General features: G+C 29.3%; 40 protein-coding genes, 2 tRNA genes, 2 rRNA genes, 1 pseudogene and 1 riboswitch. Of the genes and pseudogenes, 16 read left to right on the forward strand and 29 right to left on the reverse strand.

The genetic code is table 11. The features are described 5' to 3' along the window. The coding region (locus tag ACTTBL_RS06090; RefSeq protein ID WP_440644045.1) for an AMP-binding protein at positions 1-1387 on the reverse strand (1387 nt) is incomplete at its 3' end. A gap of 39 nt (positions 1388-1426) precedes the next feature. Then, the gene (locus tag ACTTBL_RS06095) at positions 1427-2131 is read right to left on the reverse strand and encodes an SDR family oxidoreductase (protein WP_440644046.1); all 705 of its coding nucleotides are present in this window, start codon (positions 2129-2131) and stop codon (positions 1427-1429) included. Between the two features lie 85 nt (positions 2132-2216). Here ACTTBL_RS06095 and ACTTBL_RS06100 point away from each other — a divergent pair, with 85 nt between their 5' ends. Continuing rightward, a complete protein-coding gene (locus ACTTBL_RS06100; RefSeq protein ID WP_440644047.1) occupies positions 2217-2948 on the forward strand; it encodes an SDR family oxidoreductase in 732 nt (243 codons plus the stop codon). A 3-nt stretch (positions 2949-2951) separates the two neighbouring features. Here ACTTBL_RS06100 and ACTTBL_RS06105 read toward each other — a convergent pair whose 3' ends face one another. The 11 genes from ACTTBL_RS06105 to ACTTBL_RS06155 all read right to left on the reverse strand — a co-directional run bounded on the left by ACTTBL_RS06105 (position 2952) and on the right by ACTTBL_RS06155 (position 14006). Next, positions 2952-4448 (reverse strand): hypothetical protein, encoded by a 1497-nt coding sequence (locus ACTTBL_RS06105; protein WP_440644048.1) that lies wholly within the window; start codon positions 4446-4448, stop codon positions 2952-2954. Positions 4449-4461: 13 nt separating this feature from the next. Beyond that, positions 4462-5241, reverse strand: a complete 780-nt coding sequence (locus tag ACTTBL_RS06110; RefSeq protein ID WP_440644049.1) for an inositol monophosphatase family protein — start codon at positions 5239-5241, stop codon at positions 4462-4464. A gap of 15 nt (positions 5242-5256) precedes the next feature. Then, positions 5257-5961 (reverse strand): transaldolase family protein, encoded by a 705-nt coding sequence (locus ACTTBL_RS06115; RefSeq protein ID WP_440644050.1) that lies wholly within the window; start codon positions 5959-5961, stop codon positions 5257-5259. Then, positions 5958-6935, reverse strand: a complete 978-nt coding sequence (locus tag ACTTBL_RS06120; protein WP_440644051.1) for a GHMP family kinase ATP-binding protein — start codon at positions 6933-6935, stop codon at positions 5958-5960. The genes ACTTBL_RS06115 and ACTTBL_RS06120 overlap by 4 nt, the downstream gene beginning before the upstream one ends. 3 nt (positions 6936-6938) lie before the next feature. Further along, positions 6939-8003: an N-acetylneuraminate synthase family protein gene (locus ACTTBL_RS06125; protein WP_440644052.1), complete on the reverse strand. Its 1065-nt coding sequence runs from the start codon at positions 8001-8003 to the stop codon at positions 6939-6941. 2 nt (positions 8004-8005) lie between these two features. Further along, positions 8006-8584, reverse strand: coding sequence for a D-sedoheptulose-7-phosphate isomerase (locus tag ACTTBL_RS06130; protein WP_440644053.1), 579 nt, complete (start codon positions 8582-8584; stop codon positions 8006-8008). A 58-nt stretch (positions 8585-8642) separates the two neighbouring features. Then, positions 8643-9320 (reverse strand): acylneuraminate cytidylyltransferase family protein, encoded by a 678-nt coding sequence (locus tag ACTTBL_RS06135; RefSeq protein ID WP_440644054.1) that lies wholly within the window; start codon positions 9318-9320, stop codon positions 8643-8645. 64 nt (positions 9321-9384) lie between these two features. Beyond that, positions 9385-12137: ribosomal RNA gene (locus ACTTBL_RS06140) — 23S ribosomal RNA — on the reverse strand. Positions 12138-12269: 132 nt separating this feature from the next. Further along, a tRNA-Ala gene (locus ACTTBL_RS06145) sits at positions 12270-12345 on the reverse strand. Between the two features lie 11 nt (positions 12346-12356). Then, positions 12357-12433: transfer RNA gene (locus ACTTBL_RS06150), tRNA-Ile, on the reverse strand. A gap of 98 nt (positions 12434-12531) precedes the next feature. Beyond that, positions 12532-14006 (reverse strand): 16S ribosomal RNA (locus tag ACTTBL_RS06155). Together the 16S and 23S rRNA genes with 2 tRNA genes alongside form the textbook arrangement of a ribosomal RNA operon. A gap of 336 nt (positions 14007-14342) precedes the next feature. Between ACTTBL_RS06155 and ACTTBL_RS06160 the strand changes: the two genes are divergently transcribed. Beyond that, the gene (locus ACTTBL_RS06160; protein WP_440644055.1) at positions 14343-15623 is read left to right on the forward strand and encodes a peptidoglycan DD-metalloendopeptidase family protein; all 1281 of its coding nucleotides are present in this window, start codon (positions 14343-14345) and stop codon (positions 15621-15623) included. Here ACTTBL_RS06160 and ACTTBL_RS06165 read toward each other — a convergent pair. The 5 genes from ACTTBL_RS06165 to ACTTBL_RS06185 are packed head-to-tail and all read right to left on the reverse strand — an operon-like array spanning position 15620 to position 20317. Next, complete coding sequence (locus ACTTBL_RS06165; protein WP_440644056.1) at positions 15620-16072, reverse strand: DUF4167 domain-containing protein; 453 nt, start codon at positions 16070-16072, stop codon at positions 15620-15622. The genes ACTTBL_RS06160 and ACTTBL_RS06165 overlap by 4 nt on opposite strands. Before the next feature lie 11 nt (positions 16073-16083). After that, a complete protein-coding gene (gene prmC, locus ACTTBL_RS06170) occupies positions 16084-16926 on the reverse strand; it encodes a peptide chain release factor N(5)-glutamine methyltransferase (protein WP_440644057.1) in 843 nt (280 codons plus the stop codon). 3 nt (positions 16927-16929) lie between these two features. Beyond that, complete coding sequence (gene prfA / locus ACTTBL_RS06175) at positions 16930-18003, reverse strand: peptide chain release factor 1 (protein WP_440644058.1); 1074 nt, start codon at positions 18001-18003, stop codon at positions 16930-16932. Between the two features lie 2 nt (positions 18004-18005). Then, positions 18006-19100 (reverse strand): flavodoxin-dependent (E)-4-hydroxy-3-methylbut-2-enyl-diphosphate synthase, encoded by a 1095-nt coding sequence (gene ispG, locus ACTTBL_RS06180; RefSeq protein WP_440644059.1) that lies wholly within the window; start codon positions 19098-19100, stop codon positions 18006-18008. A gap of 5 nt (positions 19101-19105) precedes the next feature. After that, positions 19106-20317, reverse strand: a complete 1212-nt coding sequence (locus ACTTBL_RS06185) for an aspartate kinase (RefSeq protein ID WP_440644060.1) — start codon at positions 20315-20317, stop codon at positions 19106-19108. 75 nt (positions 20318-20392) lie between these two features. Here ACTTBL_RS06185 and ubiG point away from each other — a divergent pair, with 75 nt between their 5' ends. Next, a complete protein-coding gene (gene ubiG, locus ACTTBL_RS06190) occupies positions 20393-21115 on the forward strand; it encodes a bifunctional 2-polyprenyl-6-hydroxyphenol methylase/3-demethylubiquinol 3-O-methyltransferase UbiG (RefSeq protein ID WP_440644061.1) in 723 nt (240 codons plus the stop codon). Here the strand turns inward: ubiG and ACTTBL_RS06195 are convergent. Beyond that, complete coding sequence (locus tag ACTTBL_RS06195) at positions 21112-21540, reverse strand: DUF1178 family protein (protein WP_440644062.1); 429 nt, start codon at positions 21538-21540, stop codon at positions 21112-21114. The genes ubiG and ACTTBL_RS06195 overlap by 4 nt on opposite strands. A 38-nt stretch (positions 21541-21578) precedes the next feature. Then, a complete protein-coding gene (gene argJ, locus ACTTBL_RS06200) occupies positions 21579-22880 on the reverse strand; it encodes a bifunctional glutamate N-acetyltransferase/amino-acid acetyltransferase ArgJ (protein WP_440644063.1) in 1302 nt (433 codons plus the stop codon). A 65-nt stretch (positions 22881-22945) separates the two neighbouring features. On the opposite strand from argJ, the gene secA reads away from it, so the two are divergent. After that, a complete protein-coding gene (secA, locus tag ACTTBL_RS06205; RefSeq protein ID WP_440644064.1) occupies positions 22946-25492 on the forward strand; it encodes a preprotein translocase subunit SecA in 2547 nt (848 codons plus the stop codon). Positions 25493-25494: 2 nt separating this feature from the next. On the opposite strand, the gene ACTTBL_RS06210 is transcribed toward secA, so the two are convergent. Further along, the gene (locus ACTTBL_RS06210; protein WP_440644065.1) at positions 25495-26589 is read right to left on the reverse strand and encodes an acetyl-CoA carboxylase carboxyltransferase subunit alpha; all 1095 of its coding nucleotides are present in this window, start codon (positions 26587-26589) and stop codon (positions 25495-25497) included. Positions 26590-26690: 101 nt separating this feature from the next. After that, positions 26691-26774: riboswitch (glycine riboswitch) on the forward strand. An 81-nt stretch (positions 26775-26855) separates the two neighbouring features. Here ACTTBL_RS06210 and ACTTBL_RS06215 point away from each other — a divergent pair. Then, positions 26856-29030: a malate synthase G gene (locus ACTTBL_RS06215; RefSeq protein WP_440644066.1), complete on the forward strand. Its 2175-nt coding sequence runs from the start codon at positions 26856-26858 to the stop codon at positions 29028-29030. On the opposite strand, the gene recR is transcribed toward ACTTBL_RS06215, so the two are convergent. The 5 genes from recR to kdsB all read right to left on the reverse strand — a co-directional run bounded on the left by recR (position 29005) and on the right by kdsB (position 33290). After that, the gene (gene recR / locus ACTTBL_RS06220; RefSeq protein ID WP_440644067.1) at positions 29005-29616 is read right to left on the reverse strand and encodes a recombination mediator RecR; all 612 of its coding nucleotides are present in this window, start codon (positions 29614-29616) and stop codon (positions 29005-29007) included. The two genes, ACTTBL_RS06215 and recR, sit on opposite strands and share 26 nt — an antisense overlap. Before the next feature lie 3 nt (positions 29617-29619). Then, positions 29620-29937, reverse strand: a complete 318-nt coding sequence (locus tag ACTTBL_RS06225) for a YbaB/EbfC family nucleoid-associated protein (RefSeq protein ID WP_440644068.1) — start codon at positions 29935-29937, stop codon at positions 29620-29622. Beyond that, on the reverse strand, positions 29930-31585 hold the full coding sequence (dnaX, locus tag ACTTBL_RS06230; protein ID WP_440644069.1) for a DNA polymerase III subunit gamma/tau: 1656 nt from the start codon (positions 31583-31585) through the stop codon (positions 29930-29932). Before dnaX ends, ACTTBL_RS06225 begins: the two co-directional genes overlap by 8 nt. 140 nt (positions 31586-31725) lie before the next feature. Then, positions 31726-32559, reverse strand: a complete 834-nt coding sequence (locus ACTTBL_RS06235; protein ID WP_440644070.1) for a prephenate dehydratase domain-containing protein — start codon at positions 32557-32559, stop codon at positions 31726-31728. Further along, the gene (kdsB, locus tag ACTTBL_RS06240) at positions 32559-33290 is read right to left on the reverse strand and encodes a 3-deoxy-manno-octulosonate cytidylyltransferase (RefSeq protein ID WP_440644071.1); all 732 of its coding nucleotides are present in this window, start codon (positions 33288-33290) and stop codon (positions 32559-32561) included. Before kdsB ends, ACTTBL_RS06235 begins: the two co-directional genes overlap by 1 nt. 113 nt (positions 33291-33403) lie before the next feature. On the opposite strand from kdsB, the gene ACTTBL_RS06245 reads away from it, so the two are divergent. Next, a complete protein-coding gene (locus ACTTBL_RS06245; protein ID WP_440644072.1) occupies positions 33404-33943 on the forward strand; it encodes a c-type cytochrome in 540 nt (179 codons plus the stop codon). Here ACTTBL_RS06245 and argF read toward each other — a convergent pair. Then, entirely contained in the window at positions 33935-34864 is a 930-nt protein-coding gene (gene argF, locus ACTTBL_RS06250) for an ornithine carbamoyltransferase (protein ID WP_440644073.1), read from the reverse strand. The genes ACTTBL_RS06245 and argF overlap by 9 nt on opposite strands. 2 nt (positions 34865-34866) lie before the next feature. Continuing rightward, complete coding sequence (locus ACTTBL_RS06255) at positions 34867-36030, reverse strand: aspartate aminotransferase family protein (RefSeq protein ID WP_440644074.1); 1164 nt, start codon at positions 36028-36030, stop codon at positions 34867-34869. A 167-nt stretch (positions 36031-36197) separates the two neighbouring features. On the opposite strand from ACTTBL_RS06255, the gene ACTTBL_RS06260 reads away from it, so the two are divergent. Next, on the forward strand, positions 36198-36695 hold the full coding sequence (locus tag ACTTBL_RS06260) for a GcrA family cell cycle regulator (protein ID WP_440644075.1): 498 nt from the start codon (positions 36198-36200) through the stop codon (positions 36693-36695). On the opposite strand, the gene ACTTBL_RS06265 is transcribed toward ACTTBL_RS06260, so the two are convergent. After that, positions 36692-37684: a complex I NDUFA9 subunit family protein gene (locus tag ACTTBL_RS06265; RefSeq protein WP_440644076.1), complete on the reverse strand. Its 993-nt coding sequence runs from the start codon at positions 37682-37684 to the stop codon at positions 36692-36694. The genes ACTTBL_RS06260 and ACTTBL_RS06265 overlap by 4 nt on opposite strands. Before the next feature lie 35 nt (positions 37685-37719). On the opposite strand from ACTTBL_RS06265, the gene ACTTBL_RS06270 reads away from it, so the two are divergent. From ACTTBL_RS06270 to ACTTBL_RS06310, 9 genes and pseudogenes are all read left to right on the forward strand, one after another. Then, a complete protein-coding gene (locus tag ACTTBL_RS06270) occupies positions 37720-38331 on the forward strand; it encodes a ribonuclease D (protein ID WP_440644077.1) in 612 nt (203 codons plus the stop codon). Further along, positions 38331-39299: a KpsF/GutQ family sugar-phosphate isomerase gene (locus ACTTBL_RS06275; RefSeq protein WP_440644078.1), complete on the forward strand. Its 969-nt coding sequence runs from the start codon at positions 38331-38333 to the stop codon at positions 39297-39299. Before ACTTBL_RS06270 ends, ACTTBL_RS06275 begins: the two co-directional genes overlap by 1 nt. Next, a complete protein-coding gene (gene lptC / locus ACTTBL_RS06280) occupies positions 39300-39866 on the forward strand; it encodes an LPS export ABC transporter periplasmic protein LptC (protein WP_440644079.1) in 567 nt (188 codons plus the stop codon). Between the two features lies 1 nt (position 39867). After that, complete coding sequence (locus ACTTBL_RS06285) at positions 39868-40644, forward strand: ATP-binding cassette domain-containing protein (RefSeq protein ID WP_440644080.1); 777 nt, start codon at positions 39868-39870, stop codon at positions 40642-40644. Positions 40645-40651: 7 nt separating this feature from the next. After that, positions 40652-41971: a 3-phosphoshikimate 1-carboxyvinyltransferase gene (gene aroA, locus ACTTBL_RS06290; RefSeq protein ID WP_440644081.1), complete on the forward strand. Its 1320-nt coding sequence runs from the start codon at positions 40652-40654 to the stop codon at positions 41969-41971. Further along, positions 41968-42621: a (d)CMP kinase gene (gene cmk / locus ACTTBL_RS06295; RefSeq protein ID WP_440644082.1), complete on the forward strand. Its 654-nt coding sequence runs from the start codon at positions 41968-41970 to the stop codon at positions 42619-42621. Before aroA ends, cmk begins: the two co-directional genes overlap by 4 nt. Beyond that, positions 42621-44348, forward strand: a complete 1728-nt coding sequence (locus ACTTBL_RS06300; RefSeq protein WP_440644083.1) for a S1 RNA-binding domain-containing protein — start codon at positions 42621-42623, stop codon at positions 44346-44348. Before cmk ends, ACTTBL_RS06300 begins: the two co-directional genes overlap by 1 nt. Before the next feature lie 19 nt (positions 44349-44367). Beyond that, positions 44368-44658, forward strand: a complete 291-nt coding sequence (locus ACTTBL_RS06305) for an HU family DNA-binding protein (protein ID WP_440644084.1) — start codon at positions 44368-44370, stop codon at positions 44656-44658. Next, positions 44648-44883: pseudogene (locus ACTTBL_RS06310) on the forward strand (orotidine-5'-phosphate decarboxylase); the annotation flags it as partial. The gene ACTTBL_RS06305 and the pseudogene ACTTBL_RS06310, both read left to right, overlap by 11 nt.

The following is a 44883-nucleotide window of genomic DNA, read 5'->3' on the forward strand; positions in this document are numbered from 1 at the left end:
GTATTTTTTTTAAAAATTTAATTATATTTGGTGTTTGATAATTTTCAATTTTATCATGACAATAATGTAATATATCTCTTTTACTAAGACTAATTCCTTTTTTTTTTTGAATTACAGCTACTATTCTATCTTCCAAATTTTTGTCTTTAATAGAGAAAATAAGACAATTTTTTATAAATTTGTTGTTCAACAAAATTTTTTCAATATCTTTTGGATAGACTGATATAGATCCAACTTTTATTAACTCTTTACTTCTACTTTTAAATGTCAAATAATTATTTTTATCAAAACTTACAATATCTCCAGTGTTAAAATATGTTATTTTTTTTTGTTTATATAATTTTCCTTTTTTTAAATAACCTGAAAACATTAAGGGACTTTTGCATAATAATTCGTCTTTATTATTTATTTTTATATGAATATTTTTAATTTTTTTTCCTATTGAATTTATATTCTCTATATCTTTCGAATAATTTATATTTGTTATTATTGAAGTTTCTGAGGAACCAAAACATTCATGAAAATCACCTTTCACAGATTTTAAAATCCTTTTTTTTAATTTCAATGAAAGAGTAGAAGAAGAAGAAACTAAATTTCTTATAAAAATTTTTTTTTTGAAGTTTTCTGTTTTAAAAATTTTATCTAATTGAGATGGTACCATCATAGTAAAGCTAATTTTTTTTTCTTTTATTTCATCTTTAATGGCCTTTGGATCAAAACTAGTTCTTACAAAACATTGAGAATTTAGAATTAAATTAATAATTAATTTTCTAAATGCTAACGTATGATAGAGAGGTGTGGTTATTAAAATTTTTTCTTTTAAATCTAAATTATATAGATCAATTACACATTTTGCTCTTAAAATTTTTGTCTGCTGGCTTAGTAAAATTGATTTTGGATCACCAGTAGAGCCAGACGTAAAACACATTAAAAAAAATTTGTTTTTTTTAATTCTACTGTGATTTTTTTTAAATATCTGAATATTACCGTTATTTTGAATTAAGAGTATGTTTTCTATTTTACCCTCAATTAAATTTTTTGTTTCTTTATCAAAGCTTTGATAAATACTTTTATCTATTAACAAACAATCAAATATTTTCTGTTTCAATATATTCATTAAAAATATAGGTTTTATTAAGTTGCTTAGTGGTGAAAAAGCTAAATTTAGCTCAGAGACTGAAATTAGAATATTAAAAAAAACAAAGTTTGATCTTGTTATTGAAATAATATTTTTACATTTAATTTTTCTGAGAATTTTAGATATATTTTTTATTTTAATATTGGATTCATAATAATTATAAGATTTATCTTCAATAGTTAAAAATTTTTTTTGCGGATTGGCTCTTAGATTTTTATAAAAAAAATCACTTACCTTTTTATTTTGCATAAGTTATCGTAAACTGCTTATAATTTTATATAAAATTAGCTACATTTTTGATCTCTTAAAAAAAACATCTTCTATATATGCGCCTATTTTTAAATTAGAGATAAAAAAAATGTATTCTGATATTTTATTTGGATCAATAAAAAATTCATATTTTTGGCCTCTAACTTTTTTTCCCATTGGAGTTTTCATACTTCCCATACTTACGCAAGTATTATAAAGATTTTTAGATATACACTCGCTATTTATTGACTGAATAGCACCTAATAGAGCATGTTTTGAACTACAATATGATATGGTGTTTTTAAAACCTTGGTATGATGATGATGAACCTATATTTACAACAAGTGTTTTTTTATCTTTTCTTTTTAATTTCATTATCTCAGAATTAATAATTATATTTGCAAATACATTAATTTTAAAATCATTTTCTAAATTTTTAAAATTAATTTTATTTACACCATCGTACCTTGGAAATCCTGGGCAAATTATTATATTGTCTATATGGCCTTCTTTTCTAAAAAAATATTTTAATGTATTTCTAATTTTACTCTCACTTCTAAAATCACAGTTTTTCCAAAGCATGTTTCTCAATTTCAGTTTTTTAAATTTTTTTTTAATATCTTGAATTTTTTTACTTGAAGTAGAAGTGCCCATAACTAAATAATTATTTTTTAAAAATTTAAGACTTAATTCTATGCCTAAGCCTCCAGTTGCGCCAAAAATAAGTACTTTTTTTAAAACCATTTACTAAAACCTAACATTTTAAAATACTGTTGAACAGCTTATAGTTTATGATAGCATTATATTAACCTCGTTTTTAAAAACAATCATGACCAAATTAAAAATAAATAACCTCTTTAATATTAAAAAAAAAATTTGTGTTGTTTCTGGTGCTAATGGGGGACTTGGATCAAAAATTGTAAAAGGATTATTATTAAATGGAGCAATAGTTATTGGTATAGATATTAAAACTACAAAAAACATTCAATCAAAAAATTTCCAATTTATAAAGGTAGATTTAACGAAAAAAAAAGAAACTCACAAATTGTTTGTTTTTATAAAGAAAAAATTCAAAAAAATAGACTCAATAATAAATATTTGTGGTGTGTCAGATCCTAATAACTTTAATAATAACATTGATGTAAATTTAATTGCTCCTTTTAATTTAATTAATTCATTGCAAAAATTATTATTTAAAAAAGGTAGTACAATTGTTAACATTACCAGTTTAAATGCAGAATTAGGATTCTCAAAAAACCCTGGGTATAATAGCTCTAAAGGAGCTTTAAAAATGCTTACTAAAGCTTTAGCAAATGATTTAGCAAAAAACAATGTAAGAGTAAATAATATTGGTCCTGGATATTTTTTGACCGATATGACCAAAAAATTTTATAAAAATAAAAAAGCTAGAAATGTAAGGCTTTCTAGAATACCTATGAATAGGTATGGGAAACCAGATGAATTGGTTGGTTCTATTATATACTTAATTTCAAATGCCTCTTCATATATAACCGGTCAAGATATTTATATTGATGGTGGTCTATTATCTAAAGGTATTTAAAGATTAAAAACTATGTTCGCCAGACCCATCTCCAGAAATTTTATTATAATGAAATGAAAAAGCAGTAAGATCTTGTCTTGAAGATTTTGCTAAATACCAATAAAAATTTGATTTTTCGTCATAATTTTGATCTTTTTTATTTTTAATTTGATCACTAGATAATTGAATTGATTTATTTGGATATAAATCTAGTTTAAAATTTTTAACAAAACCTTTTTCGTTATATATATCTATTTTAATTTGATCTTCTAGTCCATCAGGATCCATAAAAACAAATCCTAGACGACTTACAAAATTGTTATCACAAATAACTTGACCCCAAATAATTTTGTTCTTACCACTTGGTGTAAACATTTTTTTATTAATTAAGGATGTATTAACTGATCCTCTAATTTTATTTTTTCTATCTAAATTACCATATATAATTTGGTGGTTGACCCTTGTTGGCAGTTTATTATCTTTAGTATTACCAATTAATGTAAATGCTGAAACATTTTTTAAACCATTTTTCTTAATAATATCATCAATATCAAATTTTATTTCTTTACCTGAGGGAGATATAAGTAATTTTTCTGAAGAATAAAAAACCTCATTATCATTAATTATTTTAATTTTAAAACTTATCTCACCTGGAGACATTATTGGATATATTATTAATTCATTATTAAAATTCTCGAAATAAGGATATGTTCTATAACATAAATCCGTTTCGTAATACTCTTTAGAATGATTTGAACAGTAATAAGAATGATTTGCAGTAAAAGATTTTGTTTTGTTATTCATAACTCCACCAAACATCCTACCATAAAACATTTTCTGCTTCGGCTGTAGAATTTTTAAAATACCACCGTTAAGTTTCTTTTCAAAAATATCTGAAACCAAAAAAGATTTATGAGAAAATCTTGGAAGATTAATATTTATATTTTTTTCAATATTCTCTTTAGAGTTTGTATATTCAAACTTTAATTTATCATTTATTTCTTGCTGACCAGTTGCAAAATTAACAAAAGTTTCATATGTATCATCTGAATAGACATCAATTGCAGCTTCAGGCGCATTAATTGTATTAACCTTATCATCTTCAAAAACGTCGTTCAAAACTCTATTAAATGCATGAACAACACTAAAAAAATTTTGCCCGCTATGATTCACCATTACAGCCGGATAAGGTATAAATAAATTCTTAGATGTATAAAAATCAATTAAATAATTTTTGATCTTAACATTATCAAATATTTCGTCTAATTGAATATTATAAACTTTTGGTTCATTTATATCCATGCTTAAATCATCTAAATATAATCCTAACTTATCGACGGCGGTAATTTTCATTACTACATCTTTATAATTTCTCTTAATTAAAAAGTGATTTAGAAACGTAATAGAAGTTTTTATTCTATCAAACCTTGGAACAATCAAGGAAGATCTGTGCACGGTATTTTTGTTTAAATACTTATGTGAATCTATCCTATCTTTTTCAACTTCTATATAAGGTTTCATTTTAATTTTATACTTATTTATTTATAGATTTTAAAAAAAAATTGTGCAATTTTTTATTTGAAGCAACCAAAACTTTTCCTCCTTTAAAAATCATTTTTCCTTCCCAATCAGAAATTATTGCCCCAGAATTTTTTATTATTGCGACCAATGGCTTAATATCTACCATTTTTAATCCAGATTCAATCAACACATCTATTTTTCCCTCAGCTATTAGGCAAAAATTATAAGCATCAATTCCGGTAATTTTAAAAAATCTATTATAATTTTTGATCATTTTATAAATTTTAGCATGCTTTAACGTATGAAATGTATTTATTACTAATTTTGCATTTTTCACCGTAGCTTTTTTATTTGAATTTATTTTTAAAATTTTTTTATTTTCTAGTAAGAAAGTTTTATTTTCAAAAGCAATATATTGTTTTTTTAAAATTGGAAAATTTGCATATCCCATCAGAGGAATATTTTCTTTATAGAGTCCAATTAAATTACTCCATGAAGGTAGGCCCATTATCATATTCTTCGTTCCATCTATGGGATCTAATATCCAAGTATACTTTGAAAATTTTTTTTTTTCTTTAAACTCCTCTCCTAATATTGAGTGATTCGGATATAATTTTGAAATTGATTTTCTTAAAAATTTTTCAATTTTTATATCTTGTTTGGTAACAGGATCAATTTCATTTTTTTTTTTAGATTTATAAAATTTAGTTTTTTTTAAACATTCTTTGTTTAAAAGATTTAATTCTTTCTGAATTTTAAAAACTAAATCAACTGGAAATTGATCTTTAATCATTTAAAATCAAAATTTTTAAAACTTATAACCAGAGGATATAGCATCTTGATGAAATTGTTTTACAGTTTCTAAAGAATAATCTGATAGGCTTTTTCCAAACATTTTTAATTTTTTAATTTGTGAAAGTTGCATTGTAATAATATCACACCCAGAATTTATCGCATTGATATAATCGTAAGACATTCTTGGACTTGCCCATAACACTTTACAATTGCTATGTTTTTTTACGAAATTACAAATTTCCTTCATCATTGCATTTGCATCTTGTCCACAGTCAAAAATTCTTCCTGCAAAAACAGAAAGTATAGTTTCTGTCTCTTTCACAATTGGAAGTATTTGTTCAATTTGTTTTAATGTAAAAATAGCAGTGATGTTAAGTTTTACATTTTTTTTAACTAACGATGAAATTACGCTAGATGTAGACTCTTCATTTGTATAAGTAATAGGAATTTTAACATAAATATTTTTAGATAATTTGCTTAAAGTGATTGCCTGATTTACCATCTCAGATTCTGTATCTGCAATTACTTCTAAAGATAAAGGTTTGGTATTGCATTTTGAAATTATTTTTTTTGAATAATCTAGATAATCTTTTGCCCCATTTTTTTTAAAGATTGATGGATTAAATGTATAACCATCTATTTCTATTTCATTAACAAAGTCAAATTCTTCAATTGTTAAACCATCTGCGTAAAGTTCAATTTTTTTTTTATTTATCATAACCAATTTCTCAAAATTTTAGACCCATTATTTTCTATTTTAAATTCAAGATATTTAATTTTTCTCTTTCTTAAAATAGAAGTTGATTTTTTTTTATTTTTAACAACCATTAATATAAAACCTCCTCCTCCAGAACCAATTAATTTTCCTCCAAGAAAATTGGGATTTTTGAGCAATTTTCTATAAAAATCATTTATATTATTACTTGTAATCTTACTCGATAGTTTCTTTTTGTAACTCCAATGTAAATTAAATATTTTTGCAATATTATTATAATTTTTGTTATTTAATGCTGAAATAACTGGTTTATTTAAAGACTTAATTGCATCATAATATTTCATTATATGCTTTTTTCTATTTTTTTGTGAAAGGGCGACTTTTGAGGAGTCTCTCTTCACATCTGTATAGATTAATAAAAAATTGTTTTCTATTATATTTTTTATATTTGATTTTATTGTAAGTTTTTTAATTCTTATTTTCTGATCTTTGGAAATACTTATTTGAGTTAAGCCTCCTTTTTGACTTATAATTTGATCCTGCCAACCTCCATATAAATTGCATTTTTTTCTCTCAATAATATAAGCAGCTTTAATAATTTGATTATCATTTATTTTTAAATTTTTAAATTTTTTTAAACAATTTATTAGACCTATTACCATCGCACTTGAAGATCCCAGTCCAGTTCGAGTGGGAATAGTTGCATAAGTAGCTATATGCAATTTTTCTTTTATATTAAAATATTTTAAAGTTTCTCTGACTAGGTCGCTCTTTATATTCTCAATCTTGCTAGTAAATTGAGTGGACGAGGTTTGAATAAAATAATTATCATCAATTTTTCTTTCTAGTAATGAAACAAATACATATTGATTTATTGCAAGTGATAGCAATGAAGCATTGTTTTTTTTATAATAAAAATCTAAATCTGTACCCCCTCCAGATAAAGGAATCCTATAAGGAGTTTTGGAAACAATCATGTCTTATTTCAAATCGTTTTTTAAAATGATATGACCTTTTATAAGACTATTTCTAGCTTTCTTGCCTATTATCTTATAGAAATTTTTAGGATGAAGGCCTTTTTTTTGATATGTTAATGCTGGTTTTATATAAGATGATTGAATTATTTGTCCTTTATTGATTGTTTTTCTTACTACCATTTTTCTTGATAATACACTATGAAGAACCTTTTCTGATTTCAAAAATTTTTTTTCATACGAACCCAAAGAAATATAAGCTTTTTTACATAGGTCAGTCATTTCCTTAAATGTTGAAAATTCTAGTGATGCAGCATGGTCTGGACCTAACATTTTTTTGTTTAATGTTACGTGTTTTTCGATAATTGTTGCACCCAGTGTTGTTGCTCCTATTGCACCCACAATACCTGTACCATGTCCTGAAAATCCAACATCTTCCTTTAATAATTTTCTTAATCTAGGTATACAATTTAAATTTTTGTCTTTTTCATCACTTGGATACGCAGATGTACAATGTAAAAAAATATGCGGAGCCTTATATTTTTTAAAAATTTTCTGAGTTGTTAAAATCTCTTCATAAGTACACATTCCAGTACTTATTATTGTTGGATATTTTTTCTTAGCAATATACTCACAAAATTGATAATTGTTTGCATCTATACTCGCAATTTTTAGAGAGTCTACGCCCAGTTTTATCACAAACTCTACACTTTTCTCATCCCAAGGAGTAATTATTAAATCGAGTTTATTTTTTTTTACAATTTTTTTTATTTTTTTATAATCACTTAAGTCTAACTCAAGTCTTGTATCTGGATATACCCAAGTACCAAATTTTAATTTTTTTTTTTTTATATCGTTTTCATCCCTGCTTAAGTATCCATTTGATTTTCCTGGATTTGTGTTAAAGTTAATCAGATCATCTGCATCTCTTTTTTGAAATTTAACGGCATTTGCACCTGCTTTTTTAGCTTCTATAATCATTTTTTTTGCTAAATTTAAATAACCGTTATGATTAATCCCTATTTCTGCAATGATATAAGGTTTATGTTTAAGTTTTTTAAAATTGAGCATTTTTAATTTATATCCTCTAAGTTTTCACAAATACAATGTAACAATGAAATATGAGCCTCTTGTATAAAAGAAGTTATCTTGCTTTCAACATGAATAGAAATATCTGAAATGTTCTTTAAAACACCGCCAGATTTTCCAATTAATGATATAACTTTTAAACCATTTTTTTTTCCAACCATTGCAGCATTTACTAAAGACATCGAGGCTCCAGTTTCTTTGTTTCCTCCACCAGTGGAAATTAAAAATAAAATATCTCCTTCATTTCCATGTGCCTCAACTTGACGAGAAAAAAAAGTCTCGAAACCAAAGTCATTTGACCATGCAGTAATTGCGGCTGGTAAGCTCGCTAAAGAAATAGCCGAAATTGGTTTTCTGTCCCTTTTTTTATATGTGCACTGCAACTCACCCGTAAAATGTTCAGCATCGGAACAAGAACCACCATTACCTGCAACAAGCAATTTTTTTTTATTTTTACTACATAATTTAATTTCGTTACAAATTTCAATAATTTTTTCTTCATGATTTATGAGATTTTTTATATTCTCAGAACTTGTTTTGAAGTAACTTTTTATATTATCCATTTTATTTAGCTTTCCGCTTATAGCTCTGAATAGTTATTTTAACAACAAAAAATTACAATCACTTGTTATAAAAAAACCTTGCTACCTTAAGATCGTGTTGATCATCAATATCTATAGAATTTCGTGAAGTCATAAAATAAACTCCTTTTTTTTTAAACAATCTATTATTATATTTTTCAAATCCTTTTTTTGAAAAAATAAAAATTGCTCCATTCTCAACAATAACTCTTTTTGAATTTTGTGTTCGTAATCTTTTTTTTAAACTATAATTTATCGGATAAAGTGATTTACCTCTTTCTCCCCAAATGAACATCTTACGTTTAAAAGCAGAAAATAAAGAGTCAAGATTTTCTTTTTTAAATTTTTTTATTGCACTTGAAATATCTTCTGATGTTCTAAAAGGTGAAGTTGGTTGTAAAAGTACAATATTTTGAACATTAACTTTTTCGAGTGAGTCTAGGTAATTTAATGCATGATTCACAGCACTCTCTGTACTACTATTATCTTTACATAAATACTTTGGTCTTTTGATATAAATTATTCTGTTAGTGTTTCTTTTTATAAACTTTGGAATATCCGTAGTAATTATGATTTTATCAATCTCTTTGCATTTTTTAGCGGCGTTAAATGTGTAATCAAATAAAGTAGTTTTATTAATTTTTTTTAAATTTTTATTTTTTATTCTTTTTGAGTTTTTTCTAGCAGGTATTATTGCCAAAAATTTTATATTTTTCATGGTATTAAAGATAAATTTAATAATTTATATTATCTATTTTTAAATCAAAATTTTTTTCAGTGCATAAATCAAGCCAATTGAGCTATTAGTACTGGTCAGCTGCACGCATTACTGCGCTTCCACATCCAGCCTATCAACGTGGTGGTCTACCACGGCTCTATAGGAAGAACTAGTTTTGAGGTGAGTTTCCCGCTTAGATGCTTTCAGCAGTTATCTCGTCCATACTTAGCTACCCGGCACTGCAGCTGGCGCTACAACCGGTCCACCAGTGGTATGTTCAACCCGGTCCTCTCGTACTAGGGTCAACTCCTCTCAATTCTTCTACACGCATAGCAGATAGGGACCGAACTGTCTCACGACGTTCTGAACCCAGCTCACGTACCACTTTAATTGGCGAACAGCCAAACCCTTGGGACCTGCTCCAGCCCCAGGATGTGATGAGCCGACATCGAGGTGCCAAACACTGCCGTCGATATGAGCTCTTGGGCAGTATCAGCCTGTTATCCCCGGCGTACCTTTTATCCGTTGAGCGATGGCCCTTCCACTCAGAACCACCGGATCACTATGACCGACTTTCGTCTCTGCTCGACTTGTCAGTCTCACAGTCAGGCAGGCTTATGCCATTGCACTCTACGAACGATTTCTGACCGTTCTGAGCCTACCTTCGCACGCCTCCGTTACTATTTGGGAGGCGACCGCCCCAGTCAAACTACCCACCATACAATGTCTTGATGCCGGATAACGGCGATCAGTTAGATACCAAGAAAAACAAAAGAGGTATTTCACTGGTGACTCCACAAAAGCTGACGCCTTTGCTTCAATGTCTCCCTCCTATACTAAATATGTTTTTCCTAATACCAATGTAAAGTTGCAGTAAAGGTGCACGGGGTCTTTCCGTCTAACTACGCGAACTCCGCATCTTCACGGAGAATTCAATTTCACTGAGTTGATGTTGGAGACAGCGGAGAAATCGTTACGCCATTCATGCAGGTCGGAACTTACCCGACAAGGAATTTCGCTACCTTAGGACCGTTATAGTTACGGCCGCCGTTTACTGGGGCTTCAGAAGTTAGCTTGCACCAACCGCATTAACCTTCCAGCACCGGGCAGGCGTCAGACCCTATACATCCACTTACGTGTTAGCAGAGCCCTGTGTTTTTGATAAACAGTCGCTTCTCCCTGGCTTGTGCCACCCTCCCATAGTTGCCTACAAGAAGGTCTTCCTTATCCCGAAGTTACGGAAGTATTTTGCCGAGTTCCTTCAACATCATTCTCTCAAGCGCCTAAATATACTCTATTAATCCACCTGTGTCGGTTTAGGGTACGGTCTTATGATGGAGCTATTTCTTGGAACCTTTTCGCGGCAAGCTCAATCCATTAAGAACTCACAACTTACAAGATCCGTCACTACCATCTGGTTAAGGAATATTAACCTTATTTCCATCGACTACGGCTTTCGCCCTCGCCTTAGGTGCCGACTAACTCTGCGCGGATTAACCTTGCGCAGAAACCCTTGGATTTTCGGCGAAGAAGTTTTTCACTTCTTTTATCGTTACTTATGTCAGCATTCGCACTTCTGATACCTCCAGGATCCCTCACGGGTATCCCTTCGCAGGCTTACAGAACGTTCCGCTACCAGTTATAATTTTCGAAAAAATTACAAATCCACAGATTCGGTATATGATTTTAGCCCCGTTACATCTTCGGCGCAGAAACTCTATTAGACCGGTGAGCTGTTACGCTATCTTTAAAGGATGGCTGCTTCTAAGCCAACCTCCCGGCTGTTAAGGAATTTCCACATCCTTTCACACTTAATCATAATTTGGGGACCTTATCTGGTGGTCTGGGCTCTTTCCCTCTCGACCATGGACCTTAGCACCCACAGTCTGTCTGCTGAAGAACAACATTTAGCATTCGGAGTTTTATTAGGTTTGGTAAGAATCTCTTCCCCCTAGCCCATTTAGTGCTCTACCTCTAAATGTCTATTTATTCAACGCACTACCTAAATAGTTTTCGCGGAAAACCAGCTATCTACGAATTTGGTTGGCCTTTCACCCCTTACCACAAGTCATCCAAAGACTTTTCAACGTCAACTGGTTCGGTCCTCCGGTTGGTGTTACCCAACTTTCAACCTGCTCATGGTAAGCTCATTCGTTTTCGGGTCTAATTCATTAAACTAATCGCCCTATTAAGACTTGCTTTCGCTACGCCTACACCTAGATGGCTTAAGCTTGCTTAATAAATTAAGTCACTGACCCATTATACAAAAGGTACGCCGTCACTCTAAAAAGAGCTTCGACTGATTGTAGGCATGCGGTTTCAGGTTCTATTTCACTCCCCTAATAGGGGTTCTTTTCACCTTTCCCTCACGGTACTAGTTCACTATCGGTCACTGAAGAGTATTTAGGCTTAGAGGGTGGTCCCCCTATATTCGAGCAGGATTTCACGTGTCCCGCTTTACTCAAGAATTTTGTCAAACATTACTCATACGGGACTATCACCCTCTATGGTTAGCATTTCCAAACTATTCAAATTTTTTTAACAAAACTACTGGCCTAGTCCGCTTTCGCTCGCCACTACTAACGGAATCTCAATTGATTTCTTTTCCTCTGGTTACTTAGATGTTTCAGTTCTCCAGGTTGTCTCTTTAAACCTATGTATTCAGTTTAAAGTACCATATAAAATGGTGGGTTTCCCCATTCGGAAATTTTCGGATCAAAACTTACATACAGCTCCCCGAAACTTATCGCAGTATATCACGTCCTTCATCGGCTTTCAGTGCCAAGGCATCCACTACACGCCCTTAAACGCTTGATTTATGCACAGAAAAAAATTCTGTGTTGAATCAAATTTTTATTTTGAACATTAGCTAATAACATTACTAATGTTCGGATATAGATATTGATATTAATTATTATTTATTTACAATTTTTTATAACTAAGTGTTTCTGGTGGAGGATAGCGGGATCGAACCGCTGACCTCCTGAATGCAAATCAGGCGCTCTCCCAGCTGAGCTAATCCCCCATTTTCTTAATTGGTGGGCCGAGAAAGACTCGAACTTTCGACCCCACCCTTATCAAGGGTGTGCTCTAACCAACTGAGCTACCGGCCCCCATGCAAGAGAAACACTGTTCAAGAAGAGAAATGAGGACGGTCAACATTATCCGTGTATATTATTTAGAATGAAATTTTACTTTCATTCATCCTTAGAAAGGAGGTAATCCAGCCGCAGGTTCCCCTACGGCTACCTTGTTACGACTTCACCCCAGTCGCTGACTATACCGTGGTCAAGGGTTTGAAACCTTGCCTTAAGGTAGAACCAACTCCCATGGTGTGACGGGCGGTGTGTACAAGACCCGGGAACGCATTCACCGTGGCACGCTGATCCACGATTACTAGTAATTCCAGCTTCATGCACTCGAGTTGCAGAGTGCAATCCGAACTGAGGTATCTTTTTAGGATTTGCTTGACTTCGCAGTCTTGCTTCCTGTTGTAGATACCATTGTAGCACGTGTGTAGCCCAACACGTAAGGGCCATGAGGACTTGACGTCATCCCCACCTTCCTCCAGCTTATCACTGGCAGTTCTTTCAGAGTGCCCAACTGAATGATGGCAACTAAAAGTGAGGGTTGCGCTCGTTGCGGGACTTAACCCAACATCTCACGACACGAGCTGACGACAGCCATGCAGCACCTGTGTTTCGTCCGGCCGAACCGAAAACTCTAATCTCTCAGAGTCGCGACGAACATGTCAAGTGTTGGTAAGGTTCTGCGCGTATCTTCGAATTAAACCACATGCTCCACTACTTGTGCGGGTCCCCGTCAATTCATTTGAGTTTTAACCTTGCGGTCGTACTCCCCAGGCGGTGTGTTTATCGCTTTCGCTGCGACACTGAAAATAAATTTCCAACGTCTAACACACATCGTTTACGGCATGGACTACGAGGGTATCTAATCCTCTTCGCTACCCATGCTTTCGTTCCTCAGTGTCAGTAATGATCCAGAAAGCTGCCTTCGCAATTGGTATTCTTTCTAATATCTACGAATTTCACCTCTACACTAGAAATTCTGCTTTCCTCTATCATACTCTAGCTGAAAAGTTTTGATGGCAGTTCCAGAGTTAAGCTCTGGGATTTCACCACCAACTTTTTCAACCACCTACGAACTCTTTAAGCCCAGTAATTCCGAACTACGCTAGGTCCCTTCGTATTACCGCGGCTGCTGGCACGAAGTTAGCCGGACCTTCTTATTCGGGTACAGTCATTTTCTTCCCCGACGAAAGAGCTTTACAACCCAAAGGCCTTCTTCACTCACGCGGCATCGCTGCATCAGAGTTTCCTCCATTGTGCAAGATTCCCCACTGCTGCCTCCCGTAGGAGTTTGGGCCGTGTCTCAGTCCCAATGTGGCTGATCATCCTCTCAAATCAGCTATTGATCACAGTCTTGGTAGGCCATTACCCCACCAACAAACTAATCAAGTGTAGGCTCATCCAATGGTGCATAAAGCTTTCTCCGTAAAGACTTATCCGGTATTAGCACAAGTTTCCTCGTGTTATTCCAGGCCAAAGGGCAGATACCTACATGTTACTCACCCGTCTGCCACTAAGTATTGCTACTTCGTTCGACTTGCATGTGTTAGGCGTGCCGCCAGCGTACGTTCTGAGCCATGATCAAACTCTCAAGTTTAAAAACGGCGCACACTAGCTTCCATATAAATTCTAAGAATAAAATTTATATGATGTTGAAGTGTGTACGACAAATTTTGGTAACCTTAACCGTCCACACTTCTCTTCTTAAATTTTTACTTTTTAAATAGCTAATTGAGCTAAAAAGCTCAATATTCCTCACTAATTTATTGCTTAAACAAATTTTTTTGAGAAAGTTCAGTGCTTATAGGCTAAAATTATAGGAAATCAAGCATTTAAGATTAAAAAAATCCTTTAAAATATAGGGTTTTTTTTGATTTTTAATAGTCATTAAACTAATAATTGATCTTCAATAAAAAATTGAACGACCAAAATAATGATTCAAAAATTAAAGAAAAATTTTGAAATTTTTTCATTAATATTACTGATTTTTATTGCTGTTATTTCCACATCACTTTTCAATTTAAAAGAAAATAGAAAAAATGAAACTTACAATGATTTTGTAGATAATATTTATCTTAAAAAAACTTTAAGTTACTTAGTTACCAATCTGGAACCAAAATATTTAAAAATTAAGCATAAAGTTAACAAAGGAGAAACATTTGATGCAATTCTAGAAAGCTATTTAATTGATAAAAAAGAAATTATAAAAATAAAAAAATCTTTAAACAAACAAGTAAATTTAAATAAATTAAATACCAATCAAATAATTCAATTTAAATTAAATAAAACAAATAATAAAATTGAAGAATTTATTTTTCAGATTTCGAATAAACAAAAAATATACTTAAGTAAAAATTTAGATGATGACATTTTTAGTGAGAAGATTTTATCAATAAAGCTGGATAAAAAAATAATATATAAAGAAAATATTATATTACAAAGTCTATATAAATCAGCAACAGATGAAAAAATTCCTGCTAATACAATAATTGATTTTGCAGGTATTTATGGATTTCAAGTAGATTTTCAGAGAGACATAAGAAAAAAAGATAAGTTTCAAATCATGTATGAAATTTTTTTAAATGAAAAAGGAGAAATAATAGAAACAGGAAAAATTCTTTTTGCAAATTTAAAACTTAGCGGTCAAGACAATAGTTTATATTATTTTGATGAACAAGGAAGTGAAGGTCATTATGATAAAAATGGAAAGAGTGTTAAAAAAGCTTTGATGAAAACACCAATAAATGGAGCTAGATTGTCGTCTTCATTTGGCATGAGAAAACATCCAATAGATGGTTATAATAAAATGCATAAAGGTACAGATTTTGCTGCTCCAATGGGAACACCAATAATGGCATCAGGAGATGGGGTTGTAAAAAAAGCAGGATGGTGTGGTGGTGGAGGAAACTGTGTAAAAATAAAACACAACTCAACCTACCAAACAGTCTACGCACACATGTCAAAATTTGCTCGTGGAATTAAAACTGGTGTAAGAGTAAAACAGGGTCAAACTATTGGTTATGTTGGTTCAACAGGTAAATCAACTGGTCCTCATTTACATTATGAGGTGATTGTAAATGGTAAAAAAGTTAATTCTCAAAAATTAAAACTACCATCAGGAAAAATTTTAAAAGGTAAAGAGAGAAAAATGTTTGAAACTAAAAAAATTAAAATAGATATACTTAAATCAGAAAAAATACTTGGAATTAACTAATTCATGTCTATCTGAGATTTGGCAGTTTTTTGAATTTTAGTTTCATCACTTGATGACTTTACCAAATCCTCAGTGGAATTTTGCTCAGAATTTTCGATAATATCTTCAGGAACATCGGAATTGTTTTCAGTTCTATTTACTGAAAATTTCTCTTTTTTATAATTCTCTCTTTCATTTAGAACTCTTGTGAAGTGATCTGCATGCTGCAAATAATTTTCAGATAAAATTTTGTCACCATTTGATAAAGCTTCTCTAGCTAGATCATTGTATTTTTCAATCAATTTAGGTGCGTTGTGATTATTTCTTCCATGAGCTTTTCTTTTAAAATTATCATTATTTGAAAAATTTGAACCAAACTTTGAGTTATCACCATTTGACTTAAAGTTTCTAGTATTTCTTCTAAAGCTACTTCTTCTATTATTGTTGTTATTATTTCTAAATGTTACCATGATATAATTATTTATATTCTTGTACTAACAATACATCTATCATTATTAGCAAGATCTTTTTGTGTACTATTTATATAAAAACCCTCTTTTTTTAATAAATTAATTACTCTATTTTTTTGATCAAATCCGATCTCTAAAATAAATTTTCCATTTTTTTTTATCAGACTAGCAGATTTTTTAATTACTTTTTTTATTTCCGTTAATCCATCTAATCCACCATCTAATGCTAGTCTTGGCTCAAAATCAGCAACATCTCTTTCCAAATATTTTAGATTATGTTTTTTAATATAAGGAGGATTTGATACTATTAAATCATATTTTCCTAAATTGAATTTGTCAACATCTGATTTATATAATTTTAATCTAGAGCAAACTTTTAGATTAGCTGCATTAATTTTGCTTATTTTAAGACATTTTTTACTTTTATCTATACCTGTACCATAAAAAGTTTTTCTCTCTTTTAAAATTGATAAAAGAATACAGCCTGATCCGACTCCTATATCTAAAACATTAAGTTTATTTTTTTGCTTTGATAACCTTAAAACATTTTCAACAACTAGTTCTGTATCAGGCCTTGGTATTAATATATCTTTTGTAATAAAAAAATCTGAATTCCAAAAAGATTTTTTTTTAATTAAATATGCTACTGGATTTCCTAAAGATCTCTGTTCAATTAACTTATAAAAATTACTTAAATCATTTTTGTTAACAGTATCACAGGAATTAAGTAAAATATAATTTCTATCTTTATTAATTGTTTTTGCCATTAAAATTTCAGCATCTAATAGAGGGTTAGGTATAAGTTTGCTCTTTAAAATTTTTGAACCCTCATTAATAGCTAAATTAATATTCATATATTATTTTAAATTGCTAAGACTTTCCTCTTGTGCTTGAAGAGTCAAAGATTCAATCATTTCATCAAATGCTTCTCCTTCTAAAAATTCATCTAATTTATGAAGAGTTAAATTTATTCTATGATCTGTAACTCTTCCTTGAGGAAAGTTATATGTTCTTATTCTTTCTGATCTGTCTCCTGTGCCAATTTTTGTTTTACGATCTTGAGATCTTTCTTGGTCTATTCTTGATCTTTCCAATTCATATAAACGTGCTCTTAAAATTTTCATACCTTTAGCTTTATTTTTATGTTGTGATTTTTCATCCTGCTGAGATACACTTAAACCGGTTGGGATGTGAGTAATTCTTACAGCACTATCTGTCGTATTAACAGATTGTCCACCTGGTCCACCTGCTCTAAATACATCTATTCTTAAGTCAGAATCATTAATTTTTAAATCTACCTCTTCTGCTTCAGGTAAAACAGCTACTGTTGCTGCTGATGTATGAACTCTTCCTTGAGTTTCGGTATCTGGAACTCTCTGCACTCTATGAACTCCGCTCTCATACTTTAGTGTTGAATAAATATTAGTACCTTTAATTGAGGCTATAACTTCTTTTAAACCTCCTGCATCACTTCTAGATATTGAGATTAATTCTAAAGACCACTTTTTTTTGTGACTAACTTTTTCATACATTTTAAATAAATCTGATGCAAATAAACTTGCTTCTAATCCGCCTGTCCCTGCTCTTATTTCAATAATAGCATTTTTTTTATCTGCCTCATCTTTTGGTAACAAAAATAATTTTAATTTTTTTTCATTAGCTTCATATCGATTTTGTAAATCTGTCAATTCTGTATCTGCCATTTTTTTTAACTCTCCATCAGCAGAACTATCATTTAATATTTTCTCCAATTCTTCTTTTTCAGTTTGAAAAGAAATGTAATCTTTGGCACTTCCAACTATCTCATTTAAATCTGAGTATTCTTTTGATTTTTCGGCAAATAACTTGTTATCTAATGCACCAGTGGATAAATCTTTTTCTATGGATGAATGTCTTGTTATTAATTCCTCAACTGTTTTTAAGGGTATCATAATTAGTTCTCTAGTTCAGATGCTTTTTTCTCAACTTCTCTTACAACCTTATTAATTATGTCATCAGTCAAAACTTTTTCATACTGAACACCGGATAAATAAAGCATATTGTTTCCTTTGCCCCCTCCGGTAATTCCTATATCTGTCATTGCAGCTTCTCCTGGTCCATTAACAACACAACCAATAATTGATAGTGTTATTGGTGTTTTTATATGGGCTAGTTTCTCTTCCAATATTTTGACAGTATCGATTACCTGAAATGCTTGTCTTGCACAAGAAGGGCAAGAAATGATCTTTACTCCTCTATTTCTCAGATTTAGTGATTTTAATATCTCATTACCAATTTTCACCTCTTGAGTTGGGTTGTCAGATAAAGAAATTCTAATAGTATCTCCAATTCCATCCATTAACAAACTACCAAGCCCTATGGATGATTTTATGCTACCAGATACAAAACTTCCTGCCTCAGTAATTCCAAGGTGTAAAGGATAATCTATAACTTTAGATAGTTGTCTATATGCTGCTATCGAAAGGAATACATCTGATGATTTGACACTTATCTTAAAATTTAAAAAATCTTTATCTTCTAAAATTTTTATATTTCTTAAAGCGCTTTTAACTAATGCCTCTGGACAAGGCTCTTTAAATTCCTCTAAAATATCTTTTTCCAGAGAACCTGCATTTACTCCAACTCTTATTGAACAATTATTATTCTTCGCTGCTTTCAATACCTCGTGTATCTTTGTTTCATCTCCAATATTTCCTGGATTAATTCTTAAACAGCTAGCACCATTTTCTGCTGCCTCAATAGCCCTTTTATAATGAAAATGTATATCTGCAACTACTGGTATTGATACATGTTTTATTATTTCTTTTAATGCTTTTGAAGAGTCCTCATCTGGACAAGATACTCTTACAATATCAGCACCTTCCTCAGCTATATCATTAATTTGTTTTATGGTTGCTTTAACATCCGTAGTTAAAGTATTCGTCATTGATTGAACAGAGATTGGATTATCACCCCCAATCTTTACATTTCCAACATTTATTACTTTTGTTTTTCTCCTTTTAATATCTCTAAATGGTCTTAAACTCATTATAATTAATCTAATTTAAATTCTTTATGTAAAGCAGCTATTGCTCTTTTAACATGCTTAACAGAAACCAGAACTGAAATTTTTATCTCTGAGGTAGAAATAACCAAAATATTAATTTTTTTTGAGGCTAGTGCCTGGAACATTCTATACGTTATACCTGGTGTCGTTATCATACCAACACCGATAATTGAAACTTTAGAAACACCTTTATCAAAAGATAATTTTTTAAAAGATATTTTTTTATTTTGTTTAATTAATTTTTCTGTTTTTTTTAAATCATCAGCTTTTATAGTAAATGTAAGATCTGTCTCTCTTCCATCTAAAGATATATTTTGAACCACCATATCTACATTAATAAGATTTTTCGATAGTGGTTTAAAAATAGAAGCAGCAACACCAGGTCTATCTTTTACTCCTACAATTGTAATTTTAGCATCATTTTTTGTTGATGAAATTCCAGTAATAATTTGGTCACTAAATGCTTTTTTAGAATTTGTTATTAAGGTTCCAGATTTTGATACAAATGAAGATTTTACTTTAACATCAATCTTATTCAACTTTGCATCCTGAACCGATGTAGGCTGCATGACTTTTGAACCGAGAGATGCCATTTCTAACATTTCGTCATAAAAAATTTTTTTAATTTTTTTTGCTTTTTTATACTGCCTTGGATCAGTAGTATAAACTCCATCTACGTCAGTATATATTATACACTCATCAGCTTTAATAAATTTTGCAAGCATAATTGCAGTTGCATCAGATCCGCTTCTTCCAATTGTTGTTATTCTTAAATCTTTACTTACACCTTGAAATCCTGTGATGATAGGTATTCCACCTGATTTTAGATATCTATTTAGTTCTTTGATGCCTATTGAACCAATCCTTGCACTTGAATGAGGACCATCTGTTAAAATAGGTAATTGCCATGATGTCCAAGATCTCGATTTAAACCCATTATGTTTTAGTCTACCAGCAATAAGTGCACATGATGCTTGTTCTCCAGTCGAAACTAATACATCATATTCTGCTCTATCAAAATTGCTACTTATAAGTTTAGATTTATTAACTAACTCATTTGTCACACCACTCATTGCCGATGAAACAACTACTACCTTATTTTTTTTCTTTTTATAAAAAGCAATAATTTTGCATACCTTTTTAATTCTATCTATAGTTCCTACAGATGTTCCACCAAATTTTAATACGATAGTTTTCATGCTAGCTTTAATTATTAATATTTAATAAATAATGGATAAAATACATCTAAATTATTATGTCAACTATTTATCACAATGACTAGTGTAAATAAAAAAGAAATAGATAAATTTTCTAAAATGGCCAATGAATGGTGGGATCCAGAGGGTAAATTCAAACCACTTCATAAATTTAATCCAACAAGAATAAAATATATAAAAGAAAATATTATTAATAATTTCAAATTAAAAAATAAATCTAAACCTTTATCAGGAATTAAAATTTTAGATATTGGATGTGGTGGAGGATTGTTATCTGAACCAATGTCAAGAATGGGTGCTAATGTAACGGGTATTGATGCATCTGATAAAAATATAAAAATTGCAAAACTTCATTCAAAAAAAAATAAGCTTAAAATTAATTATTTATGTTCATCACCAGAAAAACTTAAAATTGAAAAAAAATTTGACGTCATTTTAAATATGGAAATTGTTGAACACGTAGAGAATATAGATTTTTTTCTAAAGTCATGCTCAAAGCTTTTGAAAAAAAATGGACTAATGTTTGTTGCAACAATAAATAAAACTTTGAAATCTTATGTTTTTGCGATTGTTGGAGCAGAGTATGTTTTAAGATGGCTACCAATCGGAACACACGAATGGGAAAAATTTGTTAAACCTGAAGATCTTATAAAAATTTTGATTAAGTATGATTTATCTCTCAATAAATTAGAGGGTATGAACTTTAATATTTTTAAGGATGAGTGGAGTATCTCTAAAGATTTATCCGTAAATTACATAGCAAAGTTTATTAAATACTAATTTTCTTTTTCATCTATCCAAGGAAACGTCTGAACATCTATACCTTCTTCTTTTAATTCTTTTAAATCTTCCTTTGATGCACTACCAAAAATACCTTTTGATTTTTTTTTACCATTATAATGGATTGATCTAGCCTCATATGCAAAATTATCACCAACATAATTGAAATTGTCTTTAATAAATTTTTGATAATCTTTTATAGTTTTTTTTACTTTATTGTATTTTTCTAGGTTTAATTTTTCATCAGTTTTTGATTTATGACTTATTAGCTGAGGTGCCATAAGTGTTTTTTCAACTTTTTCTGAATTACAATTATGGCAATTCAAAAGTTTTTTCTTTTTTAGTCTTTCATACTCGTTTGAAGATGCAAACCAACTATCAAATTTTAAATTACATTCTTTACAAAAAAGTTTATATTTAATCATGATTATTAGTTAATTATAAAATTTAGGTTTTCAATAAGTTAACTTCTATAGTCTGCATTAATTTCAATATATTTTTTTGTTAAATCCATAGTATAAGCTGTAAAGTTTTTATTTCCTGTAAAAGTTTCAATGTTTATTTCTATATTTTCAGATTTCATATAATTTGCTGTTTGTTTTTCATCATAACTTTGATTTAATTTTCCACCTTCTACAATTGTTATATTTCCAAACTTAACAGATAATTTTTTTAAATTAATTTTAGGCCCAGCTTTACCGATTGCCATTATAACTCGGCCCCAATTTGGATCTTCTCCAGAAATTGCAGTTTTCACTAGTGGAGAATTTGCAACAGATAAAGCAATTTTTTTTGCATCTATCTCATTTTTACATTTGCTAACATTTATTGTTATGAATTTTGATGCTCCTTCACCGTCTGAAACAATTCTTTTGGCCAAATTCAAAAGAACATTATTTAATGCTTTATCAAAATTTTTAATTTTATTTTCATTCACATTTTTTACTTGAGAATTTTTAATTTCATTGGTTGCAAAGATAGTTGCCATATCATTGGTGCTGGTATCTCCATCACAAGAAATAGCATTAAATGTATTGGTTATATTTTTTTTTAATAGCTTTCCTAAAACGTCATTAGATAAAGTTGCATCAGTAAATATATACGCTAGTGTTGTAGCCATATTCGGATGTATCATTCCTGAACCTTTGGCAATTCCATATATTTTTACTTTTTCACTTCCAATATAACATTCCTCCATAGCTAATTTTGGCTTTGTATCCGTAGTCATAATTGCAAGTGCTGCCTTCATCCAAATAAATTTATTTTGAGTATAAGTAATTTTTTTAATTAAATTTGGAATATTGTTAGAAATTTTTTCATATGGAAAAATTTCTCCAATAGTACCCGTACAACCAAATATTATATTCTTTGAAGAAATTTTTTTTGGACTCTCTTCGTCTTCTTCTTGTTTTTTATTTAATTGTTTCGCAGTTAAATCTGCTATTTTTTTTAAACTTTCATACCCTTGCTTTCCTGTAAAAGCATTTGCATTTCTTGTATTTACAATGAGAGAATATATTTTTTTCGGTCTTTGATTTATATTCCATTTTATATTTTCAGATACTATTTTTGATTGGGTATAAACAGAAGCATAATTAGCACCTTCTCTGAAATAGAACATTGTTAAATCATCTCTGATATCTTTATATAAATTTGCAGAAACAACTGAAATTGAAAGACCATCTAAATGATCAAGGTCTTGAAAATCAATCATTTTAGTATTTTTTGATTGAGATGATAAAAAATTTGTTAAATTAATTCCCATATTGTTTAAATTATTTATTTAATTCATATATTAAACCATATAAGAAAAGAATAAATCAAATAGTCATGTTTAACCCGTTAAATTTAATAACAAAATTTATCAAATCTAGTAATCAAAAAGAGCTAGATAGAATTGTTAAAATTGTTGAAAAAATAAACTTACATGAGGAAAATTTTAAAAATTTAAATGAAGACGACTTTCCAAAAAAAACTAATGAATTTAAAAATCAAGTAAAGAACGGAAAATCTTTAGACGAGTTACTTCCAGAAGCTTTTGCTTTAGTCAGGGAGGCTGCCAAACGAACACGAAATGAAAAACACTTTAACGTTCAGTTAATAGGAGGTGTAGCCTTACATGAGGGCAAAATTGCTGAAATGAGAACTGGAGAGGGAAAAACTTTAACCATAACACTCGCCGCTTATTTAAATGCATTGAGTGGTAAAGGTGTTCATATAGTAACTGTAAATGATTATCTTGCAAAAAGAGACTCTATTGAGATGGGGCGAATTTATAATTTTCTAGGTCTTTCATCAGGATTTATTAACAACTATCAAGATGATGCTGAACGTAAAAAAAACTATAATTGTGACATCACTTATGCAACTAATAGTGAATTAGGTTTTGATTACTTGAGAGATAATATGAAATTTTCTCAAGAGCAAATGGTTCAAAGAGATCATAATTTTTCAATAGTAGATGAAATAGATTCATGCTTAATTGATGAGGCAAGAACGCCTTTGATAATTTCTGGAGCTGCTGAGGATAAAACTGCCCAATATCTGTCAATTGATAAACTAGTTAGAATCTTGAATAATAAAGACTTTGAAATAGATGAAAAAGAAAAAAGTATCTTATTGACAAATGATGGAATTAATAATGTTGAAAAACTTTTTTCTAACGCTGGTATCTTAAAAAACAATAATTTTTATGATCCAGAAAATTTACATTTAGTTCACCATGTTAATCAAGCATTAAGAGCAAATTATTTGTTTGAAAAAGGTAAAGATTATATTGTTAAAGATGGAAGTCTTAAAATTATTGACGAACTTACTGGAAGAATTTTAGAAGGTAGACGTTTTGGGGATGGTTTGCATCAAGCATTAGAGGCAAAAGAAAAAATTCAAGTTCAAGCTGAAAATCAAACCTTAGCTTCGATAACTTATCAAAATTATTTTAAACTTTATAAAAAATTATCTGGTTGTACTGGTACAGCCGCGACAGAATCTGAAGAATTTTTTGAAATTTATAATCTTCCTGTTGTTGTTATCCCAACAAACAAAGAAATGATCCGAAAGGATTTTAATGATTTAATTTTTAGAACAGAAACAGAAAAGAACGATGCAATTATAAAAAAAATAATTGAAAGAAATAAATTAGGTCAGCCTATTTTAGTATTTACCTCAAGTATTAATAAATCAGAAGTTTATTCAAATTTGTTAAATCAAAAAAATATTAAACATGTAGTGTTAAACGCAAAAAATCATGAAAATGAAGCAGAGATAATTGCAAATGCAGGAAAAGAGAATTCAGTAATTATTACAACAAGTATTTCAGGAAGAGGAGTTGATATTCAACTTGGTGGGAAGAAGGGCTCTATTCCAGATGACCAGCTTAAAATAAATAAGGATAAAATTAAATCCTTAGGAGGTTTGTTTGTAATTGGCACGGAGAGAATGGAGTCTAGAAGAGTTGATAACCAGGCAAGAGGAAGATCTGGAAGACAAGGAGATGAAGGTAGTTCTATATTTTATGTTAGTTTAGAGGATGATTTAATGAGAATTTTTGGGTCAGAGTCAATGAATAGTATGCTCGAAAAACTTGGACTTAAAGATGGTGAAAGTATCGATCATCCCTGGATTAATAAAGCATTAGAAAGAGCGCAACAAAAAGTGGAGGCTAGGAATTTTGATATTAGAAAAACGCTTATCAAATTTGATAACGTTCTTAATGATCAAAGGCATGTTGTGTTTTCACAAAGAAAAAATGCGATGAATAGTGAAAATATTTTTGATTATTCAGATGAATTTTTAAAAGAAATATCTGATGATTTAATTAAGTTAAAAATTTCAAATTTATCCAATCTTAAAAGTAATGAATTTAATAATAAAACTAAGCAAATAATTGGAAAAAGCTTTGAAGAAACTGAATTTAAGGATTTAATTGAAGCAAAAGATAAAGATTTTAGAGAAAAGATTTCTAATAAATTTCAAGAAACTAGAAAGGAACGGATTAAACTTTTGGGTGAAGATCATGCTAAAGATATTGAAAAAAGAATTTTTCTTCAATCAATTGATTTAAACTGGAAATCCCACATTCAATATTTGGAGCAATTAAGACAAGTCATAGGTCTAAGATCTTATGGTCAAAGAGATCCTCTAGTTGAATATAAAAAAGAGGCATTTGAATTATTTTCAAATCTATTAGAAAAATTAAAATTAGACTATGTAACTATTTTAATGAACTTAAAAGTTGTAGTAGAGTCAACTAAGGAAAATGAAAAAAAACAAAACGATATTTCTAAACAAATTTCAAACAATAAAAAAATGGGAAGAAATGAACCATGTTTTTGTGGGTCTGGAAAAAAATTTAAGCATTGTCACGGTACTTTATAAATTTAAATAAATAACAAAATTAAAGAAATTAAAATTAATACACCTATAATAGTTGATAATACTTTTTTTGATTTTAAAATTTTATCAAAATTATTTTTCTTAATAGTTAATGTGCTTAGATCCTCAGTACTAGTGATAAAACCATCGTTTCTTCCAATTTTAAGAAATTTGTTTTTTCTCTCAGTCATTATTTCTTCTGAAGATAATTCATCAAAATAATTTAAATTTTTTGATAAAGTTTCTCTCACGTTATTTAATATAATATCTCTATCTCTGTGCGCGCCGCCTAAAGGTTCTTCAATTATTTCATCAATAACTTTTAATTTTAATAAATCTTTAGCTGAAAGTTTCATAGCTTTCGCAGCATCAAGCATTTTTTTTGGATCTCTCCATAGAATAGTTGCACATCCCTCAGGGGATATTACTGAATAAATTGCATTTTCTAGCATAAGGACTTTATTTGATGAAGCTAATGCAATTGCTCCACCAGAACCACCCTCGCCTATAATTATTGCAATTGTTGGAACTTTAAGCTCCATACAGCATTCGATTGATTTTGCAATTGCTTCGGCTTGACCTCTTTCTTCTGCTCCTACGCCTGGATATGCTCCTGGAGTATCAATAAAAGAGATTATTGGAATATTAAATTTGTTTGCTAAGTTCATTAATCTTATAGTTTTTCTATAACCTTCTGGCCTCATCATTCCAAAATTTCTCTCAATCCTGCTGTCCAAATCTTCTCCTTTTTCTTGACCTATTACTAAAACAGATTTTCCATTGAACTTTGCAAATCCAGTTAATACTGATTTATCCTCTCCATAATATCTATCCCCAGATAATGAAATGAAGTCTTCAAACAAATTATCAATAAAAAATTTTGCTTTAGGCCTATCTTCATGGCGAGCAACCATAGTAGTCTGCCAAGGATCTAAATTGGAATAAATATTTTTTAATTTTTCATCAATTTCTGTTTGAGTGCTTGAAATTTTTTGAGTATTAACTTCTGATAATCCCTCTTGATTGTAAGGATCTTTCAATTTTTCTAGTTCGTTTTCTAGATCTTTAATTTCTGTTTCAAAATTTAGATAATTTTTCATACTTTATTTATAGCGGATGGATAAAATACAAAAAAGGCAATAAAATGATATTAAATAAGGTGTAATTCTTATTAATTGACTTAAATCATTTAAAAGATACAAATTCATTATCGGGAGAGACTATTTATAGCGCCGAAGGAGCAACCACCCCGGAAACTCTCAGGCAAAAGGACCGATTAAAGCATAACACTCTGGAAAGAGATTGATTTCCGCCGAAGGAGTAAAGCTCTCAGGCAAAAATACAGATGGGGTACGAATTAAGTGCTATGCAAGAAAAATATATTAAAATTAATAATCTTCAAGTATCTGAAAAGCTATCAAACTTCGTAAATAATGAATTATTAAAAAATACAAATGTATCTTCAGAAAATTTTTGGTTAGGTCTAGAAAAAACTCTTGATGACTTGGCGCCAAAAAATAAAGAATTAATTAAATTAAGGGAAGATTTACAGAAGAAAATAGATGATTGGCATATCAAAAATAAAAGTAAAGAATTTAATTTAGATGAGTACAAAAAATTTTTATTAGAAATTGGTTATTTAAAAAATGAAGGACCTGATTTTAAAATAGAAACAGAAAATGTTGATGAAGAAATTGCAAGTATAGCTGGACCTCAGCTAGTTGTACCTGTCATGAATGCGAGGTATGCATTAAATGCTGCAAATGCAAGATGGATGAGTTTATATGATAGTCTTTATGGTACAGATGTAATTGAACAGTCTGAAGACAGCGTATCTGAACGGTATGACCCTTTAAGAGGTGAAATGGTTATAAAATATGGAAGAGATTTTTTAGATAAATACTTTCCATTAGCTGGATTAAGCTGGAATAAAATTACAAGTTTTGCAGTAAAATATGGGAAATTAAAAGTTTTAAAAGGTGCTGATATTTTTGATTTGGAAGATGAAAATAAATTTGTTGGCCACCGAGGTGAAAGCGATAATCCATCTGCAATTATTCTAAAAAATAATAATTTACATATTGAAATTCTAAAAGACTCAAGAGCTTTTGCTGCTCAACAAGATCATGCAGGTATAAGTGATATTATACTAGAATCTGCAGTTTCAACAATTTGTGATAATGAAGATAGTGTAGCAGCAGTTGACGCGGAAGATAAAATTATTTGTTATAGAAATTGGCTAGGTCTAATGAGAGGAGATCTTAAGTCAAAATTTGAAAAAGAAGGAAAATTATTTGAGAGAAAATTAAATCCACACAGAAGCTATATCTCAAAAGATGGGAAAGGCTTGAAGTTACATGGTAGAAGCCTATTGCTTGTAAGAAACGTTGGTCATTTAATGACTAACCCTTCAATTTTATTACGTGATGGAAGTGAAATACCCGAGGGTATTATGGATGCATTTATAACTACAGCAGCCGCACTACATGATATTAAAAATAAAAATAATTCAAGAACTGGATCAGTTTATATTGTAAAACCTAAAATGCATGGTCCAGACGAGACGGCATTTACAGATTTAATTTTTTCTAAAGTTGAGGAAGTTCTAAATTTACCTAAGTACACATGTAAGATTGGAATTATGGATGAAGAGCGAAGAACATCAGCAAATTTAAAAGAATGTATTAGAAGTCTTAAAAATAGGGTTTTTTTTATTAATACTGGCTTCTTGGATAGAACTGGTGATGAAATGCATACATCAATGGAAGCTGGTCCTATGATTAAAAAAGGTGATATGAAATCATCTAAATGGATTACTGCATACGAAAATAACAATGTTGATATTGGTTTAAGTTGTGGATTTTCTGGTAAAGCTCAAATTGGAAAAGGGATGTGGGCAATGCCAGATAAAATGAAAGATATGATGGAGCAAAAAACAGGACATTTAAAAGCAGGTGCAAACTGTGCGTGGGTTCCATCACCAACAGCAGCTGCTTTACATGCTCTACATTATCATGAAATAAATATTTTCGATGAACAAAAAAAATTAACTAAAAGAGAACCATCTAGGCTTGATGATCTTTTAACAATTCCAATAGCAGATAGACCTAATTGGTCTGTAGAAGATATAAATAAAGAAATTTCAAACTCTGCACAAACTTTATTAGGGTATGTTGTAAGATGGGTCGACCAAGGTGTCGGTTGTTCAAAAGTTCCAGATATTAACAACATTGGCTTGATGGAAGATAGAGCAACTCTAAGAATTTCTTCACAACATATAGCCAACTGGATTCATCATGGAATTACAACAAAAATACAAGTAACTGAAATAATGAAAGAGATGGCCAAAATAGTAGATGATCAGAACAAAGATGATTCACTATATGTTAAAATGAGTGATAATTACGAAAATTCTATAGCGTTTCAAACGGCATGTGATTTAGTATTTAAAGGTAAGGAGCAACCTTCAGGTTATACTGAACCATTACTTCATTTAAATAGATTGAAAAAAAAATCTAATCTGAGTTCGAAACCAAATTAGATCGATTTTTAAAAGCAGAAAATAATGTACCATCATCTAGACTTTCAATCTCTCCTCCTACTGGTAAACCTTGTGCTAATTTAGTAATTTTAACATCTAAATTTTTTAGACTATCTTGAATGTAGTATGCAGTTGTTTGACCTTCAACAGTTGCACTAGTTGCAAGAATTACCTCTTCGATTTTATCTCTATTAACTCTTTCAACTAATGAATTAATTAATAAATCTTCTTTTCTTTGGCCAACTGAAGAAATTGTTCCTCCTAAAATATGAAAATAGCCCTGAAAGATATTTGAATTTTCAATCGACCATTGATCTGCAATATCCTCTACTACACAAATTTTATTAAATTTTTCTTTTGTATTCTCACAATTTAGACAGCCATTTGAATTTGATTTTAATGCACCACATGAATTGCATCTAACTACATTTTTATAAACTTGCGCCAATGTATTTGCCATAGGTTTTACAAGTTCATCACGATTATTAATTAATTTTAAAACAATTCTTTTTGCTGATTTGGGACCTAAACCTGGAAGTTTTGAAATTAATTTAATTAATTCTTCTATCTCACTGATGTTTTGCATTTATTATAAAGGCCATTTAAAACCAGGAATTCCAAAACCTCCCGTTGCTTTTGAAATTTCCTCAGTTGTTTTTGATTTAAGTTGAGATTTAGCACTGTTATGTGCTGCAACAATTAAATCTTCAATTATGGTTTTGTCCTCTTTCATAATTTCATCAGATAACTTTATTGTTTGCATCTCTCCCTCTCCATCCAAAGTTATCTTTACAGAATTTGAACCTGAAACTCCTTTAACTCTAATTTCTTTAATCTTTTGTTGGCTTTCTTTCATTTTTGCCTCAAGTTCTTTTGCCTTATCTAATATTTTACTAAAATCAGTCATTATTAACTCCATCTTTCTTTGAATTTACATCTATTAACTCGGCATCAGGAAATTTATCCATCACACTTTTAAATATTTCTGAATTTTTCATTTCATCGATTAATTGTTTTTTAACATTTTTTTGTTTATCTTTTACTGACATTTGCCCTTTTAATTTACTAAATGTAATAATCCATCTTTCACCGGTCCATTCAAAAAGCTTTGATGATAAATCTTTAACAAAGTCTTTATCTAAACTTTCGTTAAAAGATATTTCAATTCTATTTTTTTCAAATTTTACAAGGTTAACATTTTTTTCTAACTCGTATTTAAGTTTGATTTCTTTTTTTTTCGAACAAATTTCAATTAAATCCTCAAATGCATTTATATTAATTTTATGTTCTGCTTTAATTTCTGTTTGAACATCTGGTTTAGTTTTTTCTTCCTGTGCAACATTCTTAATTTGATTTATTGTTTTAGAGGTTAATTCAGTTTGTGTATTCTTTGCAAAATTTTCACTTTTCAATCTGTCTTCGACATTTTCAATTTTATTTTTAGATTTTACAGAAATTAAATACATTAGTCTTATTAAGAACATCTCAATTGAAAGGTGTTGATTAGATACTATGTCTATCTCTTCGAGAGAAGAGATGGCAAATTGCCAAAATAATATTAATACCTCTGAATCTATTTTATTTGATAAATTTTTAATTTTAGAAAATTCCTCATCATTTAATGAAAAATTTGTACTTTCTAAAGTTAAAGAATTAATATTTTTAAAGTAGTAAAGTAACTCTAAGAAATCATTAATAAAAACCTTTGGTTCAACACCTTGGTCATAAATTTTTCTATAAATACCTATTACTTTTGTTTCTTCACCTTTTAAAATTAACTCAAACAAATCGATTAATTGAGATTTATCAAAATACCCAAAAATTTTCTGAGCTGAATTTAAGTCTAATTCTTTTCCTTCATCCAAACTTAATAGTGCTCTATCGAGCAACGATAAAGAATCTCTAACAGAACCCTCAGAAATTTTTACTATCAGCTTTAAAGCATCGTCGCTTATTTTTCCATTTTCCTTGTCCTTAATTTTTTTAATAAACTCCAACAATTCTGTAGATTTAATTCTAGATAAATCAAATCTTTGACATCTTGATACTACTGTAATTGGAATTTTTTTAATTTCTGTGGTCGCAAAAATAAATTTTAAATATTCTGGTGGCTCTTCTAGAGTTTTTAATAAAGCGTTAAATGCTTGTTTGCTTAACATATGAACTTCATCAATAATGAAAATTTTATATTTTACCGAGGTCGGCCCGTATCTTGAAAATTCGATTAAATCTCTTACGTCATCAATACCTGTTTTGCTCGCAGCATCCATTTCAAGCACATCTATATGACTAGACTCGCTTATGGATTTACAGCTTTCACAAAAGTTTTCTTTACATAAATTATCGATACCATTTGAACAATTAAGTGCTTTTGCAACAATACGAGCTGTTGTGGTTTTTCCTATTCCCCTTATTCCAGTGAACAAATATGCGTTAGGTATTTTGTCAGCTTTAATCGAATTGGTGATAGTTTCTGCAACAACCTCTTGACCAATAAGATCATCAAAAGTTTGAGGTCTATATTTTAACGCTAATACTTTTGAGTTATTATTCATATATCTATTAGGAGACTAGAACCTGAATAACTGTCTCTACGACTGCTTCCGTTAAGATCTGGTCGAGTTCAAGCAGCATTCACCTCTAGCCTCCAAAACCATTATAGCAGTTAAAATTTCTAATCTACAAGAAAAGTTTCTTATTTTTTTTGTCTCAAGTTATCTGCTTCGAAAACACCTAGAACGTGAAAATCCTCACAATGTAGACCTAGCTCTTCAAGGGATTTCTGAACTTTTGGATCTTCGATGTGTCCATCCAAATCACATAAGAAAAAATAAGAGTCGAAACTATTTTTTTCTGGATAACTTTGTAATTTAGTTAAGTTTACACCATTAATAGCAAAACCCCCTAGTGATTGGTAAAGAGCTGCTGGCTTACTTTTCAATTTAAATAAAAAAGAGGTTATGTAAGTTTTATCTTTAAATTCTGGTTGAGAAATATTTTTTCCCATAACCAAAAATCTTGTCAAATTTCCACTTTCGTTTTCTATATTTTTTTTAATTACTTCTAAACCATAAATCTCAGCGCTTAATGAAGATGCTATAGCTGATTGCTTAACGTCTTTTGTTTTAGAAATCATTTCAGCAGATCCAGCAGTATCTGCTCTAATATGTTCTGCTAAATTATTTTCTTTTATAAATTTTGAACACTGGGACAATCCTTGCGCATGTGAATATACTTCTTTGATATCTTTTAATTTAGCACCTGGTTGTCCTAATAAGTTGTGTTCAATTTTTTGAAAATGCTCTTTATAAATATTTAGCCTATGTTTAAATATTAAATATTCAATTCCAATATTACCAGTGATTCTATTTGACTCTGGAATTATTATTCTGCTATCTTCTTCTTCTGATGCTTTGTTAAAACAATCATCAAAAGTTTTGCAAGGCAAGATTTTTGCTTTAGGATCAATAGAAAGTGCTGCTAAATGAGAATATGCACCAAAAGTTCCTTGAAAATAAATTTTACTCATCAATTCTTATATTCCATTATTTTTTTCAAGGCTATATAATCTTCCTCTGTATCTACTCCTATTGGAGATGACTTTGCAAGTGAGACATTGATATCAATATTATTGTCTAATGCTCTTAACTGCTCTAATTGATTTTCTATTTCATTTTTGGATTGATCCAAGTGAACAAATTTTTCAAGACAATTTGTTGAATAACAATAAATTCCAATATGGTGATAAATATTATCTACCTGCTCAGATTTTCTTGAAAAGGAGACTGCCTTTGGAAAATAATCCTCTTCTAGGCTTCTTTCAGTGATTACCTTAACAATATTAATATTCTTGAGGTTTCTATTATCTTTTATTTTTGCCGCAAGAGTTCCTAAATTAGAATTATTTTTTACCATTTTTTCATTCAAACTTTTTATGTCATCAATGTCGATTGCTGGTTCATCACCCTGTAAATTCATAATAAAATCAACATCTCTAATATTTGATTTTTTAAGTGCTTCGTGAATTCTATCTGTACCTGTTTTGTGTTTATTGCTAGTCAAAATAGCGTTGAAACCATTTCTTTTAACATCATCAATAATTTCATGGTCCTCTGTAGCTACAATCACATCTCCAATATTGGCCTCTTGTGCTTTTTTAGAGACATGTGAAATAATTGATAAACCATTTATTTTTAGCAAAGGCTTACCTGGCAGCCTAGTTGCGGACATTCTAGAGGGTATAATTACTAAAGTTTTCATTATATTTTTAAATTATTATACTCATTAAACAACTATAGAGGCAAATTTATACATTAAATTTTAGCTTTTTTTTAATTTATCATGTTATACGTTCACTACAAAATTTAGAAAAAATGGATTCTTTTGAAATAAATAAAATAGTTGCTGCAGTTTTAATGGTTGCACTGCTTGTAATCGGAATAGGAAAATTATCTGATATTATATTTCACGTAGAGAAACCTGAGACCCCTGGATATTTAGTTGAGGTGGAAACTGCAACTACTGTTTCCGCAACTAGCGCAGATTCAGAAGTTGAAAAAATTGATATAGCTGCTTTGATGGCAATGGGAGATATTGCAACTGGAGAAAAAGTTTTTAAAAAATGTGCTGCTTGTCATTCAATAGTTAAAGGTGGAAAGAATGCTATAGGACCTGCTCTATACAATGTTGTAGGAAGAAAAGTTGGAGAAGTGCAGGATTATAAATATTCAAAAGCATTGGCAGCATATGATAAAGAATGGACTTTTGAAGAGTTAAACGGATTTTTAAAAAAACCAGCAAAGTATATTAAAGGAACTAAAATGGCTTACGCAGGTTTAAGAAAAGAAAGTGACAGGGCGTCAGTTATTAAATATTTAAATGAAAATTCTGATAACCCTTTACCACTACCTTAATTTTCCAAAACAATATAATAAAATACTTTTTTGTACGTGAACTCTATTGAGTGCTTGTTGCCACACATGTGATTTTTTACCTAAGAAAACTTCATTACTTACTTCATTACCTCTAGGTAAACAGTGCAAGAAAATACAACTTTTTTTTGCATATCTCATTAATGTTCGATCAATTTTAAAATTTTTAAATGCTTGTATTTTTTTCTTCTTATTAACTTTGTCATTTAAAGAAATAACTTTATCTGAAAAAATTACATCTGCATTTGAAGCTGCTTTTTTCGCATCATTAAAAATATAAATTTGTTTATTATTTTTTTTGACCCAAGCTCTAACTTCTTTTCCTGGTTCAAATTTTTTTGGGCAACCAATACTTAGCTTGAAGGAAAATTTGACTGATGCAGCTATTAAACTATCTAAAACATTGTTGGAGTCTCCTATCCAACAAATGTTTAATTTTGAAATAGGTTTCTTTTTTATTTCCTCAACTGTAAATACATCTGATAAAACCTGAGTAGGATGAGATGAGGGACTTAAGCCATTAATTACAGGTATTGATATATATTTTGCAAAATTTTCAACCTTTTTATCGCTATCAGTTCTAAGCATAAATCCATCACCATAAGTAGATAAAATTTTAGCAGTATCAGCAACGCTTTCTCCTCCTTGACCTAAATGAAGTTCGTTTGATCTCAGAGTTAAGGTGCCGCCACCTAGTTGTTTAATAGCTAAATAAAAGCTTAATCTTGTTCGTAAACTAGATTTTTCAAACATTTGGATTAATAATTTTCCTTTTAAGGGTGCACCCTTATCAACTTCAAGTGTGCTTAGTTTTTTTCTTAAACTTTTTCTTTTCTTAGCGTCTGCAATAATCTTTCTCAAATCTTTTGCGGGTATATCTTTTAGATTTATAAAATGTTTCATGATTATTTTATTTCTGAGCAAACTTTATCAATTATTTTTAATGCTAAATCTATTTCTTTTATTTTGACATTTAAAGGAGGCAAAATACGAACAACATTTTCAGCAGCACGGATAGTTAACAATTTATTGTCCATTAATTTTTTGATAAACTTTGTTTGATCTGTTTGAAGTTGAATTCCAATTAATAAACCTCTTCCTCTTATCTCCTTAATAATACTTGGATATTTTTCCTTTAACTTATTTAATTTCGAAAAAAAATATCTTGAAGATTTTTTTACGTTATTTAGAAATTTCTTAGTAGAAACAATATCCATGACTGTATTCCCAACAGCCATAGCTAGAGGATTACCACCAAAAGTTGAACCATGAGTTCCAGGTATCATGCCGACAGCAACTTTTTTATTCATTAAAACTGCACCAATAGGAAAACCTCCACCTATTCCTTTTGCGATTGGTACTATATCTGGTTTTACTTTAGATTTTTCAAAAGCAAAAAAATTCCCAGATCTTCCTACTCCACACTGGACCTCATCTAATATTAATAATATTTTTTTTTTATTACATAATTTTCTTAATTCTTTTAAACACCAGTCTGGAATTACCTTAATGCCCCCCTCACCCAGAACCGTTTCAACCATGATTGCTGCTGTATTTTTAGTAATTTTTTTCTTTAACGATTTGTGATCTCCAAAATCAAAATGATCAAACCCTCCTACATAACCAAATCCCTGAGTCATTTTCTTTGACCCACTTGCAAAAATAGTGGCTAAAGTTCTTCCGTGAAAAGAATTTCTAATACATAAAATTCTAGTTTTATTAGGTTTTCCGATTGAATAAAAATATCTTCTTGCAATTTTAATAGCCGCTTCAGTAGCCTCTGCCCCAGAGTTTTGAAATATCACATAATCAGCAAATGTTTTTTGACATAATTTTTTAGCCAATTTTTCTCCCTCAGGAATTTCAAAAGCATTAGAAACATGCCAAAGTTTTTTTGATTGATCTCTTATTGTTTTAACTAATTTTGGATGAGCATGGCCCAATGAATTAACTGCTATACCCGACAGCATGTCTAAATATTTTTTACCATCAGTTGAAAAAAGATAACTTCCTTTTCCATGCTTAAAGGCAATTTTTTTTCTATTATAATTTTTTGCTAAATAACTCATTAATTTAAATTGTTTTATAAAGTTTAATTATTAATACAAGTTGGGATTGAAAATATACATATACTTAATTTGCTTATTGCTGTTGATAACTCTTAATTTTTGATTGTTTCATTTAAATTAATAACAGTATATTGTCATTTTATTAATATAAAACACAACATATAGATATGAGCTGGACAGAAGAAAAAGTTGAATCTCTCAAAAAATTGTGGGGTTCTGGTAAAACTGCAAGTCAAATTGCTGAAATAATCGGCGGCATATCACGTAATGCTGTTATAGGAAAGGCCCATCGATTAAATCTATCAGCAAAAATAAAAACAAGAACTGCAACTTCCAATCAAACTTTTAATAACTCAACAAATGAAAAAAATATTCAAGCAGCAAAAAGAGGAAGAAAAAGTAAATTTAAGTCATTAATAATCGAAAAAGATTTTGAGCCAGAAAATCCTAAACAGCTAGAAGAGCTTGACGAGAATTCTTGTAAATGGCCTATTGGGCATCCTGATGAAAAATCATTTTATTTTTGTGGTAGATCATCATTAAAAGACTTTTCGTATTGTAAACTTCATCTGCTTTATGCTTATCAACCAAAAGGTAAAAAAGAAGATGTAATTGAAAAAGAAGAAGTTCCAGAATTTATAGAAAAGAAAATTAAATCTGCTTAATTTTGACTAGGCTTATTTTCTAAATCGTTACTAGAAGTGTATTTTTCTGTTGAGAATTGTCCACCCTCTCTCCACATATAACAATACTTTTTAACCTCATCATTAAAATATCTTTTACTTGGCATTCCAATATCTGAATTAGTTTTATATTTTCCTGATGCGATATTATCATATTTTAAAAGTCTTAACTGATCCCTTGTAAGTAAAGGTTTAGGCAATATCTCAAAAAAACTTGCTGATAACTCTGCTAATTTTAAAGGAAAAGGTAATAAAATTCTTTTTTTATCAATAAGATTTAATAATCTTTGTAATATCTCTTTAAAAGTAATAATCTCTGGTCCTACACACTCTATAATTTTAGAATAGATGTTTTTTGAAATAACATGATGTATCGTATCAGTTAAATCACTACAAGCTATAGGGGCAAAACGAGTGTTACCTCCGTAATAAATGGGAAATACAGGAAGTCTACTCAATAAGGTCATGAAATTTGTAGTAAAATTATCCTCCACAGAATAAACAATCGAGGGTCTTAAAATTGTTGCTAAAGGAAAGTTTTTTAATATTTCATTCTCTCCCTCAAGTTTACTTTTTGCATAATCAGAATCGCCTGCATCATTAATTCCTAGTGCTGATAAGTGAATAAAATGTTTAAGATTATATTCTTTACAAAGCTTCGCTAAAATTGATGGAAATACAGTATGAATGTTTTTAAAAGTACTACCTTTTTTCTGCTCAAATAAAATTCCAACTAGATTTATGCAAATATCTGCCTTTTTAAAAAGTTCTCTAATTTTTTTTTCATCAAATATATTAGCTTCAACAATATTAATAAAACCAGCGTTTCCTAGAGTCTTCAAAACAATACTTTTTTGATGAATATTTCTTGTTACAGCAGTGACAGTATAATTATCCTTAGTCAATTTTCTTACAATTGAGCGACCTATTTGCCCTGAACACCCGAAAATTAGAACATTTTTAGCTTTCATAGACAATTTTTTGCTTTCATATATATATATTTTAAATGAGTAATAATATTCAGCTTCACAAAGGGGATATACCCGAAAACCTAAATTTGGGCAACAGAATAGCTGTTGATGGTGAATTTATGGGTCTTAATGTTAGACGAGATCCATTGTGTCTAATACAATTATCTTCTGGCAATACAGACGCACACATAATTCAATTTAATAGAAATAATTATAAAGCTCCTAATTTAGTTAAAATCTTAAGTGATGATAAAATTATAAAAATATTCCATTATTCGCGTGCAGATTTAGCTCATATTAAATATTATTTAAAAACGGATGTGAATAATATTCTAGACACCAAAATTTGCAGCAAACTGTCTAGAAGTTACTCAGATAACCATTCCTTAAAAACTCTAATAAAAGAATTCATAAATATAGATATTAGTAAGCAATTTCAAAGCTCTGATTTCGGCGGAAAATTATCGCCAGCACAATTAAAATACTGCGCGAATGATGTAATCTATCTTCATAAAATTCATGATGAGCTTTACAAAATACTTGAAAGGGAAAATAGAGTAAAACTCTATGAAGATTGCTTAAAATTCGTTAAGACAAGAGTTCAACTTGATTTAGCAGAGTTTAAGGATGATATTTGGTCTCATTAATGAAAAGTAAAAAATTTATTTCAACTGCTAAAGATGTAATCAATCTTGAAATCAAAGCACTTCAGCAATTAAAAAAAAATATTAATTCGTCTTTTGATAAAGCTGTAATTCAAATAGCAAAGTGCCAATCAAAAATAATTCTTTGTGGTGTTGGAAAGAGTGGACTTATTGCATCTAAAATTGCCTCCACTTTAGCATCAGTGGGCACTCCCTCTTTTTATGTTTCAGCGAGTGAAGCATCTCATGGAGATCTTGGCATGATCTCTAAAAAAGATATTTTAATACTTATAAGTAATTCTGGAGAGACAAATGAATTAAAAAATATAATTCAATATTCAAAAAGGAATAAAATTTTACTTATTGGTATTGTATCTAAAAGAGACTCGGTATTATACAGGGCATCAGATATAAAACTTACAATCCCAAAAGTTTCTGAAGCTGAAGGAATTGTTCCAACTGCGAGTACAACTTCACAACTGGCTTTAGGTGATGCTTTGGCAATTGCAACAATGAGATATAAAAAATTTGGTAAAATGGATTTTAAAAAATTACACCCAGCTGGTAGTCTCGGATCACAACTTCGAACTGTAGAAGATATTATGGTAACTGGAAAAAAAATTCCATATGTAAATGAAAATATGCAAATGAGTAAAGCATTTAAAATTCTTGCTGAAAAAAAACTTGGCTTTCTGATTGTTAGGAATAAAAGCAAATTTACCACTGGCATTATCACAGATGGACAAATAAGAAGATATAGTCAAAAAAACTTAAACTTTAGATCACTTCCTGTAAAAAAAATAATGACTAAAAAGCCTATATCTATCGATAAAAATGAATTTGCCGCTAAAGCTCTTAATTTAATGAATAGCAAAAAAATAACTTCTCTAGCAGTTATTAACAAAAAGAAACCTTTGATAACAATTGGTGTAATTCATATTCACACAATATTGCAATCAAATATTTCTTAAATGATTAAAAAGATAATTTTATCTATCTCAATAATAGCATTATTAATTATATTTTTTTTCTATTTTAAATCTCCACATCAAAAAGATATTAATAAAAATGAAGAAATCATTCCAGAAACCAGCTCATCGACTTCAAATATGATTGAAAATGTTGAATATTTGTCAATGGATCCTAAAGGAAACGAATATATTATTAAGGCTCAAGAGGGTGAGATAGATATAAATAATAGTGACATTATTTTCTTAAGAAATGTTAAAGCAATAATTAATTTAAATAATTCAAAAAAAATTTTCATATCTGCAGATTTTGGAAAATATAATATTAATAATTTTGATACTATTTTCTCAAAAAATGTATTAATAGATTATTTAGATAAAGAAATTGATTGTGAATATTTAGACTTTTCAATATCAAGAAATACAATGATTATATCAAATAATGTTGTTTATAAAGATTTAGAAAATACTCTAAAAACTGACGTCATAGAAATAAATATAGAAACTAAAGAAACAACATTTTATATGTACGATAGAAATAAAAAAATTAATATAATTAACAAAAAATAATATGGGAATAATTAAACCTTTTAGAATAAAATCTTTTAAAAATAAAAACCCTATTATTGAATTTGAAAATGTATCTTTATCTTATGGTAACAGATTGATTTTAGACAATATAAATTTTAAAATAAATCAGACTGAAATTTTTGGGATGTTGGGGCCGAATGGCGTTGGTAAATCTACAATATTTAATCTTATCACAGGATTAATTTCTCCGAAAAAAGGTAAGATTAAAATAAATGGAGAATTAGTTAATAGCTACCCTGTTTATTTGAGAACAAAAAAGTTTAAAATTGGATATGTCCCTCAATACGGTGGTTACTTCAGCGATTTAACATTATTGAACAACTTAAGAGCAATTGGAGAAATTGTAATCGAAAATAAAAATTTAATGAACGAAAGAATAAACTATTTAATTTCAAAATTTGAATTAGAAAATATAAAAGATATAAAATCAAAATATCTTTCTGGTGGTCAGAAAAAGAAATTAGTTATAGCCTTAGCATTATTGAGTGATCCCAAAGTGCTTTTATTAGATGAGTGCTTTGCTGCACTTGATATATTAACAATAAAAATGATTCAGGAGATTATTATTAATCTCCAACAAGAAAATAATATTACAATTTGTATATGTGATCATCAAGCAAGAGATTTGCTTGCGTGTGTTGACATTGCAATGATATTAAGTAATTGTAAAATTGTTGCTAAAGGAACTCCATCATCATTAATAAAAGATATTGATGCACAAAATGCATATTTCGGAAATTCATTTAAAATAAGCTAACAATTAAATGTCTAACTTTATCACAGTAAAAAAAAAAATAAAAACTTTCAAAACAACTATTGAAGTCAGTGGGGACAAAAGCTTAAGTATTAGATGGGTTTTACTCTCTTCATTGGCTGAGGGAATTTCTGTAGCTAAAAATCTATTAATGTCAGAAGATATTTTTGCAGCATTAAAAGCTGTTCAGAAATTAGGTATTAAAGTTTCTCTTAAAAAAAATGTTTGTAAGATTTATGGTAAAGGAATTAATGGATACAGATACAAAAAAAATATAACTATAAACGCACAAAATTCTGGAACACTTGGAAGATTAATACTGGGTTTATTAATTAACTCGCCATTTAAAATAAAATTAATTGGTGACAAAAGTCTTTCAAAAAGAGATTTTAAAAGAATTTCAGATCCACTGTCAAAATTTGGAGCAAAATTTAGTCTTTATAAAAAAAAATATCTACCATTAACAATAATTGGATCAAAAAATCTAAATCCAATAAAATACAATGAAAACAAAGGATCTGCTCAATGTAAAAGTGCTGTAATTCTTGGTGGTATAAGAGCTAATGGTATAACTGCAATTAAAGCAAAAAAATCTAGAAATCATACTGAGTTATTATTTAAAAATTTGAAATTACCAATAAAAATAAAAAAAAATAAAAAATTTGACCTAATAAATATTCAGAAAGTAAAAAAAATACAAAAGCTTATATACAACATTCCTTCAGATATAAGCTCGAGTGCATTTTTCATAATATTAACGGTTTTAAGTAATAACTCAAATCTACTAATTAAAAATGTAAATATAAATCCTTCAAGAGTTGGAGTCATTACTATTTTAAAAAAAATGGGAGCAAATATTTCTTATAAAAACATTAAATTTTATAAAGGCGAAAAAAATGCGGATATTCAAATTAAAAGTTGTAAGTTTTTAAAACCAATTAACTGCCCAATAAGCTTGAACAGTAGTGCAATAGATGAATTTTTGTTAATTTTTTTAGTTGCAGCGAAAGCAAAGGGGATGTCAACTTTTAAGAAATTAGATGAACTTAATAAAAAAGAGAGCCCAAGATTATTGTGGGGTAAAAAAATTCTTACAAATATGGGGGTTCAAACAATTTCTACAAAGGATTCTATAAAAATATTTGGCAACCCTAATTTAAAAATAAATAAAAAAATAATAATCAAAAATTTTTTAAAGGATCATAGAGTATTTATGACATCAGTCATCGCCGCATTGTCATTTGGGGGGCATTGGATAATACACGATAAAGATTCAATAAAATCATCTTTTCCAAATTTTTTGAAAATTTTAAATAAAATAAAAAAATGATTAAAAAAAAAAAATTAAAAATAGCAATAGATTCACCTGCAGCTGCTGGTGCTGGCACATTAGCTAAAGCAATATCAAAACATTACAACCTTTTTTATTTAGATACTGGTAAAATTTATAGATTTATTGCCTATTTAAAATTAAAACACCCAAAAAAATTTAATAAAAATTTTATAGAAACAAAAATTAAATCTTTAAAAGTAAAAGATTTACAAAAAAACGATCTATTGACTGAAGAAGTTAGTACTGAAGCTTCAATTATTTCTAAAAAGAAAAAAATAAGAAAATTAGTATTTTCTTTTCAACACAACCTAGCTTACAACCCACCAAAAAAATATAACGGCTCTTGTCTTGATGGTAGAGATATAACTTATAATATTGTTCCAGATGCAGATTTTAAATTTTATATAACAGCAAACATAAAAACTAGAGCACTTAGAAGATTCAAAGAATTAAAAAAATTTAAAAAAAACATTTCCTATGAAGATGTGTTAAAAAGCATCAAAAAACGTGATAAAAGGGACTTAAATAGGAAAATCTCTCCACTAAAGAAAACAAAAGATTCACTATTGATTAATACTACAAACCTTAATAAAAGGGCATGTTTTTTAAAAATAAAAAAAATAATAGATAGGAAATTGAATTATTAATGGAAATATATAAGGATCTCTCAAGTTCTGCATCAAAAGAATTCGAAAAATTATTAAATAGTCAGCTCTCAAAAACCCAAATTGAAGAAGGTAAAATTATCAATGGCAAAATAAATAAAATTACTGAAAAATTTGTATTTCTATTTGTTGAAGGTCTTAAATCAGAGCCAGTTCTCGACATTAATGAACTAAAGAGCATGGGACTTTCTGAAAAAATTAAAATAGGTCAGACTATTCCTGTATTGCTAGAAAAGATTGAAGATAAAAATGGTGAAGTAATTGTTTCAGCTAGTAAAGCTCAAAAAATAAAGGGATGGGATCTTTTAGTTGCAGCTTATGAAGCTGACGAACCTATTATGGGTAAAATAACATCAAAGTGTAAAGGTGGATGTATAGTAGAACATATAGATACTGGATCGTTAATGTTTCTTCCAGGAAGTCAAATAAGCGATAAACCTCTTAAAGATATAAGTCATTTAATGAATGAACCACAAAAATTTAAATTAATTAAACTAGATAAAATTAGAGGAAACGCATGTGTATCAAGAAGAGAAATAATATCCTCTTTTAAAAAAGAAGATAAAGCTAAACTAGTCGCAAAGTACAAAGAAGGAGATATTATTAAAAATGCAGAAGTGAAGGGATTTTCTAGTTTTGGAGCTTTCTTCAATGTTAATGGTGAATTAGATGTTCTTGTCCACCTTCAGGAATTAAGCTGGAGTAGAGTTGATCACCCTGATCAAGTTTTAGAAATTGGACAAAAAAACATAGACTTAAAAGTTATCTCTGTTGACCTAGATAAATTACAAGTTGGTTGCAGTATCAAACAACTAACATCTGATCCTTTTGGAAATATAGATAATTATGAATTAAATAAAATTTATAAGGTAAAAGTTATGAAGCTCGCTGACTTTGGTGCCTTTTGTGAACTAGAACCAGGACTAACTACACTTCTTCATAGTTCTGAACTTTCATGGACTAAAAAAAATGTTTCTGCAAAAAAAATGTTTAAACTTAATCAAGAAATAGATGTGATGATTCAGGAAATAGATCGAGAAAAACGTAGAGTTGCAGTAAGTTATAGATTAACCCAAGAAAACCCTTATGAAACATTTTCAAAACGTTTCCCAGTAGGTAGTACTGCAACAGCTGAAGTAGTAAGTAAAAATGAATACGCTTTATTTGTTAAGGTTGAAGATATTGACCTTGAAGCCTTTCTTCATTGTAATGATTTAACTTTTTTGAATAATGGTGAAGATGAGCTTAATAAATATAAAAAAGGTGACAAAATAGATGTTAAGGTTTTAGAAATTAAACCATCGGAACAAAAAATTAGAGTAGGATATCGTCAAACACAACAAGATCCTTTTGACTTCTTTAAAGAAAAAGAAAAAGGTAATACAATTACGGTCAAAGTAGTTAGTACTGATAATAAGGGTTTAACTGTAAGACCTGAGGGTTGTGAAATGGATTTTCATATTAAAAAAAGTGAAATTGCTATTAATTCTGCAGACGCCAGACCATCTAGATGGACTGGTGGAGAAAAAGTTGATGTCGCAATCAAAGAATTACAACTAGATAAAAGAAAGGTTGTTCTTAGTATCAAATATCTCGAAGAACAAGATAGAGATATTGCTTTAAAAACTTATGGAAGTGAGGCCAGTGGAAAAAACTTGCCCTTTTCATCACTTTCAGATGATTTAAAGAAAAAAGAGGAAGATAAATAATAATTAGAGAATATTTAAATTGGCTATTGTAAAATCAAAGCTTTTAAAACAACTTTCAAACAATTATCCAAATTTTTTAAAAAAAGATTTAGAAAAGTTTACTGATATTATTCTAAATGAAATTAAAAGAACTCTTAAAAAGGGTGATAGAGTAGAATTGAGAGGTTTTGGAGTTTTTTATACAAATATTCAAAGAGCTAGAATATCAAGAAACCCTAAAACTGGTGAAAAAGTTAATACTCCAGAAAAAAAAACTATTCACTTTAAAATGTCCAAAGACTTGTTTAAAAAATTGAATAATGAAGAATAAACAAATTTTTGTTGCCTGTGATACTTCAAATTTAAATGAAATAAAAAAAATAATTAATCAAACTAATTCAAATAAATTAAGAATAATTCCTAAATTTGGCCTTCAGTTCTTTTATTCAAAGAATGGAAGAAAATTTATAGCAAAATTCAAAAAAGATTTTTGGTTAGATTTAAAAATAAATGATATCCCACAAACAGCTTTGTCTGCTATTGACAGCTTAAAAGA

Source organism: Candidatus Pelagibacter sp. HIMB123, assembly GCF_052048195.1.
Taxonomy (GTDB): domain Bacteria; phylum Pseudomonadota; class Alphaproteobacteria; order Pelagibacterales; family Pelagibacteraceae; genus Pelagibacter.

Coding starts and splice junctions, on each gene's coding strand:
- ACTTBL_RS06095 (WP_440644046.1), bottom strand. CDS start 2,131: ATGGTTTTAAAAAAAGTACTTATTTTTGGCGCAACTGGAGGCTTAGGC.
- ACTTBL_RS06100 (WP_440644047.1), top strand. CDS start 2,217: ATGACCAAATTAAAAATAAATAACCTCTTTAATATTAAAAAAAAAATT.
- ACTTBL_RS06105 (WP_440644048.1), bottom strand. CDS start 4,448: ATGAAACCTTATATAGAAGTTGAAAAAGATAGGATAGATTCACATAAG.
- ACTTBL_RS06110 (WP_440644049.1), bottom strand. CDS start 5,241: ATGATTAAAGATCAATTTCCAGTTGATTTAGTTTTTAAAATTCAGAAA.
- ACTTBL_RS06115 (WP_440644050.1), bottom strand. CDS start 5,961: ATGATAAATAAAAAAAAAATTGAACTTTACGCAGATGGTTTAACAATT.
- ACTTBL_RS06120 (WP_440644051.1), bottom strand. CDS start 6,935: ATGATTGTTTCCAAAACTCCTTATAGGATTCCTTTATCTGGAGGGGGT.
- ACTTBL_RS06125 (WP_440644052.1), bottom strand. CDS start 8,003: ATGCTCAATTTTAAAAAACTTAAACATAAACCTTATATCATTGCAGAA.
- ACTTBL_RS06130 (WP_440644053.1), bottom strand. CDS start 8,584: ATGGATAATATAAAAAGTTACTTCAAAACAAGTTCTGAGAATATAAAA.
- ACTTBL_RS06135 (WP_440644054.1), bottom strand. CDS start 9,320: ATGAAAAATATAAAATTTTTGGCAATAATACCTGCTAGAAAAAACTCA.
- ACTTBL_RS06160 (WP_440644055.1), top strand. CDS start 14,343: ATGATTCAAAAATTAAAGAAAAATTTTGAAATTTTTTCATTAATATTA.
- ACTTBL_RS06165 (WP_440644056.1), bottom strand. CDS start 16,072: ATGGTAACATTTAGAAATAATAACAACAATAATAGAAGAAGTAGCTTT.
- prmC (WP_440644057.1), bottom strand. CDS start 16,926: ATGAATATTAATTTAGCTATTAATGAGGGTTCAAAAATTTTAAAGAGC.
- prfA (WP_440644058.1), bottom strand. CDS start 18,003: ATGATACCCTTAAAAACAGTTGAGGAATTAATAACAAGACATTCATCC.
- ispG (WP_440644059.1), bottom strand. CDS start 19,100: ATGAGTTTAAGACCATTTAGAGATATTAAAAGGAGAAAAACAAAAGTA.
- ACTTBL_RS06185 (WP_440644060.1), bottom strand. CDS start 20,317: ATGAAAACTATCGTATTAAAATTTGGTGGAACATCTGTAGGAACTATA.
- ubiG (WP_440644061.1), top strand. CDS start 20,393: ATGACTAGTGTAAATAAAAAAGAAATAGATAAATTTTCTAAAATGGCC.
- ACTTBL_RS06195 (WP_440644062.1), bottom strand. CDS start 21,540: ATGATTAAATATAAACTTTTTTGTAAAGAATGTAATTTAAAATTTGAT.
- argJ (WP_440644063.1), bottom strand. CDS start 22,880: ATGGGAATTAATTTAACAAATTTTTTATCATCTCAATCAAAAAATACT.
- secA (WP_440644064.1), top strand. CDS start 22,946: ATGTTTAACCCGTTAAATTTAATAACAAAATTTATCAAATCTAGTAAT.
- ACTTBL_RS06210 (WP_440644065.1), bottom strand. CDS start 26,589: ATGAAAAATTATCTAAATTTTGAAACAGAAATTAAAGATCTAGAAAAC.
- ACTTBL_RS06215 (WP_440644066.1), top strand. CDS start 26,856: ATGCAAGAAAAATATATTAAAATTAATAATCTTCAAGTATCTGAAAAG.
- recR (WP_440644067.1), bottom strand. CDS start 29,616: ATGCAAAACATCAGTGAGATAGAAGAATTAATTAAATTAATTTCAAAA.
- ACTTBL_RS06225 (WP_440644068.1), bottom strand. CDS start 29,937: ATGACTGATTTTAGTAAAATATTAGATAAGGCAAAAGAACTTGAGGCA.
- dnaX (WP_440644069.1), bottom strand. CDS start 31,585: ATGAATAATAACTCAAAAGTATTAGCGTTAAAATATAGACCTCAAACT.
- ACTTBL_RS06235 (WP_440644070.1), bottom strand. CDS start 32,559: ATGAGTAAAATTTATTTTCAAGGAACTTTTGGTGCATATTCTCATTTA.
- kdsB (WP_440644071.1), bottom strand. CDS start 33,290: ATGAAAACTTTAGTAATTATACCCTCTAGAATGTCCGCAACTAGGCTG.
- ACTTBL_RS06245 (WP_440644072.1), top strand. CDS start 33,404: ATGGATTCTTTTGAAATAAATAAAATAGTTGCTGCAGTTTTAATGGTT.
- argF (WP_440644073.1), bottom strand. CDS start 34,864: ATGAAACATTTTATAAATCTAAAAGATATACCCGCAAAAGATTTGAGA.
- ACTTBL_RS06255 (WP_440644074.1), bottom strand. CDS start 36,030: ATGAGTTATTTAGCAAAAAATTATAATAGAAAAAAAATTGCCTTTAAG.
- ACTTBL_RS06260 (WP_440644075.1), top strand. CDS start 36,198: ATGAGCTGGACAGAAGAAAAAGTTGAATCTCTCAAAAAATTGTGGGGT.
- ACTTBL_RS06265 (WP_440644076.1), bottom strand. CDS start 37,684: ATGAAAGCTAAAAATGTTCTAATTTTCGGGTGTTCAGGGCAAATAGGT.
- ACTTBL_RS06270 (WP_440644077.1), top strand. CDS start 37,720: ATGAGTAATAATATTCAGCTTCACAAAGGGGATATACCCGAAAACCTA.
- ACTTBL_RS06275 (WP_440644078.1), top strand. CDS start 38,331: ATGAAAAGTAAAAAATTTATTTCAACTGCTAAAGATGTAATCAATCTT.
- lptC (WP_440644079.1), top strand. CDS start 39,300: ATGATTAAAAAGATAATTTTATCTATCTCAATAATAGCATTATTAATT.
- ACTTBL_RS06285 (WP_440644080.1), top strand. CDS start 39,868: ATGGGAATAATTAAACCTTTTAGAATAAAATCTTTTAAAAATAAAAAC.
- aroA (WP_440644081.1), top strand. CDS start 40,652: ATGTCTAACTTTATCACAGTAAAAAAAAAAATAAAAACTTTCAAAACA.
- cmk (WP_440644082.1), top strand. CDS start 41,968: ATGATTAAAAAAAAAAAATTAAAAATAGCAATAGATTCACCTGCAGCT.
- ACTTBL_RS06300 (WP_440644083.1), top strand. CDS start 42,621: ATGGAAATATATAAGGATCTCTCAAGTTCTGCATCAAAAGAATTCGAA.